The organism is Sphingomonas rubra (genome assembly GCF_900115745.1).
GTDB classification, from domain to species: domain Bacteria; phylum Pseudomonadota; class Alphaproteobacteria; order Sphingomonadales; family Sphingomonadaceae; genus Sphingomonas; species Sphingomonas rubra.
Window position 1 is genome coordinate 1 of record NZ_FOXP01000001.1, and the last position, 54,847, is coordinate 54,847.

58 protein-coding genes and 5 tRNA genes (1 of these 63 cut by a window edge) are annotated in these 54,847 nt (G+C 69.8%); 25 read left to right on the top strand and 38 right to left on the bottom strand.

Annotation, left to right across the window (positions count from 1 at the left end; translation table 11 throughout):
* The 7 genes from BM145_RS00005 to BM145_RS15510 all read left to right on the top strand — a co-directional run.
* Positions 1-336 (top strand): integrase core domain-containing protein (locus BM145_RS00005; protein WP_143090064.1); only part of this gene is annotated, 336 nt, incomplete at its 5' end.
* A 19-nt stretch (positions 337-355) separates the two neighbouring features.
* On the top strand, positions 356-1,096 hold the full coding sequence (locus BM145_RS00010) for a hypothetical protein (RefSeq protein WP_143090065.1): 741 nt from the start codon (positions 356-358) through the stop codon (positions 1,094-1,096).
* Between the two features lie 97 nt (positions 1,097-1,193).
* Entirely contained in the window at positions 1,194-1,373 is a 180-nt protein-coding gene (locus BM145_RS00015) for a helix-turn-helix domain-containing protein (protein WP_245738974.1), read from the top strand.
* 314 nt (positions 1,374-1,687) lie between these two features.
* Entirely contained in the window at positions 1,688-2,332 is a 645-nt protein-coding gene (locus tag BM145_RS15870; RefSeq protein ID WP_425441072.1) for a DUF7146 domain-containing protein, read from the top strand.
* Positions 2,329-3,840 (top strand): YfjI family protein, encoded by a 1,512-nt coding sequence (locus BM145_RS00025; protein WP_093329774.1) that lies wholly within the window; start codon positions 2,329-2,331, stop codon positions 3,838-3,840. The genes BM145_RS15870 and BM145_RS00025 overlap by 4 nt, the downstream gene beginning before the upstream one ends.
* A 108-nt stretch (positions 3,841-3,948) precedes the next feature.
* Positions 3,949-4,554: a hypothetical protein gene (locus BM145_RS15875; protein WP_177200025.1), complete on the top strand. Its 606-nt coding sequence runs from the start codon at positions 3,949-3,951 to the stop codon at positions 4,552-4,554.
* 98 nt (positions 4,555-4,652) lie between these two features.
* Complete coding sequence (locus BM145_RS15510; protein WP_143090066.1) at positions 4,653-4,952, top strand: hypothetical protein; 300 nt, start codon at positions 4,653-4,655, stop codon at positions 4,950-4,952.
* A gap of 10 nt (positions 4,953-4,962) precedes the next feature.
* Here BM145_RS15510 and BM145_RS00035 read toward each other — a convergent pair whose 3' ends face one another.
* Both BM145_RS00035 and BM145_RS00040 read right to left on the bottom strand, forming a co-directional pair.
* Positions 4,963-5,178 (bottom strand): helix-turn-helix domain-containing protein, encoded by a 216-nt coding sequence (locus BM145_RS00035; protein ID WP_093329778.1) that lies wholly within the window; start codon positions 5,176-5,178, stop codon positions 4,963-4,965.
* Positions 5,179-5,625: 447 nt separating this feature from the next.
* A tRNA-Ser gene (locus tag BM145_RS00040) sits at positions 5,626-5,715 on the bottom strand.
* Between the two features lie 127 nt (positions 5,716-5,842).
* Here BM145_RS00040 and hspQ point away from each other — a divergent pair.
* Complete coding sequence (gene hspQ, locus BM145_RS00045) at positions 5,843-6,217, top strand: heat shock protein HspQ (protein WP_177200026.1); 375 nt, start codon at positions 5,843-5,845, stop codon at positions 6,215-6,217.
* A 479-nt stretch (positions 6,218-6,696) separates the two neighbouring features.
* Here hspQ and BM145_RS00050 read toward each other — a convergent pair.
* The 7 genes from BM145_RS00050 to BM145_RS00080 form a co-directional block, all read right to left on the bottom strand.
* Positions 6,697-6,771 (bottom strand) — tRNA-Glu (locus BM145_RS00050).
* Positions 6,772-6,807: 36 nt separating this feature from the next.
* Positions 6,808-8,580: a single-stranded-DNA-specific exonuclease RecJ gene (recJ, locus tag BM145_RS00055; RefSeq protein WP_093329783.1), complete on the bottom strand. Its 1,773-nt coding sequence runs from the start codon at positions 8,578-8,580 to the stop codon at positions 6,808-6,810.
* A 183-nt stretch (positions 8,581-8,763) separates the two neighbouring features.
* Positions 8,764-9,450, bottom strand: coding sequence for a prolyl hydroxylase family protein (locus BM145_RS00060; protein WP_093329786.1), 687 nt, complete (start codon positions 9,448-9,450; stop codon positions 8,764-8,766).
* Positions 9,447-10,007 (bottom strand): DUF1993 domain-containing protein, encoded by a 561-nt coding sequence (locus BM145_RS00065; protein ID WP_093329789.1) that lies wholly within the window; start codon positions 10,005-10,007, stop codon positions 9,447-9,449. Before BM145_RS00065 ends, BM145_RS00060 begins: the two co-directional genes overlap by 4 nt.
* Positions 10,008-10,067: 60 nt before the next feature.
* Complete coding sequence (gene dmeF, locus BM145_RS00070) at positions 10,068-10,979, bottom strand: CDF family Co(II)/Ni(II) efflux transporter DmeF (protein WP_093329792.1); 912 nt, start codon at positions 10,977-10,979, stop codon at positions 10,068-10,070.
* Positions 10,976-11,533 carry a (2Fe-2S)-binding protein gene (locus tag BM145_RS00075; RefSeq protein WP_093329794.1) on the bottom strand — a complete coding sequence of 186 codons (558 nt, stop codon included), beginning with the start codon at positions 11,531-11,533 and terminating at the stop codon, positions 10,976-10,978. Before BM145_RS00075 ends, dmeF begins: the two co-directional genes overlap by 4 nt.
* Before the next feature lie 28 nt (positions 11,534-11,561).
* Positions 11,562-12,323: a class II aldolase/adducin family protein gene (locus BM145_RS00080; protein ID WP_093329796.1), complete on the bottom strand. Its 762-nt coding sequence runs from the start codon at positions 12,321-12,323 to the stop codon at positions 11,562-11,564.
* A gap of 118 nt (positions 12,324-12,441) precedes the next feature.
* Here BM145_RS00080 and BM145_RS00085 point away from each other — a divergent pair, with 118 nt between their 5' ends.
* Complete coding sequence (locus BM145_RS00085) at positions 12,442-13,731, top strand: sugar MFS transporter (protein ID WP_425441073.1); 1,290 nt, start codon at positions 12,442-12,444, stop codon at positions 13,729-13,731.
* Between the two features lie 27 nt (positions 13,732-13,758).
* Here the strand turns inward: BM145_RS00085 and BM145_RS00090 are convergent, their stop codons facing one another.
* The 4 genes from BM145_RS00090 to BM145_RS15880 form a co-directional block, all read right to left on the bottom strand.
* Positions 13,759-15,696, bottom strand: coding sequence for a PAS domain-containing protein (locus BM145_RS00090; RefSeq protein WP_218149597.1), 1,938 nt, complete (start codon positions 15,694-15,696; stop codon positions 13,759-13,761).
* Positions 15,697-15,911: 215 nt separating this feature from the next.
* The gene (locus BM145_RS00095; RefSeq protein ID WP_093329801.1) at positions 15,912-17,108 is read right to left on the bottom strand and encodes an acyl-CoA dehydrogenase; all 1,197 of its coding nucleotides are present in this window, start codon (positions 17,106-17,108) and stop codon (positions 15,912-15,914) included.
* 179 nt (positions 17,109-17,287) lie between these two features.
* The gene (locus tag BM145_RS00100; protein ID WP_093329804.1) at positions 17,288-17,587 is read right to left on the bottom strand and encodes a hypothetical protein; all 300 of its coding nucleotides are present in this window, start codon (positions 17,585-17,587) and stop codon (positions 17,288-17,290) included.
* Positions 17,584-17,757: a hypothetical protein gene (locus BM145_RS15880; protein WP_177200027.1), complete on the bottom strand. Its 174-nt coding sequence runs from the start codon at positions 17,755-17,757 to the stop codon at positions 17,584-17,586. The genes BM145_RS00100 and BM145_RS15880 overlap by 4 nt, the downstream gene beginning before the upstream one ends.
* A 90-nt stretch (positions 17,758-17,847) precedes the next feature.
* On the opposite strand from BM145_RS15880, the gene BM145_RS00105 reads away from it, so the two are divergent.
* Positions 17,848-18,462, top strand: a complete 615-nt coding sequence (locus BM145_RS00105) for a S24 family peptidase (protein WP_093329806.1) — start codon at positions 17,848-17,850, stop codon at positions 18,460-18,462.
* Between the two features lie 20 nt (positions 18,463-18,482).
* Here the strand turns inward: BM145_RS00105 and BM145_RS00110 are convergent, their stop codons facing one another.
* Positions 18,483-19,193: an SDR family NAD(P)-dependent oxidoreductase gene (locus BM145_RS00110; RefSeq protein WP_093329808.1), complete on the bottom strand. Its 711-nt coding sequence runs from the start codon at positions 19,191-19,193 to the stop codon at positions 18,483-18,485.
* 10 nt (positions 19,194-19,203) lie between these two features.
* Complete coding sequence (purF, locus tag BM145_RS00115) at positions 19,204-20,661, bottom strand: amidophosphoribosyltransferase (RefSeq protein WP_093329810.1); 1,458 nt, start codon at positions 20,659-20,661, stop codon at positions 19,204-19,206.
* Between the two features lie 113 nt (positions 20,662-20,774).
* On the opposite strand from purF, the gene BM145_RS00120 reads away from it, so the two are divergent.
* The 5 genes from BM145_RS00120 (at position 20,775) to BM145_RS00140 (ending at position 24,264) form a co-directional block, all read left to right on the top strand.
* Complete coding sequence (locus BM145_RS00120) at positions 20,775-21,026, top strand: DUF7218 family protein (protein WP_093329813.1); 252 nt, start codon at positions 20,775-20,777, stop codon at positions 21,024-21,026.
* Between the two features lie 116 nt (positions 21,027-21,142).
* Positions 21,143-21,499, top strand: a complete 357-nt coding sequence (gene hisI / locus BM145_RS00125; RefSeq protein ID WP_093330735.1) for a phosphoribosyl-AMP cyclohydrolase — start codon at positions 21,143-21,145, stop codon at positions 21,497-21,499.
* Positions 21,496-21,996: a hypothetical protein gene (locus tag BM145_RS00130; RefSeq protein WP_093329816.1), complete on the top strand. Its 501-nt coding sequence runs from the start codon at positions 21,496-21,498 to the stop codon at positions 21,994-21,996. Before hisI ends, BM145_RS00130 begins: the two co-directional genes overlap by 4 nt.
* A 31-nt stretch (positions 21,997-22,027) precedes the next feature.
* Positions 22,028-22,456: a MerR family transcriptional regulator gene (locus BM145_RS00135; protein WP_093329818.1), complete on the top strand. Its 429-nt coding sequence runs from the start codon at positions 22,028-22,030 to the stop codon at positions 22,454-22,456.
* A gap of 5 nt (positions 22,457-22,461) precedes the next feature.
* Positions 22,462-24,264: an acyl-CoA dehydrogenase C-terminal domain-containing protein gene (locus BM145_RS00140; RefSeq protein ID WP_093329821.1), complete on the top strand. Its 1,803-nt coding sequence runs from the start codon at positions 22,462-22,464 to the stop codon at positions 24,262-24,264.
* Positions 24,265-25,480: 1,216 nt separating this feature from the next.
* Here the strand turns inward: BM145_RS00140 and BM145_RS00145 are convergent.
* The 3 genes from BM145_RS00145 to BM145_RS15885 all read right to left on the bottom strand — a co-directional run bounded on the left by BM145_RS00145 (position 25,481) and on the right by BM145_RS15885 (position 28,929).
* A complete protein-coding gene (locus BM145_RS00145) occupies positions 25,481-25,849 on the bottom strand; it encodes a DUF952 domain-containing protein (RefSeq protein ID WP_093329823.1) in 369 nt (122 codons plus the stop codon).
* The gene (gene gyrA / locus BM145_RS00150; protein ID WP_093329826.1) at positions 25,846-28,647 is read right to left on the bottom strand and encodes a DNA gyrase subunit A; all 2,802 of its coding nucleotides are present in this window, start codon (positions 28,645-28,647) and stop codon (positions 25,846-25,848) included. Before gyrA ends, BM145_RS00145 begins: the two co-directional genes overlap by 4 nt.
* 123 nt (positions 28,648-28,770) lie before the next feature.
* Positions 28,771-28,929, bottom strand: a complete 159-nt coding sequence (locus BM145_RS15885; RefSeq protein WP_177200028.1) for a hypothetical protein — start codon at positions 28,927-28,929, stop codon at positions 28,771-28,773.
* Positions 28,930-29,144: 215 nt separating this feature from the next.
* Between BM145_RS15885 and BM145_RS00155 the strand changes: the two genes are divergently transcribed.
* Positions 29,145-31,307, top strand: coding sequence for a TonB-dependent siderophore receptor (locus tag BM145_RS00155; RefSeq protein WP_093329829.1), 2,163 nt, complete (start codon positions 29,145-29,147; stop codon positions 31,305-31,307).
* Positions 31,308-31,313: 6 nt separating this feature from the next.
* On the opposite strand, the gene BM145_RS00160 is transcribed toward BM145_RS00155, so the two are convergent.
* Both BM145_RS00160 and BM145_RS00165 read right to left on the bottom strand, forming a co-directional pair.
* Positions 31,314-32,009, bottom strand: coding sequence for an SDR family NAD(P)-dependent oxidoreductase (locus BM145_RS00160; protein WP_093329831.1), 696 nt, complete (start codon positions 32,007-32,009; stop codon positions 31,314-31,316).
* Positions 32,006-32,758, bottom strand: a complete 753-nt coding sequence (locus BM145_RS00165) for a YaaA family protein (RefSeq protein ID WP_093329833.1) — start codon at positions 32,756-32,758, stop codon at positions 32,006-32,008. Before BM145_RS00165 ends, BM145_RS00160 begins: the two co-directional genes overlap by 4 nt.
* Positions 32,759-32,921: 163 nt before the next feature.
* On the opposite strand from BM145_RS00165, the gene BM145_RS00170 reads away from it, so the two are divergent.
* Positions 32,922-34,214: a hypothetical protein gene (locus BM145_RS00170; RefSeq protein WP_093329834.1), complete on the top strand. Its 1,293-nt coding sequence runs from the start codon at positions 32,922-32,924 to the stop codon at positions 34,212-34,214.
* 107 nt (positions 34,215-34,321) lie between these two features.
* Here the strand turns inward: BM145_RS00170 and BM145_RS00175 are convergent, their stop codons facing one another.
* Positions 34,322-34,789: an Lrp/AsnC family transcriptional regulator gene (locus BM145_RS00175; protein WP_093329835.1), complete on the bottom strand. Its 468-nt coding sequence runs from the start codon at positions 34,787-34,789 to the stop codon at positions 34,322-34,324.
* Positions 34,790-34,965: 176 nt separating this feature from the next.
* Between BM145_RS00175 and BM145_RS00180 the strand changes: the two genes are divergently transcribed.
* Complete coding sequence (locus tag BM145_RS00180; protein ID WP_093329837.1) at positions 34,966-36,675, top strand: sensor histidine kinase; 1,710 nt, start codon at positions 34,966-34,968, stop codon at positions 36,673-36,675.
* A 124-nt stretch (positions 36,676-36,799) separates the two neighbouring features.
* On the opposite strand, the gene BM145_RS00185 is transcribed toward BM145_RS00180, so the two are convergent.
* Genes BM145_RS00185 through BM145_RS00215 form a run of 7 tightly spaced genes read right to left on the bottom strand, consistent with a single transcriptional unit; the run spans position 36,800 to position 42,967 of the window.
* Positions 36,800-37,618 (bottom strand): glycosyltransferase family 2 protein, encoded by an 819-nt coding sequence (locus tag BM145_RS00185; protein ID WP_093330738.1) that lies wholly within the window; start codon positions 37,616-37,618, stop codon positions 36,800-36,802.
* Positions 37,615-38,190: a class I SAM-dependent DNA methyltransferase gene (locus tag BM145_RS00190; RefSeq protein WP_093329839.1), complete on the bottom strand. Its 576-nt coding sequence runs from the start codon at positions 38,188-38,190 to the stop codon at positions 37,615-37,617. The genes BM145_RS00185 and BM145_RS00190 overlap by 4 nt, the downstream gene beginning before the upstream one ends.
* Entirely contained in the window at positions 38,187-38,864 is a 678-nt protein-coding gene (locus tag BM145_RS00195; protein ID WP_093330740.1) for a PIG-L deacetylase family protein, read from the bottom strand. Before BM145_RS00195 ends, BM145_RS00190 begins: the two co-directional genes overlap by 4 nt.
* Positions 38,861-39,940 (bottom strand): acyl-CoA dehydrogenase family protein, encoded by a 1,080-nt coding sequence (locus BM145_RS00200; protein ID WP_093329842.1) that lies wholly within the window; start codon positions 39,938-39,940, stop codon positions 38,861-38,863. The genes BM145_RS00195 and BM145_RS00200 overlap by 4 nt, the downstream gene beginning before the upstream one ends.
* The gene (locus tag BM145_RS00205; protein ID WP_245738975.1) at positions 39,937-40,980 is read right to left on the bottom strand and encodes a glycosyltransferase; all 1,044 of its coding nucleotides are present in this window, start codon (positions 40,978-40,980) and stop codon (positions 39,937-39,939) included. The genes BM145_RS00200 and BM145_RS00205 overlap by 4 nt, the downstream gene beginning before the upstream one ends.
* Positions 40,977-41,882 carry a glycosyltransferase family A protein gene (locus BM145_RS00210; protein WP_093329844.1) on the bottom strand — a complete coding sequence of 302 codons (906 nt, stop codon included), beginning with the start codon at positions 41,880-41,882 and terminating at the stop codon, positions 40,977-40,979. The genes BM145_RS00205 and BM145_RS00210 overlap by 4 nt, the downstream gene beginning before the upstream one ends.
* Complete coding sequence (locus tag BM145_RS00215) at positions 41,879-42,967, bottom strand: glycosyltransferase family 4 protein (protein ID WP_093329846.1); 1,089 nt, start codon at positions 42,965-42,967, stop codon at positions 41,879-41,881. The genes BM145_RS00210 and BM145_RS00215 overlap by 4 nt, the downstream gene beginning before the upstream one ends.
* A gap of 177 nt (positions 42,968-43,144) precedes the next feature.
* Here BM145_RS00215 and BM145_RS00220 point away from each other — a divergent pair, with 177 nt between their 5' ends.
* From BM145_RS00220 to BM145_RS00225, 3 genes are read left to right on the top strand one after another with little or no spacing between them, the layout of a single operon-like run.
* Complete coding sequence (locus tag BM145_RS00220; RefSeq protein ID WP_093329848.1) at positions 43,145-43,567, top strand: hypothetical protein; 423 nt, start codon at positions 43,145-43,147, stop codon at positions 43,565-43,567.
* Positions 43,568-43,605: 38 nt separating this feature from the next.
* Entirely contained in the window at positions 43,606-43,854 is a 249-nt protein-coding gene (locus BM145_RS15515; protein ID WP_143090067.1) for a hypothetical protein, read from the top strand.
* Positions 43,851-45,245 carry a PepSY-associated TM helix domain-containing protein gene (locus BM145_RS00225; RefSeq protein WP_093329851.1) on the top strand — a complete coding sequence of 465 codons (1,395 nt, stop codon included), beginning with the start codon at positions 43,851-43,853 and terminating at the stop codon, positions 45,243-45,245. Before BM145_RS15515 ends, BM145_RS00225 begins: the two co-directional genes overlap by 4 nt.
* Before the next feature lie 31 nt (positions 45,246-45,276).
* Here BM145_RS00225 and BM145_RS00230 read toward each other — a convergent pair whose 3' ends face one another.
* From BM145_RS00230 to BM145_RS00240, 3 genes are all read right to left on the bottom strand, one after another.
* On the bottom strand, positions 45,277-45,531 hold the full coding sequence (locus tag BM145_RS00230; RefSeq protein ID WP_093329854.1) for a hypothetical protein: 255 nt from the start codon (positions 45,529-45,531) through the stop codon (positions 45,277-45,279).
* Between the two features lie 45 nt (positions 45,532-45,576).
* Complete coding sequence (locus BM145_RS00235; RefSeq protein ID WP_143090068.1) at positions 45,577-45,822, bottom strand: hypothetical protein; 246 nt, start codon at positions 45,820-45,822, stop codon at positions 45,577-45,579.
* Between the two features lie 78 nt (positions 45,823-45,900).
* Positions 45,901-45,977: transfer RNA gene (locus BM145_RS00240), tRNA-Arg, on the bottom strand.
* Between the two features lie 50 nt (positions 45,978-46,027).
* Here BM145_RS00240 and BM145_RS00245 point away from each other — a divergent pair.
* Complete coding sequence (locus BM145_RS00245) at positions 46,028-46,768, top strand: queuosine precursor transporter (protein ID WP_093329859.1); 741 nt, start codon at positions 46,028-46,030, stop codon at positions 46,766-46,768.
* Positions 46,769-46,925: 157 nt separating this feature from the next.
* On the opposite strand, the gene BM145_RS00250 is transcribed toward BM145_RS00245, so the two are convergent.
* From BM145_RS00250 to aroA, 7 genes are all read right to left on the bottom strand, one after another.
* Complete coding sequence (locus BM145_RS00250; protein ID WP_093329861.1) at positions 46,926-47,357, bottom strand: DUF4112 domain-containing protein; 432 nt, start codon at positions 47,355-47,357, stop codon at positions 46,926-46,928.
* A gap of 5 nt (positions 47,358-47,362) precedes the next feature.
* Positions 47,363-48,772, bottom strand: a complete 1,410-nt coding sequence (locus tag BM145_RS00255; protein WP_342741789.1) for an ABC transporter substrate-binding protein — start codon at positions 48,770-48,772, stop codon at positions 47,363-47,365.
* A gap of 5 nt (positions 48,773-48,777) precedes the next feature.
* Positions 48,778-48,861 (bottom strand) — tRNA-Leu (locus tag BM145_RS00260).
* 231 nt (positions 48,862-49,092) lie between these two features.
* Positions 49,093-49,371, bottom strand: coding sequence for an integration host factor subunit beta (locus BM145_RS00265; protein WP_177200055.1), 279 nt, complete (start codon positions 49,369-49,371; stop codon positions 49,093-49,095).
* 124 nt (positions 49,372-49,495) lie between these two features.
* Entirely contained in the window at positions 49,496-51,199 is a 1,704-nt protein-coding gene (gene rpsA / locus BM145_RS00270; protein ID WP_093330744.1) for a 30S ribosomal protein S1, read from the bottom strand.
* Positions 51,200-51,566: 367 nt separating this feature from the next.
* On the bottom strand, positions 51,567-52,190 hold the full coding sequence (cmk, locus tag BM145_RS00275; RefSeq protein ID WP_093329867.1) for a (d)CMP kinase: 624 nt from the start codon (positions 52,188-52,190) through the stop codon (positions 51,567-51,569).
* Positions 52,187-53,521: a 3-phosphoshikimate 1-carboxyvinyltransferase gene (gene aroA, locus BM145_RS00280; RefSeq protein ID WP_093329869.1), complete on the bottom strand. Its 1,335-nt coding sequence runs from the start codon at positions 53,519-53,521 to the stop codon at positions 52,187-52,189. The genes cmk and aroA overlap by 4 nt, the downstream gene beginning before the upstream one ends.
* A 109-nt stretch (positions 53,522-53,630) precedes the next feature.
* Here aroA and BM145_RS00285 point away from each other — a divergent pair, with 109 nt between their 5' ends.
* The 3 genes from BM145_RS00285 to BM145_RS00295 form a co-directional block, all read left to right on the top strand.
* The gene (locus tag BM145_RS00285) at positions 53,631-53,957 is read left to right on the top strand and encodes a TIGR02300 family protein (RefSeq protein ID WP_093329872.1); all 327 of its coding nucleotides are present in this window, start codon (positions 53,631-53,633) and stop codon (positions 53,955-53,957) included.
* An 83-nt stretch (positions 53,958-54,040) separates the two neighbouring features.
* A tRNA-Ala gene (locus tag BM145_RS00290) sits at positions 54,041-54,116 on the top strand.
* A 41-nt stretch (positions 54,117-54,157) separates the two neighbouring features.
* Positions 54,158-54,847, top strand: the 5' portion of a protein-coding gene (locus BM145_RS00295; protein ID WP_093329874.1) for a CaiB/BaiF CoA transferase family protein. 426 nt of this gene lie beyond the right edge of the window; the window shows 690 of its 1,116 coding nt (coding positions 1-690); the start codon lies at positions 54,158-54,160; its stop codon lies beyond the right edge, outside the window.

Sequence of the window (54,847 nt, forward strand, 5' to 3'; positions counted from 1 at the left end):
CCGGTGAACCGCCTGCCCGAGCCGATCGAGTGGCTGAGCGATAACGGCAGCTGCTACGTCGCGCGCGACACCCGAGCCTTCGCCCGCGACATCGGGCTGATCCCGCGCACCACCCCGGTCAGCAGCCCGCAGTCGAACGGCATGGCAGAAGCGTTCGTCCGCACCCTCAAGCGCGACTATGTCCGCGTGAACCCCAGGCCGGACGCCCAGACCGTCATCAAGCAGCTGCCAGGCTGGCTCGCCCACTACAACGAGGTGCATCCGCATCGCGCTCTGGGCTATCGATCACCCCGCGAGTACATCGCGCAAACCCGCGAGGACCCGTCAGGCCTTTAGGGGGCAACAACAGCGCCTCTTGAAAGCTCTGGTGCTCGACGGTGAGGTTCACCTGTACGCCCGCCAAGGCGTCGTGACGGAAACAGTGTGGATCGGCCTGCTATTTGACGGCAGGCGGACGGCCGATGGCGCGCACTACATCAAGCCAGACCCGGAAGAGGTCGCCCGTACCTACGGTGAGGAAGTTGCGGAGGCGATTAAGGGCAAGGCCATCATGGATGATGTCGAGTTGCACCGTGAGGAATGGAGAGATGAGCCGCGCGACGTGCCTTTCGCATTAATGCTGACTGATCAGGTGGATTTCGAGGCAGGTTCCCTAACGTTTGAACGGTACGGCAAAGACATCCCTGATGACTGGCTTTCCACGGCAGAAGAGACGTTTTCGAGATACAATCGGGAAAGCACACAACAGATTGTGCTTGGCGATCTATGCTGTTCGCTCGAACAAATCGAACTGCTTGCACCCCAGGCATCCGCCCCGACGCCTATAGCCCAGTCGCAGGCTGTCGAAACGTCGCGGAGTGGGCCTGGCCGCCGGCCCAAATGGGATTGGGAAGGTGCGCTCGCGGCTGTGACCGCAATCGCGAACGGGGTGGACGGGCTGCCGACTGGCTTAGGCGCGCAAGCCGAAGTGGAACGCCTGCTGGCTGACTACTTCACCGCTCAGAGCGGCGGCGCACCTTCGGAAAGCGAGCTTCGCAAGCGGGCTAGCCGCATAATGCAAGCGATCGACGAGCACGGCAAAGAAGGCCGGAAATGACAATCTAGGCCTTTGTCGGCCTTTATCGGCCGAACTCGAATGGCTTCCATGCTCAACCATCCACGTCCGCACGCCGCCTTGGCGCTTCCAGCGGACGGTGGAGGTTAAGTTGGAACCGTTGCTGCTACCCATATCAGACGCTGCGAAAGCCCTCGGCCTCGGCCGATCGAAGACCTATGAACTGATCGCGGCCGGCCGACTTGAAACCGTCGCCATTGGTCGGCGCCGGCTGGTGAAGGTCGATAGCCTCAAGGCGCTTGTCGGAGCGTGTCAGTGACGGCGGATGCGCACGGGCAACGCTCGCGCTTCAACCAACTTAATGCCACGCTCCTGCCGCAGCTCCCTGCATTGGTGAAGCAGTGGCTTCCGATCGGCCGAGCGGCTGGAGCGGAATGGACTGCGTTGAACCCGCGCCGGCATGATCAGCGGCCGGGCTCCTTTCGCGTCAATCTCCGCTCCGGCCGCTGGGCGGACTTCGCGACAGGCGAGTGCGGCGGCGATCCTGTCTCGCTCTATGCCTACCTGTTCACCGGAGGCCGGCAGGGCGCGGCCGCGCGAGCGCTGGACGGCGGCAGGACTGCGGTTCGCCCGGTGAGCGCTGCTAAAGTCGCGAGAGCTGCTAATCCTGATGCTGATGAGGCACGGCGGATCGCTCGCGTTCGCGCGATCTACGCGGCAGCCGTGCCGATCGGCGGGCCCTCGGAAGCCTACCTGATCGGCAGGGGCTTGCGTCCGGTGCCCGCCTGGACGCGGCTCCGCGCGGCCCTTCTGCGCTATCCTGGCGCGGGCGAGCATCCCGCGATCGTTGCGCCTGTAACGGGCGCCAGCGGGGCTCTGGAAGGCATACAGCGCACCTTCCTCACGGCAGACGGGCGCAAGCTGTCGGTGCGCGATCCCAAGCTCTCGCTTGGCCGCGTGGGCGGTGGCGCAATCCGGCTTGCGGAGCCGGCGGCGGAGCTGTTGCTATGCGAGGGGCTGGAGGATGGCCTAAGCCTCGCGCGAGAGCTGCCGGGTGCCAGCGTGTGGGCGGCTCCTGGTGCGGGCATGCTCGTGGCCATGTGCCTGCCGCCGATCGTCTCTAGCGTGATTATCGCTGCCGACAATGATGCTGCCGGCGAACAGGCGGCGAGGCGGTCAGCCGAGGGGTTCGCGAGCGAGGGGCGGCAGGTGCGGATCATGCGCCCCAATCCGCCCTTCAAGGATTGGAACGATCAGCTTCGCGGTATCGCGCGGTGAGCCGGTTCGCGCCAGCACTGGCAGCAGCCGAGCCGGTTAACACGCCTGAGCCGCTGCCGCTCCGGCGCGCGCTGCCGCCGGCCGAGCCGTTCCCGCTGGCGGCGCTCGGCCCGGTGCTGGAGCGTGCGGCACGCGCCATCATGGATCGGGTGCAATGTCCTGATGCCATCGCGGCGCAGTCGGTGCTTGGAGCTGCTTCGCTGGCGGCGCAGGCGCATGCTGACGTGATCATCCCGGCCACTGGGCATGCTCGGCCGCTCTCGCTGTTCCTGGTGACGGTGGCGGCTTCCGGCGAACGCAAGAGCGCGGCCGATGGGGAAGCGCTGGAGCCGCTACGGCGACGTGAGGAAGCATTACGCGACCAATACGCGCGCGCGAGGCCGAGCTATGAGAACGCAAAGGCGGCATGGGACGAGGCGCGCAAGAAGGCGCTCGGCAAGGCCAAGGGCGACTATGCCGCCGGCCGAGATGCGTTGGAACGGCTTGGTCCGCCGCCTGTGCCGCCGCTCGCGCCCATGCTGTTGGTGCGCGAGCCAACGCTAGGCGGGCTGCACAAGCTGTTCGGAGAAGCGGAGCCCTCGCTTGGCCTGTTCAGCGATGAGGCCGGGGGCTTCCTTGGCGGTCACGGCATGAGCGAGGAAAACCGGCTGCACATGGCGGCGGGCCTCTCGGAGCTATGGGACGGTGCGCCGATCCGCCGCGTCCGTGTCGGCGACGGCGCGACGATCCTGCCGGGTAGGCGGCTGGCGGCGCACCTGATGATCCAGCCGGGCGTTGCCGACCGGCTGCTGAGCAACGTGGAGCTGGGGCAGCAAGGGCTCTTGTCCCGCCTGCTGGTCGCGGCACCCGCCAGCCTCGCCGGCACCCGCATGCAGCGCGCTGCCGATCCACACTCCCGCACCGCTTTAGACGCCTACACGCGCCGATTGCTGGACCTGCTGGAGCTGGACGCGCCCAAGCAGGATGGCGCCTTGAAGCCGCGCCGCCTGGAGCTGGACGGGCGCGCGGCGGACCTGTGGCGCGCACTCGCCGATGACACGGAGCGGCAGCTTGGACCCGGTGGCACGCTGGAGCCGGTGCGAGGCTTCGCTAACAAGCTGGCCGAGCATGCCGCCCGGCTGGCGGGCGTGATCCAGCTTACGGAGGTGCCGCAGGCTGGTAGCGTCGGCGGCGAGGCGATGGAGCGCGGGATAGCGCTCGCGCGCTTCTATGCCGGCGAGGCGCTGCGGCTGTTCCATACGGGCGCGATCCCGCCCGAAGTCGTTCAAGCCGAGCTGCTGCTGAGCTGGCTTCATGCGGATTGGGGCAAGCCGCTGGTGGGGATCGCCCACGTCTATCAGCGCGGGCCGAACTCCATCCGCACTAAGGCGAAGGCGCGTGCGGCGATCGACGTGCTGGAGGAACATGGCTGGCTGCACCCGATGCCGGACGGAGCCGAAACCGACGGGAAGCGCCATCGGGACGCATGGCGCGTGATCCCGCCGCTTTCGCAAGTTTCGCGGCTTTAGCAGGCCGCCACCGGAAAACGGAGATTTTGCATGGCAGGAGCGAAACCAGCGGGAACGCTACAGGTGGCGGAGAAGCCGGGAGTCTCGAAAGAGCGACAGTTAGCCGACGTGGCGCTCGATCCGCTGTTCGGTAGCGCGGTGATCGCCTCATCGTTCGGGAAGCCGTTCTCCGGCGAGACCGATTTCACGGCGCTGTATGAAGCGTTGCACGATCGCGCCAAGGCAATTCGGAGCAACAAGCTCGGCAGCGCAGAAGACATGCTGACGGCGCAGGCCGCTGCGCTCAACGCCATGTTCCTAGAGCTGGCACGGCGATCGGGCGCGAACATGGGCGAGTACATCCAAGCGGCCGAAACCTACATGCGGCTGGCGTTGAAGGCGCAGGCGCAATGCCGTGCCACGCTAGAGACGCTGGCCACGATCAAGAACCCACCTGTCGTCTATGCCCGGCAGGCGAACATCGCGAACGGGCCGCAACAGGTGAACAACGGCGGTGCCGCCCCTCGCGCGAGCGATCCGGCAAGCTCGCAGAACGAACTATTGGAGACGGAGCATGGCAAACGGCTGGAGCCCGGAACGGCGGGCGCGGCAATCGGCGGCGATCCGGCGCTGGAAGCCGTGGGAGCGATCGACGGGGCCGCAGACGGCGGACGGCAAGGCCCGCGCCAGCCGCAACGCCGACAAGGGCGGAAAGCGGTTGGCGCTCAGGGCTGAGCTGGCGCACCTTCGCGAGATGATGCGGGAGCTTGTGGCGGAGCAGCGGGAGGGGTGGTAGCTTCACCAAGCGCGATTGATCAGCAGATGGAAAACCGATGCGTAGCGAAATTCGAAACATCCGCTACCTCGCTAAGTCGGGTGCTTTCGGAAAGCCAAATGCGACGGGCCTCTATATTTATGGCAGGCGGCGGGATGGTCGCACCGTACCATGCCATAGCGAGGTGCAGCCGGACGGCGGCATACAGATTTATTCGTCTTATGCAGGTGCCGGTCCCTACCTGGAAGAAGACATGACGGAGTTTTCTGCGGAAGAGTGGGCGCGCGTCAGGAGTGCCGATGGCGCCTCCGCCGCGCGGCTTTGTAACGAGATACTCGACGCGCGGCCAGCTGACTAATTCGATCCAATCACGGACATTCCACCAACCGGCGAAGGCTGCTCATGGTGATCAGCGTTGCCCGACCGAGCTTCACAGTTTGCAACTCACCAGCCTTGATCAGCGCGTAAACGGTGGACCGACGAACGCCGATGAGTTGCATCGCTGTAGGGATGCGGACTGCCAGCGGCTCCAGCGGGCTATGTGCCGGCTCCGGCCGACCTTTCTTTGTTTCAACATTCGGCATGCATGCTCTCCAGCCGGAGGAGCATGGTCGCGCAACGCAAGGCAATTGGCCGATTAGCAGGGCGGCGGGACTGTAGGAAAGTGCCTCAGCCATGCCGCTGAGTTGGTAAGCTAATGGAGCAAGATCAACGACTTCGCTCTGTGTAACGTCGTCTAACGAAATGATGGCCGACGTATAACGGCTATTGGATGGCATCCTCAGTCACTTACACCTGCGGGACCCCGCGTAAGGTGTGCCGAAAATTCCGCTTCTGTGCCGCCGTGCTTAGGGTCGATCGCGCTTCCGGCACCTTCTTTGATTCGAGTAGCCGGGACGATCGCGGAAGCGCGGTTAGCTGCGTCGGTCGCTGCGCTAAGCCAAGTAGGCGCGCCAAGTAGGGCCGAGAGTGGGGCCGCAAAGCGGATGACTCGAAAAAGCGCCGAAATTGAGAGACTTACGGCAGGTAAGTGGCGGAGAGGGTGGGATTCGAACCCACGGTACCCGTGAGGGCACGCCGCATTTCGAGTGCGGTACATTCGACCACTCTGCCACCTCTCCGCAGAGGACTGATTGCCACCCTGGCGGGCGGCTTCGGCCGGTCGAGGGCGCGCCACTAACGCAAGGTCGGCGCCGGTGCAAGCGCTCCGCGCTTGTTGCGGCGCGCGCCAGCGACTAAATGTCCGGCATGCCCGAACATGTTACCCCGACCAACGGCGACGAGCCGGTCGCCCCGCCCGTATCGCACGCGCGCTTCGCCATCGGCGAGGTCGTCCGCCATCGCATGTTCGACTTCCGCGGCGTGATCTTCGATGTCGACCCCGTGTTCGCCAATACGGATGAATGGTACGAGGCGATCCCGGAGGCAATCCGTCCGTCCAAGGACCAGCCCTTTTACCACCTGCTCGCCGAGAATATTGAATCGAGCTACGTCGCCTATGTCAGCCAGCAGAACCTCGTACCCGACGACAGCGACGAGCCGGTCGACCATCCGGCGATCTCGGGCCTGTTCACCGGCTTCGCGGACGGTCGGTACAATCTGAAGCGCGAGCACCGACACTAGGCGCTCGCCCAGGTTTCGGCTGATCGCGCGACCCGCGGCCGAGCGATCGGGGTGCGGCATGGCGGTGCGAACGAGGATCGCTGGCGGCGATCATGGCATTGAGAATGCGGTCGCAGGCCATCGCGCGAAAGCTGTGCAGCGACCGATGCTGGAGTTCGAGCGGCATCGGTGCCTCCGCCTCAGCCAACGTCCCGGTACGCTGCGCATGAGACAGGATGGCGACGTAGCTCTCTCGCCGCCCCGTCCGGCCGGCGCGCCACGACTTGAGTCCGACGTCGCCCAGAGCAAGGCGCGGATCGGCAATCCGGTCGCCGTTCATCTCGACCGCAGGGGCGACGGAGAAGAGCGCGAAGGCGTACCTCGCCCGGTCGATTGCCGCGACCTGCAGCCTACGTCGTAGCGCTGTTTTCCGTGATCGCGGAGGGTGGCACCGCCGAAGTCGGATACGTTCCGCCGACAGCCGCAGATCCGGGCGGTGCTGGTGACCCCTACGGGAATCGAACCCGTGCTTCAGCCGTGAAAGGGCCGCGTCCTAACCGCTAGACGAAGGGGCCAGCGTGGGAGGCTGCTAGGCGAGGCGGGCGTCCACGTCAATCCGCCCATGCGGCGTCGTCGAGATGAAGTTCGGCGGCGGGGCGGCTGCCCCAGTCGTCGAGGCGGGCGCGGCCGGCGAGCCAGAGGCGGCGGTGGCCGGGGGCGGAGAGCAGAGCCTGGCCGAGCGGCGTGTCGGCGGCGCGGAAGGCCATGGCCTTGATGCTGCGGCCGTCATCGCCGGCGGCGATGGCGCGGACGTGGCCGTTGCCGACCACGTCGACCTTGACCAGGCGGAAGGGCCCGGCGGCGACGCGGGGAGCGGGCCAGCCGGCGCCGTAGGGGCCGCCCGCCTCCAGTGAGGCGACGAGATCGGGAGTGATGCCGCCGGGCGCGACGACGGCGTCGAGGAGCAGCGCGCGGTCCTCGCGCGCGCGGTCGATTGCGGCGGCGAGGCGATCGTCGAGGAAGCGGGCGAGGGCGGGGACCTGCGCCTCTTCCACCGTCAGGCCGGCAGCCATGGCGTGGCCGCCGCCGGCAAGAAGCAGGCCGTGCTCACGCGCGGCCATGATCGCGGCGCCGAGGTCGACGCCGGTGATCGAGCGGCCCGATCCCTTGCTGATGCCTCCCTCGTCGAGCGCGACGACGATGACGGGGCGGCCGAGCCGCTCCTTGAGGCGACCGGCGACGATGCCGATAACACCGGGGTGCCAGCCGTGTCCGGCGACGAGGACGACATTGGCCCGCGCGTCGATGCGGGTATCGGCCTCCAACTGGACGGCGGCCTCGATCGCGCGGCGGTCGTCGTTGAAGCCGTTCAGCTCCTCGGCGAGCGCGCGGGCCTCCGCAGGGTCGGTGGTGGTGAGCAGGCGCACGCCGAGATCGGCGCGGCCGACGCGGCCACCGGCGTTGATGCGGGGGCCTAGCGCGAAGCCGAGGTCGGTGCAGGTCGGCGCGCGGGTGAGGCGCGACGCCTCGATCAGCGCGGCGAGCCCGATGTTGCGGCGCTGCGCCATCACCTTCAGCCCCTGCGTGACGAAGGCGCGGTTGAGGCCGCGGAGCTGCGCGACGTCGGCGACGGTGCCGAGCGCGACCAGGTCGAGCAGGTGGAGGAGGTTGGGCTTGGGCCGGCCAGCGAAGAAGCCGCGCCGCTCCAGTTCGCGGACCAGTGCGGCGGCGAGGAGGAAGCACATGCCGACTGCGGCGAGATGGCCGTGGGCGGCGGCGTCGGCGGCCTCGTCGAGGCGGTTGGGATTCACCAGCGCATGGGCGTGGGGGAGAGCGCTGGCACATTTATGGTGGTCGACGACGACGATCTCGATCCCGGCATCACGCGCGGCCTCGAACGCCTCGAAGGCCTGGGCGCCGCAATCGACGGTGACGATCAGCGTCGCGCCCTCGGACGACAGGCGGTGGAGCGCGGCGGCGGAGGGGCCGTAACCCTCGGTCAGGCGATCGGGGATGTAGGGGCGGGGCTCGAGGCCGAGGTCGCGGAGCAGGCGCACGAGCAGCGCCGTCGAGGTGGCGCCGTCGACGTCGTAATCGCCGAATATCGCGATCTTCTCGGCCGCGACCACCGCGTCGGCGAGGCGGGCGGCGGCGCGGTCCATGTCGCGGAAGATCGACGGGTCGGGCATGAAGCCGCGGATCGAGGGAGCGCGGTGCGCGTCGACCTCGTCGGGCGGGCAACCGCGGGCGAGCAGGAGCTGGCGGACGAGCGCGTCCTCTCCCCCGCCTCCGTAACCCTGACCGCCGTCGCGGTCGTCGGCGGAGAGCGCGCGCCAGCGCCAGGGCTGGCCGAGGATGGAGTGGGCGACGCCCAGAACGGTCATCGCGGGGTCAACGGTAACGAAGGCGGAAGGGGCACGATCACTTTCATCAGCGGCGCTCAGTACCATTGCCGGGCGTTGTAGAACAGCACCAAGGGGGACTCCCCAGGGCACAGGATGTTGCCGGATCGAAGCCCTTGCCTCTGCGTCAAAGGTCCGTGGCTACACTGACCATTGATCGCCGTCTCAGCGAATCCAGGGGTTCTCCCGAAACCATTTGGTGATGATGTACTTGGTGCCGGCGACGACGGGCATGCCTTCGTGGATGGTCGCTTCGTTGGGGCTGCCGTCGGGCTTCATGTTGTTCCAGGCGAGGAGCAGGCCGCGACGGGGTGCGACGCGGATGCCGGCCTGGGGGAACCAGGTCGCGCCGCCTTCCTCCACGTCGTTCAGGTAGATCATCGCGGTCCAGGTGCGCTGGCCGCCCTCCGCCTGCATGCGCGGCCAGTAGCTCTCGGTGGCGTGAAAATAATCGTGATGGGCGCGGAATTGCTGGCCGGGGGCGTAGCGCTGGCCCTGCATCGTCTCGCCGTGCGCGGGATCGATGCCGAGGAGGGCGGCGATCCCCTCGTCGATCGGCTGCACGTCGCGGGCGTAGCGATCCATGTCGCAGCTGTCCGAGGTGCGGAAGCCTTGATCGTTGCGGTCGGACAGCAGGGTCGAGGGGCGGCGATGCGCGTCGATCATTGCCACCATGCGCGCGCAGGCCGCCGCGTCGAGGAAGTCGGGATAATAATAAACCTGCGCCGGATCGACGGGCGCGCGCTGCAGCGCCGGATTCGCGTCGAGCCGCGCGGCGACCGCCGCGCCCACCGTGGCGCGATTGGGGCTCGCCGAGGGCGATGCCGGCCTGGTCTTGCCGAAGAGCTTCATGAAGGCATCGTTCCGGGGCGGAGATAAGCGAACATGTGAGGCACGTAATCCGCCTTTCCGATTTCAACGCCGCCGGCGCGGATGATCGCGTACGCCATCACGACGTGGAAGTAGAACTGCGGCAGGGCCCAGTCGCGGACATATTGCTCGCCAGTCAGATCAAAAGCGACACCGCCCGGCAGGTCGATGGCGATCGACAACTCCGCACCCGCGTCGAGGGTGTCGCCAGGCAGGTCGGCCAGAAACGATAACGCTTCATCGATGCGCTTCATGGCATCCGCGAGCGAGCCGGGCACGTCGGCGGCATTACGACCCTCGGCGGCGATGGCATCCAGCCATTCGGGAACAGGTTCGCCCCTCAGCCGAAAGATCGCTTCCTGCGCCTGGAACACGGCGAACCGGATCTGAGCTGCAAGGGGCAACATATCAGCCGTCAGCCGCGCCGCCGGCAGGTCGTCGGCTTGGTCGGGCATCTGCCGCTGCGCTTTTTCCAGCAAACCCACCAGGGTCCGCAACATTTGTTGATATGTCGGAGCGAGAAGGTTCGTCAGCGTCATGGCCTGTATCGTACAGAGTCGCGATCACCGTGCAATGACGAGGGCGAGCCGGCCCCGCGGTCAGCCGATCTCGATGGTCAGGTGCCGCAGCGCACGCAAGGGATGGAGGCGGTGGCGGACGGTGGCGCCGTCGGCGACGCCCGTGACGCTGACCACCGCGGCGTATGCGTCCGGCCCGACGCGCCAGACGTGCAGGTCGGTGATGGCGGCGTCGCCCGGCGCCTCGATCAGGCGGCGTACCTCCGCGGCGATCCGCTCGTCGGTGGCGTCGAGCAGGATGGCGGCGGTGTCGCGCATCAGCCCCCACGACCAGCGCGCGATCACCGCCGCGCCGAGGATGCCCATCGCCGGGTCCATCCAGGTCCAGCCGAGATAGCGGCCCGCGAGCAGCGCGGCGATGGCGAGCACGGAGGTGAGCGCGTCGGCGAGGACGTGGACATAGGCGGAGCGGATGTTGTTGTCGTTTCCGTGCGCGGCGCCCGTGTGGGTGGGTTGATGGGGATGATGGTCGTGCCCGTGATGATTGTGGCCGCCGCCGAGCAGCAGCGCGCTGGCGACGTTCACCGCCAGGCCGAGCAGCGCGATCCAGGTGGCGGTGCCGAAATCGACGCGAGCGGACTCGAACAGCCGCAGCACCGATTCGCCGCCGATACCGATCGCGGCGAGGCCGAGCACCAGCGCCGAGGCGAAGCCGGCGAGGTCGCCGACCTTGCCGGTGCCAAAGCTGAAGCGCGGGTCGGCGGCGTGGCGCCTGGCGTAGGAATAGGCCGCGGCGGCGATCGACAGCGCGCCCGCGTGCGTCGCCATGTGGACACCGTCGGCGAGCAGCGCCATCGAGCCGGTCCAGTATCCGGCGGCGACCTCACCGACCATCATGACGGCGGTCAGCGCGACCACCCACAGGGTGCGGCGTGCGTTCTCGTCGTGCGCTTCGCCCAGGAAATCATGCGCGTGGGTGGGAGCGGCGGTCACGGGGCGCCTCCTGTGTCGCGCGGCGGGACCAGCGCGGGGACGGTGCGGGCGGCGTCGGCGGGATCGATGCCGGCACGCGCGCCGGCGGGGATCACCTCTTCGCCGCGCTGCGCGCGGGCGGCGCGGCGGATCGCGTCGACCAGGCGCGGGTAGACGCCGCAGCGGCATAGGTTGGTGACGGTGCGGCGGATCGTCTCTTCCGACGGATCGGGATCGCGGCGCAGGAGTGCGGCGGCCGTCATGACGATACCGGGAACGCAGAAACCGCACTGGACGACATTGTCGGCGAGGAAGGCGAGCTGGATCGGGTGCTCGCGCTCGCGTGACAGGCCCTCGATCGTGGTGACCACGGTGCCCTCCGCCTCGGCGATGGTCATCCGGCAGGAACGCACGGCGCGGCCGTCCACGTCGACGGTGCAGGCGCCGCAGTGACCGGTGCCGCAGCCATATTTCGCGCCGGTAAGGTTGGATGCGTCGCGCAGCGCCCAGAGGAGCGGGGTGGCAGGATCGAGGCGGTACTCGACAGCCTGGTTGTTGACGGTGAAGCGGGTCATCGGGGTGTGCGCGGGGGGATGGTCACTCCTACTCCCGCCAACTCGTGTCGATGCGATCGACCTTGCGCACCATGGCGGCGAAGTCGGCGGCGCCGGGGCCGCCGGGGACCTGGGCCATGTGGAGGTCGCGCTGGTGAACGGCGACCACCTCGTCCGACACGGGCAGCGGCTGGCCCATCGACAGGGTGGCGAGCTGGATTTCGCAGGCGCGTTGCAGCGACCAGTGTTTGATGAACGCCTCGGGCAGGGTCTTGCCCATCACCAGGATGCCGTGATTACGCAGCAGCATGACGCGCTTCTTGCCAAGATTGGCGAGGAGGCGCTCCCCCTCCTCGTCACGGACGGTGACGCCCTCGAAGTCGTGATAGGCGATCTGGCCCTGGAAGTTGCAGGCGTAGAAACTGATCGGCTGGAGGCCGCCTTCCAGCGACGACACCGCCATGCCAGCGGTGGTGTGCGTGTGCATGATGCAGTGCGCGTCGGGCAGGTGGCGGTGGAAGAGCGCGTGCTGGACGAAGCCGGCGCGGTTGACGCCGTAGGGGCTGTCGCTGAGCTTGTTGCCGTCGATGTCGATCTTGACCAGGCTGGACGCCGTCACCTCCGAGAAGTGGAGACCGAAGGGGTTGATGAGGAACGCGCCCTCCTCGCCCGGCACCTTCAAGGTGATGTGGTTGTAGATCATCTCGGACCAGCCGAGCATGTCGAACACGCGGTAGCAGGCGGCGAGCTGCTGGCGCGCCTCCCACTCGGCCGCGGTGATTTCCGGACGGGACAGGATTGCGGTGGCCATGGCGAGCTCTCTCCTTGCTGCGGCGCTTATCGCACGAGGGGAGGGGGCATTGCCAGCCCGCGGGCGCACGGTCATACCGGCCGGGCAACGAAAGGGGACCGCCCGGGTGGCCATCAACATGGATACGTCGTCCACCACCGCGCAGGCCGCCCAGGGCGACGCGGCGCACGGGTACGACGCGCCCGACCTGCGGGTGTTCGTGTTCGCGCTGTTCTTCATCTTCGGCGGGATCACGAGCCTCAACGACGTCATTATCCCCAAGCTGAAGGAGCTATTCACGCTCAACTACGCGCAGGCGCTGCTGGTCCAGTCGGCGTTCTTCGCGGCGTACGCGCTGTTCTCGCTGCCGGCGGCGGCGATCGTGCGTCGGGCGGGGTACATGAAGACGGCGACGATCGGGTTGCTGACGATGATGGCGGGATGCCTGCTGTTCATTCCCGCCTCGCGATCGGCGACGTTCGGCGTGTTCCTGTTCGCGCTGTTCGTGCTGGCGGCCGGCATCACGGTGGTGCAGGTGGTGGCCAACCCGCTGATCTCGCTGCTGGGCCGCCCGCAGACGGCGGCGAGCCGGCTGACCTTCGCGCAGGCGTTCAACTCGCTGGGCACGACGATCTTCCCGTATGTCGGGTCGATCGTGATCCTGGGTGGCTTGGCGACGGTGGACGCGTCGACGCTGACCGGTGCGGCGTTGGACGCGTACCGGGCGGCGGAGACGCAGGTCGTCACCAACACCTATATCGGCCTGGCGATCGCGCTGGCCGTGGTGGCGGCGGTGGTGTGGACCAAGCGCAACCGGTTGCAGGAGCAGCAGGACCATACGGGCTCGATCCTGCACGCCTTCACGCTGCTGCGCCGACCGCGCTTCGCAATGGGGACGGCGTGCATCTTCCTGTACGTCGGCGCCGAGGTCGCGATCGGGTCGCTGATCGTCAACTACCTGATGATGCCCGAAACGCTGGGGCTGAGCGATCAGGCGGCGGGCAAGCACGTTCCCTTCTACTGGGGCGGGGCGCTGATCGGTCGGTTCATCGGCGCGTACGTGCTGGCCCGGGTGTCGCCGGCCAAGGTGCTGGCGGGCGTGGCGGCGGGAGCGATCGCGCTGATCCTGGTCTCCGCCAACACGGTCGGAGCGGTGTCCGCCTGGTCGCTGCTGGCGATCGGGCTGGTCAACTCGATCATGTTCCCGACGATCTTCTCGCTGGCGAGCGAGGGGCTGGGCAAGCGGTCGGCCGAAGGGTCGGGCGTGATCGCCACCGCGATCGTCGGCGGCGCCGTCGTGCCGCCGCTGACGGGCGCGCTGGCGGATGCCAGCGGGTCGCTGCACCTGGCGCTGGCGCTGCCGGCGCTGTGCTACGCGATTATCCTGGCGTACGGAATCTATGCCCGTCGGTCGGTGGCGGTGGCGTAATCGCTGGCGGGAAAGGGCCGGAGGAGGTCAGTGCGGCAGTAGTTCGCGGACGGTGGTACCGAGCTTGTCCATCGAGAACGGCTTGGTGATGACGTGCATGCCCGGCACGAGGTGGCCGTGGCTGAGCACTGCGTTCTCCGCGTAGCCGGTGACGAACAGGATGCGGAGGTCGGGGCGCAACGCCCGCGCGGCATCGGCGACCTGGCGGCCGTTCATGCCGCCGGGCAGGCCGACATCGGTGAGGAGCAGATCGATACGCTGGTCTGACCGCAGAATGCGCAGCGCGGCGGCGCCGTCCGCCGCCTCCAGCGTCGCGTAGCCGAGGTCGGCCAGCACCTCGGCGGCGAGCATACGGATGGTGGGCTCGTCATCGACCACCAGGATCGTCTCGCCGGCCACTGCCTGGCCGATCTCCGCCGCCGCGGCGCTGGTCTCCGCGTCCGCCTCGGCGTCCGCGGCGGTGCCGAGGTGACGGGGGAGGTAGATGCACACCATCGTGCCCGCGCCCGGCTCGGAATAGATGCTGACCGAGCCGCCCGACTGTTTGGCGAAGCCGTAGATCATCGACAGGCCGAGACCGGTGCCGAGGCCGATCGGCTTGGTAGTGAAGAAGGGGTCGAAAGCGTTGGCAACGACGTCGGGCGTCATGCCGGTGCCGGTGTCGGACACGCAGAGCGAGATGTACTGGCCGGCCTGCAGGCCGCGCTCGTCGGCGGTGCGGCGGTCCATCCAGCGGTTGGCAGTCTCGATGGTGATGGTGCCGCCGTCGGGCATCGCGTCGCGCGCGTTGAGGCAGAGATTAAGAACCGCGTTCTCCAGCTGGCCGGGATCGATCAGCGCCGGCCAGAGCCCAGCGGTGTTGACCGTCTCGATCGTGATCGCCGGCCCGACCGAGCGCTGGATCAGTTCCTCCATGCCGCCGACCAGCTGGCGCACATCGGTCGGCTTGGGGGCGAGCGTCTGACGGCGGGAAAAGGCGAGCAGGCGGTGGGTGAGCGCGGCGGCGCGACGCGCGGCCCCCTGCGCGGCGGTGATGTAGCGGTCGAGTTCGGCGGTGCGGCCCTGCGCAATGCGGACGCCGATCATCTCCAGGCTGCCGGTGATGCCGGTCAGCAGATTGTTGAAGTCGTGGGCGAGGCCCCCGGTCAGCTGGCCGACCGCCTCCATCTTGTGCGCCTGACGGAGCTGTTCCTCGGTGTCACGCAGCCGCTGCTGCTCGCGGGCGCGCTCGGTAACGTCGTAGACGAACTGATAGGCGCCGACGACGCGGCCGGCGGGGTCGCGCAGCGGGGTGAAGCGCATCTCGTAATGCACGTCGCTGCCACGGAACTGGTTGACCTCGACGAACCGCTCGCCGGCCAACGCGCGCGACCAGACCGCCTGGACGCGGGCGCGCTGCTCGGGCTGATTGGCGAGGAGTGCCAGCATGTCGTCGCCGACGTGCGGAGTGACGCCGAATACGCGAGCGAACTCGTCGGCGGCGGCCTTGTTGAGCGCGATCCAGCGATAGTCGCAGTCGACGACGTGGACGAAGGCATCGGCGCCATCGACGATCTCGGCGAGTACGCGCCGCTCGGCCAAGGCGGCGGCGACGCGCGCCTCCAGGCTCTCGTTCATCACCTGAAGCGCGACTTCGGCGCGGCGGCGGCCGCTGATGTCCTGGAAGAGGACCGCGACCTGGTTGAGTTCGGCCGGCTCGATCCGGAAGGCAGACAGGCGAAGGTAGCGGCCGGTCGCCTCCAGCTCGCGCTCGAAGCTGATCGCCTCGCCGGTGCGCAGCACGCGGCCGTAGCGATCGACCCAGTCGTCCGCCTCGTCACCGACCATCTCGCGCACGTACTGGCCGACAACGTTGGGAATGCCGGCATTGCGCGCGTAGGCGGCGTTGGCCTCGATATGCACGTAATCGCTCAAAGGCCCGTGCGGACCATCGACGAATTCGATGATGCAGAAACCCTCGTCCATCGAGTCGAACAGCGTGCGATAGCGCGCCGGGTCGAGCCGGGCCGGGTTGCGTCGATCCGGGCTGCGCCGGTCGAAATCAGGCTTCGTCGGTTCCGTCACGTCCACCCCTTCGTCGCCCGCAGGCCGCCGTCCGGATCGCCGCTTGGATCGGTCGACCGCGTGCGAGCGCCTAACGTGCGTCAACGTCATGGGTTGCCGGTGACGGGATGGGCCGATCAGAACGCCGCGAGCCCGGTGATCGCGCGGCCGAGGATCAGCGCGTGGACGTCGGCGGCGCCTTCGTAGGTGTTGACCGTCTCCAGGTTCATCAGGTGGCGCATGACCTGATACTCGCCGGAAATGCCGTTGCCGCCGTGCATGTCGCGTGCCTCGCGAACGATCTGGAGCGCCTTGCCGACGTTGTTGCGTTTGACGATCGACACCATCTCCGGCGCGAAACGGCCCTCGTCCATCAGCCGGCCGACGCGCAAGGAAGCCTGGAGGCCGAGCGCGATCTCCGTCTCCATGTCCGCGAGCTTGCGCTGGTACAGCTGGCGGCCGGCGAGCGGCGTGCCGAACTGCTTGCGGTCGAGGCCATAAGCTCGCGCGGCGTAGAAACAGAACTCGGCGGCGCCGAGCGCGCCCCAGCTGATGCCGTAGCGGGCACGGTTAAGGCAGCCGAACGGGCCTTTCAGCCCCTCGACGTTGGGGAGGAGCGCATCCTCGCCGATCTCGACCTCGTCCATCATCACCATGCCGGTGATCGAGGCGCGCAAGCTCAGCTTGCCCTCGATCTTGGGCGTCTCCAGCCCCTTCATACCGCGGTCGAGCACGAAGCCCCTGATCTTGCCGTCGTGCGCGTCCGACTTGGCCCAGATCACGAAGACGTCGGCGATGGGCGAATTGCTGATCCAGGTCTTGGCGCCGGAGATGACATAGCCGCCGTCGACCTTGCGGGCGCGCGTCGTCATGGCACCGGGATCGGAGCCGGCATCGGGCTCGGTCAGGCCGAAACAGCCGATATACTCGCCCGACGCGAGCTTGGGCAGGTATCGGCGGCGCTGCTCCTCCGAGCCGTAGGCGTGGATCGGGTACATGACGAGGCTGGACTGGACGCTCATCATCGAGCGGTAGCCGCTGTCGATCCGCTCCACTTCGCGCGCCACCAGGCCATAGGCCACGTAACTGGCGCCGACGCCGCCATATTCCTCCGGGATGGTGGGGCCGAGTAGGCCGAGCTCGCCCATTTCGCGGAAGATCGCGGGATCGGTATGCTCGTGGGCGAACGCCTCGATGATGCGGGGCGCGAGCTTGTCCTGCGCGTAGGCGCGCGCGGTGTCGCGGATCATCCGCTCGTCGTTGGATAGCTGATCGTCGAGGAGGAAGGGGTCCTCCCAGTCGAACCTGCCCATGCCGCTGCCCTGGCCTGCCATCACCGCTTCTCCTTTTGCGAAGCGAGGTACGGCGGCGGGGTGGGGGTGTCCAGTGTGAGAGCAGGAAGACGCTCGATCCATCAGCACCTTCATGCCGGGTTCATCCCGGCATCTAGGACCTCGGGCGATGGCGCTGCTGGGTCCTGAACGCCGCACGAAGCCGGGCTGAGCGGAGCTGGTCAGGAAGCGTCGGGATCGAGGACCAAGAGGGAGACGAGTGCCCGACCGCCGTCCCGCTCGACATAACAGTCGGCGACCAGCCGATCCGGGATCGATAGCTCGGCCTTCGGCAGCGCGGCGAGCCAGGCTTCGGCATCCATGCCGGCGTCCAGCGTCAGCCACACGGCGTCGCCAGCGAAGGTGGCGCTCCACCACGGGGCCGCGTCGCCATCTACCAGCGCGACCGTGCACTCTGCGGCCGCGGCGGAGCGGGCGAGCGCCGCCCAGGCGGTGGCGACGGGATCGGCGGTGCCGGTCACGCTTCGCTCCCCAGCAACGCCTCGACCCGGTCGCGCACGCGCTGGCCGATGCGGCGACCGCGGCGGAGGTCGGCGACGAGGCGCGGGTCGTTGACCGCCATCCGCCCGAACTTGGTCGCGGGCGTCGCGGTGGCGCGCAGATAATGATCGATCCTGATGAGCAGCGACACGGGCCTTCTCCCTGATTCTCAAACCCGTTCCCCATCTGTTCTCACTTTTCCAACTTGTCTAGGATTTTTCCTGCGATAGATGCGACCAGGATGGATCAAGTCGGGACCCGGTTGACCGAGCTGGCGGCGACGCGTGGCGTGAGCCTGGCGGCGCTGTCGGCGATGATCGGGCGTAACGCGGCTTATCTGCAGCAGTTCGTCACGCGGGGAACTCCGCGCGCCCTGGCGGAGGGCGACCGACGGACACTGGCGGCGTTCTTCGAGGTGGACGAGGAGGTGTTGGGCGGGCCGCCGGCACCGCCCGCAGCGATCCGGGTACCGAGGCTTGATGTCGCCGCCTCGGCGGGGCCGGGCGCGCTGGTCGACGCGGAGGTGGAGCTGGGGGCGGACATGCTCGATCCCGGTCTGGCGCGGCGGCTGGGGTTGAAGGCCGGGGCGGTGGCGATCATCCGGGTGCGCGGGGACTCGATGGAGCCGGGGCTGATGGACGGCGACCATATCCTGGTCGACACCGCGCGGCGATCGCCGGGGGCGGCGGGGGGCGTATTCGTGGTGCGGATTGACGGCGCGCTGATGGTCAAGCGTGTGCGGCGATCGGGCGGCACGCTGGTTGCGAGGAGCGACAATCCGGCGGCATCGCCGGTGCCGAACGCGCCGGTGGAGGTGGTCGGCCGGGTGGTGTGGGCGATGCGGGCGCCGACATAAGCCTTAGGAGGGGCTCGGCGCTATCCCACTCGCTCGCGATGTTGCGGTGGGAAACCGTCGATCGCCAGTGCCAGGATGCGGTCGGCGACATCCTCAGGAGGTTTGACCGACTGCGGGTCCTCGCCGGGATAGGCGCGCTCGCGCATCTTGGTGCGGGTGGCGCCGGGGTCGAGAATAGTGGTGCGGACGCGGGCGATCTGCTCGACCTCGTCGCCGTAAGCGCCGAGCAGCGTCTCGAACGCCGCCTTGGAGGCACCGTAGGCTCCCCAATAAGCGCGCGGTGTCCGCGCGACGGAGGAGGTGAGGCCGATCACCTTGCCGGCCGCGGCACGGCGCAGCATCGGATCGAACGCGGCGAGAAGCGCGGCTTGCGCCGACACGTTGAGTGTCAGGACGCTGGCGAATTCCTTGGGATCGATCGACGGGACCGCGGCGAGGCTGCCGAGGGTGGCGGCGTTGAGGACGAGGAGGTCGAGCGCCTTCCACCGCTCGCCGATCGCGGCGGCGAGGCGCGCGATGCTGTCGGTCTGGGTCAGGTCGAGCGGCGCGATCGTGGCGGCGCCGCCGGCGTCGAAGATCGCCTGCTCGACCTGCTCCAGCCCCTTGGCCGTGCGCGCGGTGACGACGACGTGCGCGCCGGCCGCGGCGAGCGAGATCGCGGTGGCGGCGCCGATGCCGCGGCTGGCGCCGGTGACGAGCGCCAGCTGGCCGTCGAGGGGCTTGTCGTTCATTCCCGTTCCGTCAGTTGAGGCGTTCGGCGAGCATCGCGAACTGGTCCACCTCGGCGGTCTCGTCCTGGTCCGTCAGGGTGGTCGGATAATCGCCGGTGAAGCAGGCGTCGCAGAAGCTGGGGTGGATGTCGGCGCGGCGGGCGTGGCCGAGCGCCTTGTACAGGCCGTCGATCGACACGAAGGCTAGGCTGTCGGCGTGGATGAAGTCGGTCATGCCGCCGAGCGACAGCTTGTGCGCGAGGAGCTTTGACCGTTCCGGCGTGTCGACGCCGTAGAAGCAGCTGTGCCGCGTCGGCGGGGAGGCGATGCGCATATGGACCTCGGCGGCGCCGGCATCGCGCATCATTTGGACGATCTTGAGGCTGGTGGTGCCGCGCACGATCGAGTCGTCGACCAGCACTACGCGCTTGTCCTTGATGAGCGCGCGATTGGCGTTGTGCTTCAGCTTGACGCCCAGGTGCCGTACCTGGTCGCCCGGCTGGATGAAGGTGCGGCCGACATAGTGGGAGCGGATGATGCCCAGCTCGAACGGGATGCCCGATGCCTGGGCGTAGCCGATCGCGGCGGGAACCCCTGAATCCGGAACGGGAATGATGAGGTCCGCGTCGACCGGCGCCTCCGCGGCGAGTTGCGCGCCGATCTCCTTGCGCACCGAGTAGACGGAATGGTCGCCGACGATCGAATCGGGACGCGAGAAATAGACCCACTCGAAGATGCACGGGCGCGGGGCGGGCCGCGCGAAGGGATGGATGGAACGTAGCTCGCCGTTCTGGACGATGATGAGTTCGCCGGGCTCCACCGCACGGTCGAAGGTGGCGCCGCACACGTCGAGCGCAACCGTTTCCGAGGCGAAGATCACCGCGTCACCGAGCCGGCCCATGACCAGCGGCCGGATGCCGAGCGGGTCGCGGCAGGCGATCATCCCCTCCGGCGTCATCACCACCAGGCTGTAAGCGCCCTCGATCTGCTTCAACGCGTCGATGAACCGGTCGAGCAGCGTGCGGTAGGTGGAGGTGGCGACCAGGTGGATGATCGTCTCGGTATCAGAGGTCGATTGGAAGATCGAGCCGCGGCGGACGAGGTCGCGGCGCAGCTTCATCGCGTTGGAGATGTTGCCGTTGTGCGCGATCGCGAAGCCGCCCGATTGCAGCTCGGCGTAGAGCGGCTGGACGTTGCGGAGCGCGGTCTCGCCCGTCGTCGAGTAGCGGACGTGGCCGGCGGCAACGGTGCCGGGGAGCGAGCGGATCACTTCGTCCCGGTCGAAATTGCCGGCGACGTGGCCCATCGCGCGATGAGTGTGGAAATGGGTACCGTCGAAGGAGGTAATACCGGCCGCCTCCTGCCCGCGGTGCTGAAGCGCGTGCAGGCCGAGCGCGACGAGCGCGGCGGCGCTGTCGCTGCCCGATACGCCGAACACGCCGCACTCCTCGCGGAGTTTATCGTCGTCGAAGGGATTGGTGGTCAGCATCGCGAGGGCAGCTCCGGTTCGCGCGTGCCTATAGGGCGGGCGGGCGCGCTTGTCGCCCCTCTGTCGGGAGCGATCGGCGGGACCGACCGTTTCGCGTACGAGGAGAGACGGCGATGGCGCGCGATCACGGACCGCAGATCAAGGACGACGTGATGTACGAGGCGCTGCTGAAACAGGGCAACTCGGAGAGCAAGGCGGCGCGCATCGCCAACGCGCACGCCGCGGGCACGCTGAAGCGCAACGGCGAGAAGCTGGAGGAGCGGACGGTGGCCGAGTTGCGGGACGAGGCGAGAAGGATCGGGATCGCGGGACGATCGCGGATGACCAAGGCCGCGCTGGTGAAGGCGATCCGGGATCATCGTTGAGCGCGCCGTGCCGAACTCGTCCTGGCATAGGGGGCTGCGGGCAATGCGCTGCTTGGCCCTTGGTCCGGGGCGAGGCCGGGGTGACGATGTTCGGCGGGGGAAGCTATATGATCGGCATGACCGATCGCGACACCACGCTCCGCTTCGATCCCAGGTTCGATGACGCCGGGCTCGTCACCGCCGTGGTCACCACTCGCGCAGGCGGGCTGCTGATGGTCGCGCACATGAACGCGGAGGCGATCGCCGCGACGCAGGCCTCGGGCGAGGCGACCTTCTGGTCGCGTAGCCGCGGACGATTGTGGAAGAAGGGGGAGACGTCGGGCAACGTCCTGCGGATGGTCGAGATGCGGGTGGACTGCGACCAGGACGCGCTGTGGCTGGTGGTCGATGCGGCAGGGGCGGCGTGCCACACGGGGGCGACGAGCTGTTTCTATCGCCGGGTGGAGGGCGACGCGCTGGTGCCGATAGCGTGAGGACGCTCGGTGCGGCACTCCTGCTGCTTGCCGGATGCGACCGGCCGGCGCCGAGCGCGACGAGCAACTCCGCGGGGGCGAGGCTGGAAGCGGCGGCGATCGCGCGCGGGCTGGTGGTCGATCCCGCGCGGGCGACGCTGGTCGGCGTCTGGGCGCACGATACCGACCGGCTGTGCGTGACAGGCCCCGCCGGCGGCGAGCAGCGGGTTGGGGCGGTGGTGGATTATGGGGAGGGGCAGGCGTGCAGTGCCGCAGGAACGGTGCGGCGGTCGGGGGAGCGGCTGCGCGTGTCGTTCGGGCGCGACTGCCGCTTCGACGCACGCTTCGACGGCGAGCGGATCGCGTTTCCCGCCGAGCTGCCGCGGTCATGCGACGCGCTGTGCAGCGGCCGGGCGTCGCTGTCGGCGCTGACGGTCGACCGGCTGAGCGACTCGGCGTCGGAGGCGGCGACCTTGCGTGGCGACCAGCGACAACTACTGTGCGGCGATCCTTCTTGACGTTTACGTAAGCGACAATTAGGTGAGCGGCATGGTCGATGCCGCTTCCTACGTCGTGATCCCGCCGTGCGACGATCGCGAGGAGTTCTCGATCTCGGACCTGTCGGACGAGTTCGGGGTCACCGCCCGCGCGCTGCGCTTCTACGAGGACGAGGGGCTGATCGCGCCCGAGCGGCGGGGCACGGCCCGCATCTACGCGCAGCGGGACCGGGCGCGACTCGCCTGGATCCTGCGCGGCAAGCGCGTCGGCTTCTCGCTGGGCGAAATCCGCGAGATGATCGACCTCTACGACCTGGGTGACGGGCGGCGGGTGCAGCGCGACGTGGCGATCGAACGCTGCCGCGCGCGCATCGCCGCGCTGGACGCGCAGAAGCGCGACATCGACGCCGCCATCGCCGAACTCACCGACTTCGTCGCCGTGCTGGAAACGGTGCGCGCGCAAGACATCCAGAAGGACTGAACTCGATGCCCCAGTACACGCCGCCGATCCGCGACACCCGTTTCGTGCTGGAGCACGTCGTCGGGCTGGACCGCCACGCCAATGTCGACGGCTTCGCGGGCGCGACGCCGGACACGGTCGACGCGGTGCTGGAGGAGGGCGGCCGCTTCGTCGCGGACGTGCTGTTCCCGCTCAACCAAGTCGGCGACGAACATGGTTGCGTGCGCCACGAGGACGGGTCGGTAACGACGGCGCCGGGTTTCAAGGAAGCCTATGCGCGCTTCGTCGAATCGGGCTGGGGCACGCTGTCGGCGCCCGAGGCCTATGGCGGGCAGGCGATGCCGCACGTCGTGTCGACGGCGTTCCAGGAGTACATGATCTCCGCCAACATGGCGTTCGCGATGTATCCGGGCCTGGCGCATGGCGCGATCGCGGCGCTGGTGGTGAAGGGATCGGACGAGCAGAAGGCCAAGTACCTGCCGCGCATGGTGTCGGGCGAGTGGGGCGGCACGATGAACCTGACGGAGCCGCAGTGCGGCACCGATCTGGGCCTGATCCGCACCCGCGCCGAGCCGCAGGCGGACGGATCGTACAGCATCACCGGCACCAAGATCTTCATCTCGGCGGGCGAGCACGACCTGACCGACAACATCATCCACCTGGTGCTCGCCAAGACGCCGGGGGCGCCGGATTCGTCCAAGGGCATCTCGCTGTTCGTGGTGCCCAAGATGATGGTGGAGGACGACGGCTCGCTCGGCGCGCGCAACGCGGTGTCGTGCGGGTCGATTGAGCACAAGATGGGCATCCACGGCAATTCGACCTGCGTGATGAATTATGACGGGGCGACCGGCTGGCTGGTCGGCGAGGAGATGAAGGGCCTGGCCGCCATGTTCATCATGATGAACGCGGCGCGGCTGGGCGTGGGGTTGCAGGGATTGGGCGTCGCGGAGACGGCGTATCAGAACGCGGTCCACTACGCGCGCGACCGGCGGCAGGGACGGGCGCTGACCGGCCCGGCCGAGCCGGGCGAGAAGGCCGACACCTTGTTCGTCCATCCCGACGTCCGCCGCATGCTGATGGAAGGCAAGGCGTGGACCGAAGGCTTGCGGGCGCTGTGCCTGTGGGGCGCGCTCCAGGTCGATCTGGAGCACAAGGCCGGCAGCGAGGAGGAGCGGCAGATGGCGGCCGACCTGATCGGGCTGCTGACGCCGGTTATCAAGGGTGTCGGCACCGACAAGGGCTACGACATCGCGACGGCGGCGCAGCAGGTGTATGGCGGCCACGGCTATATCCGCGAATGGGGCATGGAGCAGTATGTCCGCGACGCGCGAATCGCGCAGATCTACGAGGGGACGAACGGCGTCCAGGCGATGGACCTGGTCGGGCGCAAGCTGGCGCAGAATGGCGGCCGCGCGGTGCAGGCCTTCTTCAAGCTGGTCGCCGAGGATATCGCGGCGGCGAAGGGCGTCGAGGCGACGGCGGACTTCGCCGCGCGGCTGGAGCGGGCGCTGGGCGACCTGCAGGCGGCGACGATGTGGTTCATGGCCAACGGCATGAAGAACCCGAACCATGTGGGCGCGGGCGCGGTCGCGTACATGCACCTGATGGGGCTGGTCGCGGTCGGATGCATGTGGCTGCGCATGGCGGCGGCCGCGGCGCGGCTGATCGAGGGCGGCGAGGGCGATGCCTCGTTCCTCCAGGCCAAGCTGGTGACGGCGCGGTTCTTCGCCGAGCGGGCGCTGCCGAACGCGGGCAGCCTGCGCCGCCAGATCGAGGGCGGTGCGGACGCGATCATGGCACTGGCGGAGGACATGTTCCTGGCGGCGTGATCCGGGGGCGTGGGGCCGTGTTGGTCCGAGTCCGACGTTCGTTCAGCGCGAACGAATGGGGTTTAACCGGACCTGGTCACCATCAAGCGTGGTCGCCCTCACCCTTCGCCGCCTTCGGCGTCTTTTCCCTCTCCCGATGGGAGAGAGAGGGAGCGGTGCGGCTGCGAAAGGGTGAGGTGACCGGGCTTGATGGGAAGCGCCTCCGCGGCGAAGGCCGGGGCCTAGGTGGGGGGCGGCGATGAGACGCGTTGCGCTTCGTTACTGCGACCTTCCCGACTGGACCCCGGCCTTCGCCGGGGAGGCAATCCTGTTTCAACGTGCTGAGCCCTTCGACTTCGCTCAGGGCGAACGGTGGTAAGTCAATCGTTCGTCATCATGCTTTAGTCTGACGTTCGCTCAGCGTGGACGAATGGGGATTTAACCAGAGCGGGTCACCATCAAGCGTGGTCGCCCTCACCCTTCGCCGCCTTCGGCGTCTTTTCCCTCTCCCGAAGGGAGAGGGAGGGAGCGGCGCAGCTGCGGAAGGGTGAGGGTGACCGGGCTTGATGGGAAGCGCCTCCCCGGCGAAGGCCGGGGCCTAGGTGGGGGGCGGCGATGAGACGCGTTGCGCTTCGTCACTGCGACCTTCCCGACTGCCCCCGGCCTTCGCCGGGGAGGCAATTCTGTTTCAACGTGCTGAGCCCTTCGACTTCGCTCAGGGCGAACGGTGGTAAGTCAATCGTTCGTCATCATGCTTTAGTCTGACGTTCGCTCAGCGTGGACGAATGGGAATTTAACCAGAGCGGGTCACCATCAGGCGTGGTCGCCCTCACCCTTCGCCGCCTTCGGCGTCTTTTCCCTCTCCCGATGGGAGAGGGAGGGAGCGGCGCAGCTGCGGAAGGGTGAAGGTGACCGGGCTTGATGGGAAGCGCCTCCCCGGCGAAGGCCGGGGCCTAGGTGGGGGACGGTGATGAGACGCGTTGCGCTTCGTTACTGCGACCTTCCCGACTGGACCCCGGCCTTCGCGAGACCTCTGCGAAACTATTTCGTCATGCCGGACCTGTTCCGGCATCCACCGTACCGCAAACCAATAAGCTGTTGAATTCGCGGCACCATGGACCCCGGATCAAGTCCGGGGTGACGAAAGAAAAAATGCTTTTGGAGGAGTTTCGCAGAGGTCTCGCCTTCGCCGGGGAGGCAGTCCTGTTTCAAGGTGATTGGGTCGGACTTTAGGCCCTTACCCCGCGATCGGCAGCCGTACCTTGCCGTCGTCGTCGCGCGATAGCGGTCCGTAGGCGATCACCGTTTCCAGCGGCAGCGGGCCGTAGAGATGGGGGAAGAGCTGGCCGCCGCGGCTTTCTTCCCAGCGCAGGTTGTCGCCGAAGCTGCCGAGGTCGACCGCGGCGACGTGGAGGTCGGCCTGGCCGGCGAAATGCTTGTCGACCGTCTCGGTCAGCTGGTCGGCGGTGGAGAGGTGGATGAAGCCGTCGGCCACGTCCACCGGTGCGCCGGCGAAGGTGCCGTCGCGCTCCAGCGCCGCCATCTGGTCGGCGGTGAGGACCTTGTAGGCGGCGAGCCGTTGTTCGGTGTTCGGAAGCCGGCTCATTGCATCTCTCCGTCGTCGTCGATCGGATCGCTGTTGCCGTCGCGCATCGTGTCGGGGCCGGTGCCGTCGTCGACGATCAGCTGGTCCTCCGCTGCGGGGGCGGGGGCGGCGGCAGTCTCCTCGGCGACCATCGCCTCGGCCTCGTTCTCGGGGGCTTCCTCCTCGTCGATCTTGGCGGCGGAGACGACGTGTTCGTTGTCGGCGACGCGGAAGATGGTGACGCCCTGCGTGTTGCGGCCCGCCACGCGGATGTCGCCCACGGTGGTGCGGATCAGCTTGGCCTGATCGGTGACGAGCATCAGCTGCTCGCCATTGTGCGCGGGGAAGCTCGCCACCACCGGGCCGTTGCGGTCGGAGGTAACGATGTTGGTGATGCCCTGGCCGCCGCGGTTGGTGCGGCGGTATTCATAGGCCGAGGTGCGCTTGCCGTAGCCGTTGGCGGTGACGGTGAGGATGAACTCCTCCGCCGCCTCCATCGCGACCATGGTGTCGTCACCCAGCGTGCGGACCCGCTCGCCCTCCTTCCACGGGGCGGCCTTGAGATAGGCGTCGCGCTGCTCGGTGTCGAAGGGCGTGCCGGCGAGGACGGAGAGCGAGATGACCTCGTCGTCGTCGCCCAGCCGTGCGCCGCGGACGCCGGTCGAGTCGCGGCTCTGGAACTCGCGCACGTCGGTGGCGGCGAAGCGGATCGCGCGGCCGAGGCGGGTAGCGAGCAGCACGTCGTCGGTCTCGGTCAGGAGCGAGACGCCGATCAGCCGGTCGTCCGATCCTTCCTCGAACTTCATCGCGATCTTGCCCGATGCGCGGATGTTCGCGAACGAATCCATCGAGTTGCGGCGTACCGAGCCCTTGGCGGTGGCGAACATGACGTGGAGGTCGCTCCAGCGCGCCTCGTCCTCGGGCAGCGGCAGGACGGTGGAGATGGTCTCGCCGGGGCCGAGCGGCAGCAGGTTGACCATCGGCCGGCCGCGGGTCGCCGGGCCGCCCTCGGGCAGGCGCCAGACCTTGAGGCGATAGACCTTGCCGGCGGTGGAGAAGAACAGGACGGGCGTGTGCGTGGAGGTGACGAACAGGCTGGTGATCGCGTCCTCGTCCTTGGTCGCCATGCCGGCGCGGCCCTTGCCGCCGCGTTTCTGTGCGCGGAAGGTGTCGAGCGGGGTGCGCTTGATATAGCCCTCGACCGTGACGGTGACGACCATGTCCTCGCGCTCGATCAGGTCCTCGTCGTCGATGCCGTCGGCGGCGGCGGCGATCTGGGTACGGCGGGGCGTGGCGAACTGGTCGCGGATCGCCTGCAACTCGCCGCGCATCACGGCGTAGAGCTTGACCCGGTCGGCGAGGATTTCGAGCAGGCCGGCGATCGAGTCCGCGAGCGCCTTCAGTTCGTCGCCGATCTCGTCGCGGCCGAGCGCGGTGAGGCGGTGGAGGCGCAGGTCGAGGATGGCGCGGACCTGGAGGTCGGACAGGCGGTAGAGATCACCGGTGCGCTCGCTCTCGACCGCCTCGACGAGGCGTAGGTAAGGAGCGATCTCGGCGACCGGCCACTCGCGCTGGAGCAGCGCCATGCGCGCGGCGGTGGCGTTGGCGGAGCCGCGGATGATCTTCACCACCTCGTCGAGGTTGGTGACGGCGATGACGAGGCCGAGCAACAGGTGCGCCCGCTCGCGCGCCTTGTTCAATTCGAACTTCGAGCGGCGGGTGATGACCTGCTCGCGGAAGCCGATAAAGGCGGAGATGATGTCGCGCAGGTTGAGGAGTTCGGGGCGGCCGCCGCGGATGGCGAGCATGTTGGCCGGGAACGACCCTTGCGCAGGCGTGTGGCGCCAGAGCTGGTTGAGAACGACCTCGGGCGTGGCGTCGCGCTTCAGGTCGATGACGATGCGGACGCCTTCGCGGTTCGATTCGTCGCGGATGTCGCTGACGCCCTCGATGCGCTTGTCCTTGGCGGCCTCGGCGATCTTCTCGACCAAGGCATTCTTGCCCTGCTGGAAGGGAATTTCGGTCAACACAATCGACTGGCGGTCGCCGCGCGCGGTCTCGATCTTGTAGTTGGAGCGGACGATGATCGAGCCGCGGCCGGTGCTGTAGGCGGAGCGCGCACCGGCGCGGCCGAGGATGGTGGCGCCGGTCGGGAAATCGGGGCCGGGGACGATCTCGGCCAGTTCCTCCGAGGTAATCGCGCCATTGTCCATGTACGCGAAACAGGCGTCGATGACCTCGCCCAGGTTATGGGGCGGGATGTTGGTCGCCATGCCGACCGCGATGCCGCCGGCGCCGTTGACGAGGAGGTTCGGGTATTGCGCGGGCAGGACGGAGGGCTCACGCTCCGACCCGTCGTAATTGGGCGTGAAGTCGACCGTGTCCTTGTCGAGGTCGCCGAGCAGCGAGTTGGTGACCCGCGCCAGCCGCGCCTCGGTGTAGCGCATGGCGGCCGGCGGATCGGGGTCCATCGAGCCGAAATTGCCCTGGCCGTCGATCAGCGGCACGCGCATCGACCAGTCCTGCGCCATGCGGGCGAGCGCGTCGTAGATGGCGCTGTCGCCGTGCGGGTGATATTTACCCATCACGTCGCCGACGATGCGGGCGGACTTGCGGTAGGGGCGGCCGGCGACGAAGCCGCTCTCGAACGCGGAATACAGGATGCGGCGGTGGACGGGCTTCAGGCCGTCGCGCACGTCGGGCAGCGCGCGCGCGACGATCACGGACATGGCATAGTCGAGATAGCTCGACTTCATCTCGTCGACGATGGAGATCGTCGAAATGTCGGAGGGTTCGGCGAGGGTGGTCTCGGCCAAGATCAGGTCTTCCGGTTCGTTACAGGGGTGTCACGCCGCTGTAGGGCCCCCACCATATAAAGTCACGCGCGCGTACGGGTACGCGCGCGTGCGAAGGAAGCGAGGGGGCAGGGGGGTGACGCTCGATTACCTCGTCTTCTTCACCGTCTGCGTCTTCACCGTCTTGGTGGCGTGGACCTTGGCCGCGTGGGCCTTGCCGGCCTGCGGCTTGCCCGCGGCCAAGGCGGCGGTGCCCGAGAGCAGCGCGGCGGCGGCGATGGCGGAGGTGACGAGTGCCTTGGTCATGCTTTTCGTCCTTTCGGGAAACCCGCCGGCCGCAGGGGAACGGCAGCGGTGAGGGCCTTATGCGCCCGGCGAGCTATCGAGGACGTGGCGGGACGATGACATCGGCGTAAGCCGTTCGGATGCGCCAGACGACGCCGGCACCGTAACGCAAACGATAGTGACTTGCAGTAACAAGTTGCCCTCGGTAAGGGCGCTCCCGTTCCAGGGAGTAGAGAATGACCGCCTTCATCGCGCTGATCGCCGCTGCCGCCGCAGCGGGTTCGCCGACCGCCACCGCGTCGCCCGAGGTCGAGCCGCAGCAGGGGGGCGAGATCGTCGTCACCGGCCAGCGGACCGAGGGATCGGACGATTACACCATCAAGGGCCAGACCACGGCCACGCGCATCCCGCTGACGCTGCGCGAGACGCCGCAGTCGGTCAGCGTCGTCACGCGCCAGCAGATCCAGGATTTCCAGCTGAACGACGTCAATCAGCTGCTGACCACGGTGCCGGGCATCAACGTGCAGGCGAACGAGACCGACCGCGTCTATTACTCGGCGCGCGGCTTCGACATCCAGACGTTCCAGATCGACGGCATCGGCGTGCCCTTCGCGTTCGGCATCCAGACCGGATCGATCGACACCGCGATCTACGACCATATCGAGGTGGTGCGCGGCGCGCCGGGGCTGCTGTCGCCGACGGGCAACCCGTCCGCCGTCATCAACTTCGTCCGCAAGCGGCCCACCGGCGACCTGCAGGTGCAGGCCAACGCGCAGTACGGATCGTTCGACGCGCTGCGGCTGGACGGCGACGTCAGCGTGCCGCTGACCAGCGACGGCAAGATCCGCGCGCGCGCCGTGGGCGTCTATTCCGACAGCGACAGCTATCTCGACCGCTACGGCCTGCGCCGCTGGACCGGCTACGGCATCGTCGAGGCGGATCTGGGCCCGAACACCACGCTGAGCGGCGGTTACGGCCATCAGGATCACAAGAGCCGCGGCGCGATGTGGGGGGCGATCCCACTGGTCTATACCGACGGGACGCGGATCGATTTCGCCCGTTCCACCAACGTCGCGCCCGATTGGTCGAGCTGGAACGTCGTCGACCGGCAGATCTTCGGCGACCTGACGCACCAGCTGGGCAACGACTGGGTCGCGCGGGTCAGCGGCATCCGGCGCGCCACCGACGAGCGCAACGAGCTGTTCTACGTTTATGGCAACCCGGTGCGCGGCGCGCCGAACGGGATCGCGCCCGACCCGTTAAATCCGGGTCAGTTCCTGGGCATTCGCAGCTATCCCGGCAAGTTCCGGGCGGAAACGCGCAACCTGACGCTGGAGGCCTATGTCACCGGCCCCGTGTCGCTGTTCGGGCGGCGGCACGAGGTGATGCTGGGCGTCAACCGCAGCGCGCAGGATTATCAGCAGCGCTCGTCCTACGACAATTCGACGATCGGGCTGCTGCTGCCCTTTCCGGCGCTGTTCGAGGGTAATTTCCCCGAGCCGACCTTCCCGACCGAGTTCTCCACCGCGCGCGCGTCGAGCCAGAGCACGCAGACGCGGCGCGAGACGCTGTACGGCCTGGTCCGCTTCAACGTCGCCGATCCGCTGAAGATCATGGTCGGCGGCAACGTCACCCATTCGAAGAGCGTCGGCTTCTCGTACGGGAGCGACACCAATTTCGACAACACGCGCTTCCTGCCGTTCGCGGGCGCGACGCTCGACTTCACGCCGCATCTGAGCGCCTATGTGAGCTACGCGACGATCTTCAATCCGCAGACGCAGCTCGACGAGAACGACCGCTTTCTGGACCCGATCAGGGGCAGCAACCTGGAGGCGGGGATCAAGGGCGACTGGTTCGGCGGCCGCCTGAACGCGGGCATCGCGGCATTCCGCGTGCGCCAGGACAATACGGCCGAGGCCGCCCGGTTCGGTGCCACCATCGGCAACCCGACCGTGCAGCGCACCATCTTCCGCGGCGTCGACGCCACGTCCGAGGGGATCGAGGTCGAGATCGGCGGGCGGCTGGCCGAGGGGATGCAGGTGACCGGCGGCTACACGCTGATGCGGCTGGAGGACCAGAACGGCGACGCGGCGCGCCGCTTCGTGCCGCGCAACACCGCGCGATTGAACGTCGTCTACTCGCCGCCCGCGCTGCCGGCGCTGAAGGTCGGCGCGTCGGGCCAGTATCAGAGCCGCATCACCGCGCCGTCCGGCAGCGCGACGCAAGGCGATTACGCGCTGCTCGACCTGCTGGCGCGCTACGACATCACGCCGCAACTGTCGCTGTCGGCCAATCTGCGCAACGTGACCAACACCAAATACCTGACCGCGGTGAACTTCGACGGCGGCTATTACGGCGCGCCGCGGTCGATCCTGGGGACGATCAGCGTCCGCTACTGAAGCCCGTCACGGCTTGATCTCCGCGCCGTCCCACCCGAACAGCTTGCCGCTATCGGGTGGGCGGAGGCCGTCGATCACGTCGAGCAACTGCACCGCGGCACGTTCGGGCGTGAAGAGCTGATCGGCGCGGACATTGGCCTGGAAGGGCCGCGACAGGCCCGTGTCGACGGTGCCGGGATGGAGCGCGACGACGATGCCGCGATCGTTGCGGCGGCGATCCTCGACGGCGAGGGTGCGGACGAGCTGGTTGAGCGCCGCCTTGGCGGCGCGATAGCCGTACCAGCCGCCGAGCTTGTTGTCGGAGATGCTGCCGACGCGGGCGGAGAGGACGGCGAAGACCGAGCGGCCGCCGCGCGGCATGGCGGGCAGGAAGTGCTTGGCGACCAGCGCCGGGCCGATCGCGTTGACCATATATTGCCGTGCCAGCCAGGCGGGATCGAGCGCGGCCATGCTCTTCTCCGGCCCGTGTCCGTCCTGGTGGAGGAGGCCGGTGGCGACGACCACCAGTTCGGGCGGGGTCGCCAGGCCGGCGGCGGCGGCGGCGATGCTCGCCTCGTCCTCCAGGTCGAGGCGGTCGGCGCCGGTGAAGGAGCGGGCGAAGCCGCGGACGGCCACGTCCTCCTCGGCCAAGGCGGCGACCAGCGCCGCGCCGATGCCGCCCGAGGCGCCGATGACCACCGCCTTGATGGGGGCGCCCGTCATCGCGAGAAACGCCAGCGGTCGGGCTCGCTCTCGGCGGCGACGAAACGGTAGCCGTCGGCGTCGAAGCCGCGCATGTCGTCGATCCGGGCGATGCCGTGCTCGACCATCCAGCGCCCCATGGTGCCCCGCGCGCGCTTGGCATGGAAGCTGACGAAGCGGTCGCCGTCGCGGAAATCGACCGCGACGACGCGGACGGACGCAGGCAGCCGGCCGTCGACCGACGCCCAATATTCCTGGCTGGCGAGATTGAGGATCGCGCCCGACCCTTCCTCCGCGACATCGGCGGCGAGCAGGGCGGCGATCCGGTCGTCCCACCAGTCGGTCAGCTTGGTGCGGCCCGAGGGGGTCTTGGGCGCCCAGCGGGTGCCCATCTCCAGCCGGTAGGGGCGCATCGCGTCGAGCGGGCGGAGCAGGCCGTAGAGGCCCGACAGCATCCGCAGATGGTCTTGCGCGAAGGCGACCTGCGGCTCGTCGAGCGTGGTGGCGTCGAGGCCGGTATAGACGTCGCCGGCGAAGGCGAACAGCGCGGGTCGCTCGGGCGCGTCGGGAAAGGTGCGGAAGCGATCGGCGTTGAGCTTGGCGAGCGCGGGGCTGATCTTCATCAGCTCGGCCAGTTTCTTCTGCGACAGGTGCGAGGCGGCCTTGGCGAGCGTCGCCGCCTCCTCGGCCAGACGCGGGCGCGTGGGGGTGAAGGGAGGCGGTGGACTGTCGTAGTCGAGCGTCTTGGCGGGGGAGATGACGGCGATCATGGTGGCGCGCGACTACGCCGGTGCGCGCGCGCGTTCAATCGCGGTTCAGCGCCCGGGCGGCACGGCGGGGCGGTGGCCAGGCTCGCTTGTGCGGGCAGGTGGCCGGCGATATTGCGACCGCGGACGGCCCGTCCGCGCGGACGCGCAAGCAGGAGAGCTTTTGATGAAGACGATCTCGAAACTGGCGCTCGCGCTGGCGCTGACCACCGGGGTGACCGGGCTCGCGCTGCCGTCGCCCGCCGTCGCGCAGAAGAAGAAGGACGACAAGAAGCCGGGGCTGAAGCTGTCGCCGGCCGTCATCAAGGCCGCGCAGCCCGCGCAGGCCGCGCTCGCCGCCAAGGACCTCGCCACCGCCGAGCCCAACGTCGCCGCGATCGAGGCCGCCGCGACCACCGAGGACGATAAGTACATCGCCGCGGCGCTGCGCCTGGAGCTGGAGCAGCGCAAGCTGATCGCGCAGCAGGAGGCGAACCCCAATGCGCCGATCAGCCAGGCGCCGCTGGCCGGGCCGCTCGACGCGCTGATCGCGCTGCCCAACACGCCGCAGGCGGACAAGGGCCGCTACGTCTATCGCCGCGCGCTGCTCGCCTATGAGGGCAAGCAGTGGCCGGTGGCGATCCAGTATCTGAACCAGGCCAAGCAGCTGGGCTATACCGATCCCGACCTGACGCTGCGGCTGGCCAATGCCAAGATCAACGGCGGCGACATCGCGGGCGGGCTGACCGACCTCGACGCGGCGATCGCGGAATCGACGGAGGCGGGCAAGCCGGCGCCGGAGGATTACTACCGCATCGGCGTGGCGCGCGCGAACCAGGCCAAGCTGGGACCGCAGACGATCGCCTGGATGCAGAAATACGTCACCGCCTATCCCACGCAGAAGAACTGGCGCGACGTGATCGTGACCTACGGCCTGGCCGGCAATTCGACGATCAGGCCGGACGACGCGCAGAAGATCGACCTGTTCCGGCTGATGCGCCAGACCAAGTCGCTGGCCGACCAGAACGATTACATCGAATACGCTCTGCTCGCCCAGAAGCGCGGCCTGCCGCAGGAGGCGGCGTCGGTGCTGCGCGAGGGCACGGCCAACGGTCGCATCCCGGCGGGCAACACGGAGGCCAAGGCGACCGCGGCCGAGGCGGCGGCGTCGATCAAGGCGGAAGGCTCGCTCGACCCGCTCGCCAAGCGCGCCAACGCCGCCGCGGACGGTAAGCTCGCCGCGAGCACGGCGGACGCGTATATGGGCGCGGACCAGTTCCCGCAGGCGATCGCGCTGTACCGCACCGCGCTGCAGAAGGGCGGGGTCAACGCGGACGAGGTCAACACGCGGCTCGGCATCGCGCTGACGCGGTCGGGTGACAAGGCCGGCGCCAAGGCGGCGTTCGAGGCGGTGAAGACGCCGCCACGCGCGGGCATCGCGGCGCTGTGGACCACGGCAGTGGACGCGCCGGCGGCGTGACCGGGTGATCCCGTGCCCCATGCCCGCGTCGCGGGCGTGGGGCAGGGACCATCCGATCCGTTTATCCCGTCACCGCGACGGGATGACCCAATCGGAATGGTGGCGCGTCATTCGGCCGGCACCGGCACGCCCGCGCGCGACTTCGCGGTACGGATGGTGAGCGAGGTTTTGACGCTGGCGACGTTGGGCGCGGGCGTCAGGTGCGTGGTCAGGATGTCCTGAAAGCTCTTCAGGTCGGACGCGACGATCTTCAGGATGAAGTCGATCTCGCCGTTCAGCATATGGCATTCGCGGATCTCGGGGATGGTCGCGACGTGTTCCTCGAAGGCGTGGAGGTCGTGCTCGGCCTGGCTGCGCAGCGATACCATCGCGAAGACGGTGATGGGAAAGCCGAGCGTCGCCGCGTCGAGTTCGGCATGGTAGCCGCGGATCGCGCCCGCTTCCTCGAGCGCGCGGACACGGCGCAGGCAGGGCGGCGCCGTGAGGCCGACACGATCGGCGAGTTCGACGTTGGTCATGCGACCGTCCTCCTGCAACAGCGACAGGATTTGCCGGTCGATCCGATCGAACGTCATTGCGTGAACCTTTGAAGAAATCGCGCGACGCGCGCGCCGGGTGCGTCAGCCAGATAAGATAATTGCGGCAGAACGCAATTGTCCCACCGTGCGACAATGAAGAAATGGCAGTTCCGCGCGGGGGCGACGCGCGTTAAGGAATCCTTACGCCCGCGTATCGGGTGCGGGGGACGAGAGTGCGGTTCGACGACAGCCTGAAAACGGTGCTGGCAGCCGATGCGGGAGCCGGGTTCGGCGCGCAGGCGACCTGGCGCCAGCTGGTCGATCTCGCCGGGCGCGGGCGGATCGCGCTGGACGACGGCACGCTCGACCGGTTGGCGGCGCTGCGCGGGACGGTGCCGGTAGCGGTACGCGCGGCGAGCGCGCGGGCGCTGGCGTTCGCGCAGCCGCCCGCCGGGTTGGTCGGTTTCTTCGCGGAGGACGAGCTGGCGGTGGCCGCGCCGGTGCTGCGCACCGCGACGCTGACGGCGGACGAGTGGCTCGCCCTGCTGCCGCAACTGTCGCCGGCGACGCGATCGGTGCTGCGCGGGCGGCCCGACCTGCCGTCGGAGGTGGTCCGCGGACTGGAGAGTTTCGGCAGCACCGATTTCACGCTCGGTTACGACGCCCCGGTCGAGGAGCTTCAAGAACAGGAAGCGGAGGAGCCGGCGGCCGTTGCGGCTGCTCCGTCGCCCGCGGTGGTGGTGCCGCTGGCGCCACTGACGCCGAGCCCTTTCGTGCCGCTGGGTGAGATCACGCGCAGCCTGCCCGTCGTGGCGGAGGCGCTGCGCCGGGCGGAGGCGCCGGGGTTGGACCGGTTCGAGATCGCCGACATCGTCGCGCGGATCGACGCATTCAAGCGCGACCAGCCGCCGCTCGCGCCGCCGACGCTGCCGGTCGCGGCCGACCGGTTCCGGCTGATGACCGACGCCGGCGGCACCGTCCGCTGGATCGAGGGCGCGGGCAGGGCGACGCTGGTCGGCGTGTCGCTGGCGCACACCGCGGTACAGGGTCTGGTGCGCGTCGACGCGGCGATCGCGGGCGCGATGGCGCAGCGTGGCCGGATCGAGGAAGGACGGCTGGAGATCGGCGGCGACGGCGAACTCGCGGGGTCCTGGCGGCTGACGGCGGCGCCCGAATTCGACCGGGCGAGCGGCCGCTTCGTCGGCTATGCCGGCACCGTGTCGCGTGCCGCGCGGCATCAGCGCGCGGAGCGGAGCGAGGCGGCGGACGGGCTGAGGCAGCTGGTCCACGAACTGCGCACGCCGGCCAACGCGGTGGCGGGGTTCGCCGAGTTCATCGAAACGGAGCTGCTGGGCCCGGTGTCCCCCATCTATCGCGAGCGGGCAGCGGCGATCCGGGCGCACGCGAACGACCTGATCGCGGCGATCGACGACCTGGACACCGCCGCGCGGATCGAGGCGGACGCGCTCGACCTGCGACCGCGCGACGTGTCGCTGACGGCGCTGGCGCAGTACGTCGCCCGCACGCTGGCGCCGCTCGCCGCCGAGCGTGGCGCGACGCTGGCGATCGAGGGGGGAGAGGTGGTCGCCGGTGTCGACGAGCGATCGGCGGAGCGGCTGGTCGCGCGGCTGCTGGCGACGGTGCTCGCCGCGGCGGGTGCGGGAGAGCGGATCGGCGTCGTGCTGGCGGCGGGGGGCGGCGAGGCGACGGTGACGATCGACCGGCCCGCGGCGTTCGCGGGCCGGTCGGCGGACGCCCTGTTCGCGCTGGGCGATCCGGACGGCGGTGACGGGACGCCGCTGCTCGGCACCGGCTTCACGCTGCGGCTGGTGCGCAACCTGGCGCGCGAGGTGGGCGGTGCGCTGACGATCGAGCGCGACGTGCTGACGCTGCGGCTGCCGGCGGCGGTGTCGCCGGAGATGGAGTGCGCGTCGACGCGGTGATGCCGGGCGTATGGCGACCGATCGAGTTCATGTCGCCACGATCCAGGCTCATGCTCGATCAGGCGTGCTCGTCCTCACCCTTCGACGGCGTTTGATTTCCATCGTGCTGGCAATCCTCCACCGGTCAGGATGGGTGAACGGGGTCGTCGTCGACGAGAACCAGGCTGTCGTCGGTCCAGCGTACCAGGCCACGGTCGCGGAAGGCGCGGAGCCAGCCGTGCATCGGCCACCAGCCGTGCTTGGCGTGGAACAGCCGGGCGTTGCGGACGATGTCGGCGAGGTGGCGAACGGGCGGGTCTTCGCTCTCGTGCCATTGATGGCAGGCGATCGCGCCGCCGACGAAGAGCAGCGGCACGCCCGCGGCGGCGGCGCGGAGGCCGAGATCCGTATCCTCGCCGCCATAGCCAGTGAACGCCTCGTCGAAGCCGCCGAGCGCGCGGAAGCGTCGTGCGCGGACGGCGAAGGCGAGCGACCAGAACAGGCCGGGATCATGCTCGCGCCGGTGGCCCGCGGCGGGGAAGTCGCGGGCAGGGTGCGGGGCGCCGGCGGCGAGCAGGTCGGTCTGCGTCCAGGGGCCGCGGGCGTCGTCCGGCCCGAGATAGCGAACGTCGGCGCAGAGCAGCGCGTCCTCCGCGGCGAGCGTCTCGACCAGGCGGGCGAGGCAACCGTCGAGCGGGATGCAGTCGACATCAAGGAAGACGAGGTGCTCGGCCGCGGTCGCGGCGGCGGCGAGGTTGCGCGCGGCGGCGAGCGGCAGGCCGCGGCCGGCATGGCGGATGACCCGCGCGGGAAAGGGGAGCGGCGGCAGGGTGACGGGATCGTCGCTCATGTCGACGACGATCAGTTCGGCCGGGACCGTGGTGGAGCGGCGCAGGCCCTCGACCAGCTGGTGGAGGTGCGGCTCGCGGTTCTTGACCAGCGTCAGGACAGCGGGCGCGGTCATGGCCGGCGCCACAGGTCCAGGCGGTAATCCGCGGTGCGCTGTTCGCGCTCGATCGTGGGGCGGAAGGCGGCGGCGAGCTTCTCGACCGCAGAGTCGCCGGTTTGGGGATAGTCGGTCTCGCGGACGTAATGGACCGCGAGGACGCGCCCGCCCGGCGCGAGATGGTCGTGCAGCCAGGCGGCGGCGCGGGCGAGGTCGGCGTCGCTCCAGTAATAGGCGACCTCCGACAGGACGGCGAGGTCGAGCCGGTCGGCGACGGGCGGGTGGCGCGGGAAGTCGGCACGGGCGAAGCGGACCTGCGGCAGGTCGGCGCAGCGCGCGCGGGCGAGATCGATCGCGCGCTGGCTGATGTCGATCGACAGCAGATCGTCGCAGAGCGGCGCGAGTTGGCGGGTGAGGACGCCGTGGGCGCAACCGATTTCCAGCGCGCGGGCGTAGCGGAGGTCGGCGAGGGCGGCAGTGGTGGCGGCGAACTTGGCGGCCTCGTAGGGGCTGGCGGCGAGATCCCAGGGATCGTCGTCGCCGGCGAAGACGTCGTCGAAATAGCGGGCGTCGAGGCTGTCGCGGGTCATCGCGGCGTATCCGGATAGAGCCGGTCGCGGGCGGGCGGGCGGCGGAGGGGCGGGGGGACGCGGAAGCCGGGGCCGAGCGCGGCCGTCATCTGGCTGCGATGGGCGGCGAGCGCGTGGCGGCGGCGGCCGGGCGGCATGGCGACGGTGACGAGCGGCGGCCGTGGGCCGCGCGGCATGGCGCCGCCCCAGACCCGGTAGACGAAGACCGCGACGCGGCGGCGGGCGCGGGCGGCAGCGGCGCGGACCAGCGCGTGGGCGGCGACATGGTCACCGTGCGTCTCGTCGGCGGCGGTGACGGCGATCGCGTCGACCGCGGCACGCTCGATCAGGATGGCGAGACGGCGGGCGGTGGCCGTGAAGGCGGGCGAGCCGGGCGCGGGCGGGTGGCCGTCCTGCCAGCCGAGGAACAGGGGCGACGGCGCGGCGCGGCCGGCGAGGCGGCGGACCGACAGACCGGCCTCGCGCGCGCGGCAGCGGACGAGGCGGGCGCGGTCGCCGGCGCGGGGCAGCGGGTGCGAGCCGGAGCCGTCGGTCAGGTAGACGACCCGCGCCAGGCGGCCGGCGGCGGCGGCCTGGGCGATCAGGGCGCCGACGCCGATCGTCTCGTCGTCGGGGTGCGGCGCGAGCACGGCCCAGCGCGCGGCGGCGTGGCGGCTACGGGCGAGCGGGATCACCACAGCGCGTCGCCGGCGAAACGGTCGGCGGCGAGCCAGTCGACCACCGCGGCGTCGCGCGCGTGGTCGGGACCGGCCTGGCGCAGGTAGAGCGACAGGTCGCGGATGATCTTGTCGACGTGGCCCGCAAAGGCGCTGCGGGTGCCGAGCAGGCGCGCGGCCTGCTCCATCACGTCGAGGCCGGCACGCTCGACCACGCCGCGGGTCATGCGGGCGAGGGGAATGGCGTGGGGGCTCTCGACGGCGGCCTGATGGGCGGCGTCGCGCACCCAAGCCAGGGCGCTGCGGGTCGCGACCAGGGCGGCGCCGAAGCCGGCGCGGGCGAGCGGGTCGGCACGGGCGGCGTCGGTGAGGCCGTCGCGGGTGGCGGCGAGCAGCGCCTCGATGCCGCCGAGCTGGACCGCGGCGAAGCGCCAAGCACCGGCGGTGAAGCGCGGCTCGCGGTCGTAGACGCCGGGCGGCCCTAGCAGGCGGTCGTCGGCGACGGTCATGCCGGAGAGGTCGTAACGGCCGCTGACGCTGGCGCGCATGCCGCGGACCTGCCAGCCGCTCGCGTCGGTGCGGACGGAATCGTCGGCGTCGACGACGACGAGGCGGCGGTCGCCCTCCTCCGGCTGCGCGGTGACGACGGCGTAGCGGATGCCGCCGGCGCCGCTGGCGAAGCTCTTCGCGCCCGACAGGGTGCAGCCGGCGACGGCGACGCCGGGCGTGGGTTCGGTCGCCCAGACGCCGAAGATCGCGCCGTCGTCGAGCGCGGCGGCGAGCCAGTCGAGTTGCGCGGCGCTCGCGTACCAACCGAACAGGAGAAGCGCGTTGACGTGCCCCTCGTAGAGGCGGCCGACGCTGAGGTCGCCGCGGCCGACGCGCCGGAGCTGGTCGAGCAGCGCGGCGTGGTGCGCGGGCGCGTCGGCGAAACGCTCGCCACCGGCGGCGACGGGCGCGAAGCGGCGGTGGAGGTCGTGCTCGCGCAGGAGCGCGATCGCGGCGGCGGGGAAGGCGCGAGCGGCGTCGTAGCGGGCGCCCTCGCGGGCGAGGGCGGCGACGAGCGGGTCGTCGGCGATGAGGGGCAGGGTCATGCGGGAAAGCCTCGGTCGGCCAGGTCGATCAGCCAGGCGGCGGTGCGGGCGGAACCGTCGGGATCGTCGAGCGCGCCTTGCGCGGCCGGGTCGATGCCTCGCGCGGCGGCGACCAGGGCGGGCCAGTCGGCGTGGACCGGGTCGGGGCAGACGATCGCGGCGCCGGCGCGGGCGAGGGCGGCGGCCTTGCCGACCTGCTCGTCATAGGGGCGCGGCTCGGGCAGGCAGATGAAGGGGCGGCGGGCCTGGAGGACGGCGGAGACGACGCCGTCGCCGGCGCCGCCGATCACCACGCTTGCGCGGGCGATGCGGGCGGGGACGTCGTCGACCCAGCCGGCGAGGGTGAGGTTGGCGGGGCTCTCGGCAGGGGCGGCGACATGGCCGAGGACGAGCCAGTCGTGGTCCGGCACGGCGCGGGCCGCGTCGGCCCAGACGGAGGCGGGCAGCGTATTGCCGCCGGTGCCGAGGATCACCGTCACCTGCCGTGGCCGGGCGGGCGCGGCGAACGCGCGGGGCGAGAGGCCGGGGGCGTAGCGGGTGCGGGCGGCGATGTCGGCGGGGATAAGCGGGTCGTCGAGCGCGGCGGCGAAGGGGGAGAGGAGGGCGGTGGCGCCGCGGAAGCAGGCGAGGTGGGCGGGATCGGTACGGTCGCCGCTCAGCCGGACGACGACGGTGGGGACGGAGGCGATGCGGGCGAGCATCGCCATCTCGACCGACACGTCGATCACTATCAGCGCGGGAGCGGCCTCGTCGATCCAGCGGGTGATCGCGGCGACGCGGGCGCGGATGCCGGCATGGTCGAGCGGGGCGTAGTGGAGCGCGGCCGGCCGCGTTGCGGCGGCGTCGCGGCCGGCGAAGGCGTCGTCCACGCGATCGTCGGGCAGGTCGATATGCGCGAGGTCGCCGACCTGCCCCGCCAACCCGGTGCCGAGAAGCACGACGCGACCGGGCGCGGCGGCGGCGATCGCGGCGGCACGGGCGCGGTGGCCGGTGCCGTGATGGTGGACGTAATAGCCGATCGGCCGGGCGCGCACGGTCATGTCAGCGCCGTGTCGCACGGCATCGGTGGCAGCGCCGCCTCGTGCGTGGCGAGCGCGGCGCCGAGGGTCGGGCGCGAGGCGGCGCGCCAGGCGGCGCGGCGGCGCCAATGGTCGAGATGGGGGACCATGACCTCGCCGCGGGACGCCAGTGTCGCCTGCCAATCCGCGAGTGCCGCCGCCATGCCGCCGGGCGCGCGGCCGTCGCGGCGGGGCGAGGTCCGCGTCCATACCGACGGCGGGTGGACGAGGCGGCCGCCGAGCGCGACGGCGGCGGCGACCAGCGCGCGGTCCTCGCCGCAGGAAAGTGCGGGGACGCCGCCCGCCGCGCGGTAGAGGCGGCCGACGATCGCGAGGCTGGCGCCGGTATGGTCGCCGTGGCGAGGGGGCGGGTCGTGCGGCTGCGGGTCGACCGCGTCCTCGATCGCGCGCACCGCTGCCCAGTAATGGTCGAGGCGGTGGCGGATGCGGACGAGGTCGGGGGCGAGCGGCTCCGCCTCGTCGATCTCGATCCGGCCGCCGACCAGATCGGCACCGCGCGCGATCGCGGCGAGGGTGGCGGACACCCAGGTCGGCGGCGGGCGGCAATCGGCGTCGGTGGCGAGCAGCACGCCGTCATCGCCGACCAGGCGCAGCCCGGCGTCCATCGCGCGGCCGCGGGCGGTGCCGACATGCGCGGCGTCGGCAGGGAGGGTGCACTCGTCGAGCAGCAGCACGATTCGGCCCGCGGTGCAGGCGGGATGCCGGCGGGCGATCTCGGCGCCGTTGTCGCGGCTGTTGTTGACGCACAGCGCCAGCGGCACGGGGCCGGGCACGTCCTGCGCGGCGAGCGCGTCGAGCAGGATCGGCAGGCGCGCCGCCTCGTCGCGGGCGGGAACGCAGACGCACCAGGGGCGCACGCTCACCCGTTCACCGCGGCGAGCAGGGGTGTTCGCCGGGAGGGGGCGGCCATCTCGGCGTAGAGCGCCTCGTAACCGTCGATCATCGCGGCGGCGTCGCACGTCGCCTCCGCGCGGCGGCGACAGGCGTGGCGGTCGAGCGTCATCGCGGCCAGCGCCGCCTCGGCCAGCGCGGCGGGATCGTCGGGTGCTGCGATCCGGCCCGAAGCGGCGTCGACCAGCGACGGCACCGCGCCGCGCGCGAAGGCGGCGACGGGCGTGCCGCAGGCGAGCGCTTCGGCGACGACGAGGCCGTACGGCTCCTCCCAGCAGGGCGTGCACAGGAAGGCGCGCGCGCCGCCGATCAGCGCCGACAGCGCGGCGTGGCCGAGATGGCCGAGGTGGCGGACGTCCGGCCCCAGTTCGGGCGCGATCCGCGCGGCGAAATAGTCGGGATCGGAGATCGGCCCGGCGATCCGCAGCGGCAGGCCGATCAGCCGTGCCGCCGCGATCGCGTGGTGCAGGCCCTTTTCCGGCACGATGCGGCCGTACCAGACGAGATAGGGGTCGGCGTCGGGCAGGGGCCGGAAGGGGAAGCGGGCGAGATCGATCCCGTTGGCGACGACGCGGTCGACCGGCACGATCGGCGACCAGATCGTGCGGACCGCTTCCGACACCGCGACGAAGCGGGTGTGCGGCGCGCGGCACAGGCGGATGCCGCTTTCCAGCCAGCAGAAGGGCGGCGTGTGCAGCGTGGTGACCATCGGCATCGGCAGCGTGTCCGCCAGGGCGACGGGGAGGTAGTGGAGGCTGTTGTTGTGGACGACGTCGAAATCGCGGCGGCGCAGGTCGCTCATCAGCGCGAGATAGGCATGATGTTCGCGGAAGAAGGCGATGTCGGGCGCCTCGGCGACGCCGGTGGCGAGCAGGTCGGTCTCGTCGCAGATCGCCTCCAGCCCGGTGGCGGGGTCGGAGCGGGTGGAGGCGAACAGCGTTACGTCGTGGCCGCGGGCGCGCAGCGAGCGGGCGAGCAGGTGGGTGTGCATCTCCAGCCCGCCGGCGAAGGGCTCGACGATCGCGTGCTTGAGATGGGCGATGATCGCGACGCGCATGTTGCCCTTCGGCCACGATCGCCCGGAGCGACGAACGGGAGCAATAACGATGCGGCGGCGTAATGATGTCCCTCGCCGGCGAATTATGTGGATGATCGAGATCAATGGGAAGGGCGATCTCACGCGGCCGTTGCGTCGCGAGGTGACAGGCGCGGTGGTCGCGGATAGGCGGGGGCGGTGCACGCGCTTCGGCAGTTCCTTCACGCGCATCGGCGATCGGCGGCGCTGTTCTGCGCGCTGGCGCTGGCGCTGCGTTTGCTGATCCCGGGCGGCTTCATGGTGTCGGCGGGCGAGCACGGTATCGCGATCACCCTTTGTCCGGGGACGACGCCGACAGCCGCGATGGCGATGGCGGGTGGCGGTCATCACGCCGAGACCGGTCATGCGGGCGACCAAGCGCCGGCGGAGCATGGTGGTGGCGAGGTGCCATGCGCGTTCGCCGGGCTGAGCGCGCCGGTGCTGGGCGGGGCGGACGCCGTGCTGATGATCGTGGCGCTCGCCTTTACCGCGTTGCTGCTGCTGTTCGCGGCCCCGCGCCGGCCGGTGCCGGTGCACGCCCGCCTGCGCCCGCCGCTTCGGGGCCCGCCTCTCCCCCGCTGATCCGATAGAGCCGGGCGTGGCCCGGGCGGACGGCCGGCATGGTCGGCGGGGTGTGCCTCGTCGACGCGGTGCGGGCGACAGAGGGGTTCAGCATGAAGAGAATATGGGCGGGAGCGGCGGTGCCGCTCGTTCCGGCGTGTCTGGCGATGGCGCGCAACGCGGGCCGGGGCGAAGGGTTAATCGTGGTGGCCGGACAACGTGGTCCGGTGACGCCGGACGAGGGCGTGGCGGGCTTGCGCCATCGGCGGATCACCGTGCGGGCGACCCGGCTGGGAGGGGGGCGATGACCGCGTCGGGACGCTCCGCCGCGCTCTACCGCACCGTGTGGCGCTGGCATTTCTGGGCGGGGCTGATCGTCGCGCCGTTCCTGCTGGTGCTCGCCACCACCGGCGCGATCTACCTGTTCAACGACGAGCTGAACGACGCCGTCTATCCCGAACTTCGCTTCGTGCCGCCGGCGGCGCGGACGGTGCCGGTGTCGCGGATGATCGGCGCCGCGCTCACCGCGCATCCGGGGGCGGTGTCGCGCGTCGACCTGCCGGCCGCGCCCGACCGGCCGGCGGTGGTGTTCGTCGCGCCCGCCGGCGGTGGCGAGCCGCTTCGCGTGTCGGTCGATCCGGGCAGTGGCCGCGTGCTCGGCAGCCTGGTCTACGCGCGCACGCTGGTCGCCTGGGCAGAAGAGCTGCACGGGTCGCTGATGATCGGCACGGTCGGCGACCGCATCGTCGAGCTCGCCGCGTGCTGGACGCTGGTGCTACTGGTGACGGGCGCGATCCTGTGGTGTCCGCGAGGGCGCTGGCGGGCGGCAGGCGTTTTGTGGCCGCGGCTGACGGGAACGGGGCGGCGGTTCTGGCGCGAGCTGCACGGGCCGGTAGGACTGTGGACGGGCGCGCTGATCGGCTTCCTGATCCTGACCGGCCTCCCCTGGGCGGGCGTGAGCGGCGACCTGCTCCAGCGCGGCAGCGCGGCGCTGGGGGTCGGCTACCCGGCCTCGTTCCGCACCCATGCGGCGCCCGAGAGCCTGCCGATGAAGACCGCGCTCGGCACCGCGCCGTGGACGCTGGAGGCGGCCCCGATGCCGCGGTCGCACGCTGGCCATGCCGGGCACGAGGCGCCATTGCCGACCGACGACGCGGGCGCGATCGCCGGGGTCGACCGGGTCACGGCGCTGCTCGCGGCGGAGGGGATGACGGGCGGGTACCGGCTGTTCCTGCCGGGCGATGCGACGGGGGTGTACACCGCCTATACCTACCCGGACCGGCCGGAGGGGCAGCGGACGATCTACGTCGATCGATACCGGTTCGCGCGGATCGGGCCGGAGGTGCGCTTCGCCGATTACGGCTGGGTGGGCCGCGCGACCGAACTGGGCGTGCAGATCCACATGGGCAATTATTTCGGCCGGGCGAACCAGTTGCTGATGCTGGTGCCGTGTGTCGGCATCTGGCTGCTGGTGGTGAGCGGCGTGGCGATGTGGTGGAAGCGGCGACCGCGCGGTAGGGTCGGCGCGCCGCCGCCGATCTCCGGCACGCGGTTCGCGGGGCTTGTCGCGGCGCTGGCGGTCGCGGGGGCGGTGCTGCCGCTGTTCGGCGCGTCGCTGCTGGTGTTGGGGGCGGCCGACCTGCTGGCCGGTATGTGGCGCGGCCGGGTGGGAGACGCTGCGGCCAGCGGGATCGGGTGAGCGGCCGGCGCGGCGCGCGCGCCCTCGCTTATCACCCGGCGGGGAGACGCTCGTCGCTATCGGTCGGTGGCCCGCCATGGGCATGCGGGTCGGTGGAGAGCGGCGCGGCACCCGGCGGAACGCCCGTGCCGTCCCCGGCGGTCGGTGCCGCGGCAGGCTTGTTCCGCGCTGCCGAGGTGAACAGGGCGGCAACGAGGCCGAAGGAGAGCCACAGCCCGAACTTGTGCGTCGGCAGGCCGACCACGCCGAAGATCAGGAGGACGCCGAAAGGAGTGAGCCGCTTCATCCTGCCAGCCTAACCTGCGCTGCCGGCATGTCCATGGCGACCGATCTACTCCCTGGCGGTGATCGGTACCGAGGGGCGGGTCGGCGTCGGTCGGGGTGTATCGATCGTGTGCTCTCCAGCATCGCCGTGCCGTGTCGCGTGGAGATGGCGCAGGATCAGGGCGAGGTCGGCCTCGGTGAGACCGGACGACGCGTCGACGACGGCGCCGGCAGGCAGCGGTTCGACCCAGGCGGCGAGGCGGTTGCACGCGGCGCCCAGTTCAGGGTCGGCGGAGTCGTCGAAAGCGGCCATCGCGGCGGTGTAGCGCAAGCGGGCGAGGCGGTCGACGGCGGAAGCCTGCGCTCAACCGACCCGAACACGACGAAGGAGTGGCGCGCCCGGCAGGGTTCGAACCTGCGACCCCAAGCTTAGAAGGCTCGTGCTCTGTCCAGCTGAGCTACGGGCGCGTGCGGGCGCGGTAGCGCGGATTGTACGCCAACGGAACAACGATCATAGGATGGCGCATGAGCGGCGCGATCGAGGAGGGGCAGGAACGGGTGCGCCGCGATCCTTTCGCCATTACGACCTGGTGATGGCGGCGTTCGTCGCGATCCTGCTGCTGTCCAACGTGATCGGCGCGGGCAAGGTGGCGACGGTGCGGTTGCCGCTGGTCGGCGACTGGCCGTTCGGCGCGGGCATCCTGTTCTTTCCGTTGAGCTACGTCATCGGCGACGTGTTGACGGAGGTGTACGGCTACGCACGGGCGCGGCGGGTGATCTGGGTGGGGACGGCGACGGTGCTGTTCATGGCGGCGATGGCGGCGATCGTCGTCGCGCTGCCGCCGGCGCCGGGCTGGACCAACCAGCCGGCGTACGAGGCGGAGTTCGGGCAGGTGCCGCGCATCGTGCTGGCCAGCGTCTGCGCCTTCTGGGCGGGCGAGTTCGTCAACGCCTTCGTGCTCGCGCGGATGAAGCTGTGGACGCGCGGGCAGCACCTGTGGGCGCGCACCATCGGGTCCACGGTGGTGGGGCAGGGGGTGGACAGCCTGATCTTCTACCCGCTCGCCTTCTGGGGCGCGGACGGGTGGAGCGACGCGCTGGTGCTGCGCGTGCTGGCGACGCAGTGGGTGCTCAAGGTTGCCTGGGAGGTGGCGCTGACGCCCGTGACCTACCTGGTGGTGGGGGCGCTGAAGCGTAGCGAGGGCGTCGACGTGTTCGACGCGGACACCGACTTCACGCCGTTCCGCACGCGCCTCTAGGACCTGATCCACTCACCTCGAAACATAACGGCCTCCCCGGCGGAGGCCGGGGTCCAGTCGGGAAGGTCGCAGTCACGAAGCGCAGCGCTTCTCATGGCCGTCTCCCAACTGGGCCCCGGCCTTCGCCCGGGAGGCTTCAACCTAGGTGAATCGGAGCCTAGCGCGAACCTGGTTCAAGCGTGACCGTGCCGGGATGGTGGCGATCGAGATGGCGGCGGATTATGCGCAGGTTGCGCGTGTTGGAGCGGAACAGGAGATCTGCGGCGTCGCCGATGAAGGGCACCAGGCCGAGCAGCGCGTCGAACCCGACATTGCCCATCATGCGGGTGATCTGCCAGCGCGACAGGCCCAGATTGCGCGCCTCCCACACCAGCCAGCTGCCCATCAGCGCGGCGATGCCGTCCCCCACCACGGGGATCAGGCCGATGATCGCGTCGAGGCCGACAGGGCGGTTGATGCCGGGGACGACGAAGCTGCGTTCCAGCAGCTTCTCCAGCGCCTCCACCCGCGCGCGGACGGCGGCGGGATCGCGGCCGATCGGCAGCCGGTCGAAGAGGCGGGGATCGATGCGGGCGGTGCGCTGGTTCATGACGCTCAGTTGGTGTCGGCGCGCAGATGGTTCAACGGATGCCACGCCCGCGGGTTCGCGCGCCACGCCGTCGCGCGCGGCGAGACCAGCGACCAGCGCAGCGGCCGCGCCAACGGGATAAAGGCGGCGTCGGCGTTGAGCGCGGCGTCGGCGGCGGCGATCCGCTCGGCGCGGAGCGGCAGGGTCGGCGCCTCGCGGGCGGCGACGATCGCCTCGGTCGCCACGTCCCCGCACGGCGCGCAGGCGGTGGCGATATACCAGCGACCGCTGTCGTACGGCGCGACACGGTCGATCAGGATCAGGTCGGCGTCGGCGCCGCCCCGTTCCAGCACGATGCCGATCGACGCCATCGACGCGGCCAGCTGCGCGAAGAGCAAGGTGGCGCCCGGACCCGACGGCAGGGCGACGCGCAGGCGCACCGGATCGGGCCAGGCGGCGACGCGGGCGCGGGCGGCGGTGCGCCGCTGATCGAGCGTCAGCAGCGACCATTCGGGCACCTGCGGCGGCGCAGCGGAATCAAGCGCCTCCGGAAGGATGCGGTCGGCCGCCTCCCAACCGGGCATGACCGCGCCCAGCACCGCGCTGCGATCGATCGCGGCGGACAGCGCCGCCCGGTTCGACGGGTCGGCGAGGAAGCCGTCGCGGCGGGCGATGGCCAGGCCGAACAGGCCCACCGCCGGGTCCAAGCGCGGTGCCCCGCGCGGCAGATCGGGTGCCGCGGCGAGCAGCGGCCAATCGGCGAACGTGCCGCCGCTGACCAGGTCTGCGCCGCCGGTCGAGAAGCGCGCGATCGCCCGCGCCGCCCGCTCGCCGACCAGGCGGACCTCCTCGTCCCGGTCCACCTCGCGCTGGTCCTCGGGATCGGCGATGCCGGGATCGAAGGCCGGGCGGAAGAGCGGCGACGGCCCGGGCGCAACGATGCGCAAGGGGCCGCTGCCGCGCGACCGTGCCGATCGCCACAGGCCGAGTTCGGGCTGGGCGAAGAGCTTGAGCAGGTCGGGCCGCGGCTTCGACAGGCGAATCTCGATCACCTGCGGTGTCATCACCACGATCTCGTCCACCGCGGAGAGGAACGGGAAGAGTGGATTGGCGGCGGCGACGCGGCGGCGCAGCAGGCGCACCACATCGTCGGCGGTGACGCGCGTGCCGCTCGCCCAATAAGCCTCGCGCAGGCGGAAGATGTAGCTGGCGCCGCCGTCGAGGACGATCCACCGCTCCGCCAGGCCCGGTTCGATCTGGCCGGCGGCGTCGAAGCGGACGAGCCCCTGCGCGGTGGCATCGACCAGCAGGCGTGACGGCAGATCGGCGAGCGGCGCGCGGCGCGCCGGGAAGGCGGGCGCCTCGCCGATCGCGCTGACGACCAGCGGGCCGGACGCGGGAAGCGCGTCGCAGCCGCCGAGCAGCGCCGCGATCAGGAGGCTGGTGCGGACGGCGGGACTCGAACCCGCACTCCAGGGGAAGCCGATTTTAAGTCGGCTGCGTCTACCGGTTTCGCCACGTCCGCGCACCACCATGGGAGTGGCGGGGTGGGGGTGGGAGGTCAAGGGCGGTGTGGGACGACTTGAGCTGCCGCGGGTCGCGCTGTGCGGGTGGGCTCAAGCTGGTGTCGAAGCCGACATGGAAGTGAATTCCATGTCGTCGGTCCTCGGCTTCGCCGAGGCCGGCCGGACTTCGCCCGAGTCTTCGTGTAAGCGGGCTTGCTTCGCTCCGCCCTGCTTACGCGAAGCCGGGCTCGTCAGACATTCAGCCTTGCCCGCATTTCCTTGCCGGGTTTGAAGTACGGCACCCGCTTCGCATCCACGTCCACCGTCTCGCCGGTGCGCGGGTTGCGGCCGGTGCGGGCGTCGCGGGCGCGAGTGGAGAAGGCGCCGAAGCCGCGGATCTCGACGCGGCCGCCGCGGGCGAGCCGATCGGTGATCTCGTCGAAGAAGGTGGAGACGATCGCCTCTACCTCGCGCGGGGTGAGGTCCGGGTGCTTGGCGGCAATCTTCTGCACCAGTTCAGAGCGAATCACGATCATCCCCCCGGCGATCATTGAGTAGCGCGTATTGATACAGGTCAACGTCGCGCGAGGCCAGCCCGTTTCGGACCGGAATAGTAAGAGGGCCGGAGGATCGCTCCCCCGGCCCCGCTGCCGCTTACTTCTTCTCGGTCTGCGCCTTCAGCGCCGCGCCGAGGATGTCGCCGAGCGACGCGCCCGAGTCGGACGAACCGTACTGCGCCACGGCCTGCTTCTCCTCGGAGATCTGCATGGCCTTGATCGAGAAGGTTGGCTTCTTGGACCGGTCGAAGCCGGTGACCATCGCGTCGAACTTCTGGCCGACCTGGAACCGCTCCGGACGCTGCTCGTCGCGGTCGCGGCCGAGATCGGTGCGCTTGATGAAGCCGGTCGCGCCGTCGTCGCCCTGCTGCACTTCGAGGCCCTGGTCGCGGACCTCGAGCACGGTGACGGTGACGACCTGGTTCTTGTTGACCGAGGCCGCACCCGGCGCGGCGACGCCGCCACGCTCCAGCTGCTTCATGCCGAGCGAGATGCGCTCCTTCTCGGCATCGATGTCGAGCACGACGGCCTGGACCATCTCACCCTTGCGGTGCAGCGCCAGCGCGTCCTCGCCCGACACGCCCCAGGCGATGTCCGACATGTGGACCATGCCGTCGACGTCGCCGTCGAGACCGATGAACAGGCCGAACTCGGTCGCGTTCTTGACTTCGCCCTCGACCGTCGAGCCGACGGGGTGGGCCGCCAGGAACGCGTCCCACGGATTGTTCTGCGCCTGCTTGAGGCCGAGCGAGATGCGGCGCTTGTCCGAGTCGACCTCGAGCACGACGACTTCGACTTCCTGCGAGGTCGAGACGATCTTGCCGGGATGGACGTTCTTCTTGGTCCAGCTCATCTCCGACACGTGGACCAGGCCCTCGATGCCGGCCTCCAGCTCGACGAACGCGCCGTACTCGGTAATGTTGGTGACGCGGCCCGACAGCTTGGCGCCGACCGGGTACTTCGCCTGCGCGCCGTCCCACGGATCGCTCTCGAGCTGCTTCATGCCGAGCGAGATGCGCTGCGTGTCCTTGTTGATGCGGATGATCTGCACCTTCACCGTGTCGCCGATGTTGATCATCTCGGACGGGTGGTTGACGCGCTTGTAGCTCAAGTCGGTGACGTGCAGCAGGCCATCGATGCCGCCGAGATCGACGAAGGCGCCGTAGTCGGTGATGTTCTTCACCACGCCGTCGATGATCTGACCCTCGGCGAGGCTCTGGATCAGGCCCGAACGCTGCTCGGCGCGCGTCTCTTCGAGAACGGCGCGGCGCGAGACGACGATGTTGCCGCGCTTGCGATCCATCTTCAGGATCTGGAAGGGCTGCGGCAGGTCCATCAGCGGGGTGACGTCACGGACCGGGCGGATGTCCACCTGCGAACCGGGCAGGAAGGCCACGGCGCCGGACAGGTCGACGGTGAAGCCGCCCTTGACGCGGCCGAAGATGGTGCCCTCGACGCGCGCGGTCTTGGCGAACTCGACCTCCAGCTTGTCCCAGGCGGCCTCGCGGCGGGCGCGGTCGCGCGACAGCATCGCCTCGCCGTGCATGTTCTCGACACGGTCGACATAGACCTCGACCTCGTCGCCGACCTTCAGCTCGGCCTTCTGGCCGGGAGCGGGGGCGAATTCGCGCAGAGGCACGCGGCCTTCGGACTTCAGACCGACGTCGATGACGGCCATGTCGTTCTCGATCGCGGTCACGGTGCCGTGGACGACGCGACCCTCGAAGCTGTCGGCGCCGCCGAACATGTCATCGAGCATCGCCGCGAAATCGTCGCGGGTGGGCTGTACCTGGGTAGCCATAAAGGGGTTCAGTTCCTCAAGGTCTTTTCCGGCCAAGCGGTTGGTTCCGCTGGTCTTGGCCAAAACGCCGCGACGGCCGGGTGCCGGCACGGCATCCGTCGGGCTGAAGCTTGCGAAGGCGCGGTTCGCCACATGCGAAAAGGGCGCGTGAGGACGAGCCTCCGCGCCTGCCTCCGCGAGCACCTGCTCGCTGGACACCATGGATATAGCTCAGAAGGCGCGATCAGGCAAGGAAGCGAAGGTGACGATCGCTTGACTCGATTGACTCCTGGAACGAAACATGCGGAGCTGATCGTTTCCAAAAACGATGCAATCAAGAGCGTCAGACAACGCTTACATAAAGCCTGCCTGTAGGACAGCGCTTTATTCAGCGGGCGCGGGCGGCCTCCACCAGCGCGATCGCCTGGGACACCGCCTCGTCGATCGACAGGAAGCTGGTGTCGAGCGTCGCCGCGTCCGTCGCCTGGACGAGCGGGGCGGCGGAGCGGCCGCTGTCGCGGGCGTCGCGGGCGCGGATATCGGCGAGTACCTTGTCGAAGCTGAGCGTCGAACCGTGTGCCTGCAACTCGGCATGGCGGCGGCGGGCGCGGACGGTGGGGGTCGCCTTGACGAACAGCTTGGCGTTCGCATCCGGCGCGATCACCGTGCCGATGTCGCGACCGTCGAGCACGGCGCCACCCGGCTGATGAGCGAAGCGCTGCTGGCGGCGGAGCAGCGAGGCGCGGACCAGCGGGTGGGCGGAGACGATAGAGGCGAGCTGGCCGATCTCGTCGGTACGCAGCACCGGATCGGCCAGCGCGAGCTCGTCGAAGTCGCAGGCGGCGACGGCGTCCGCCTCGCGCGCCGGATCGAGTTCCAACCGATGCACGGTGGCGGCGACCGCGCGGTAGAGCAGGCCGGTATCGAGATGCGGCAGCTTGTAGTGGCGGGCGAGCGCCTTGGCGATCGTGCCCTTGCCGCTGGCGGCGGGGCCGTCGACGGCGATAATCATGCGCGGTGTCCCGTCAGCTGGTCGAGGGTGGCGAAGAAGGCCGGGTAGCTGGTCGCGACCGGTGCCGCATCGTCGAGCGTGATCGGCGCCGCGGCATGGAGCGCGGCGACCGCCATGCTCATCGCGATGCGGTGGTCGAGCAGCGTCGCGATCGTCGCGCCACCGGCGATGGGGGCGCCGCCGGTGCCGGTGACCGACAGGCCATCGTCGTGCTCCTCCACCGCGACGCCGCACGCGCCGAGCGCGGCGGCCATGGCGGCGATCCGGTCCGATTCCTTGACGCGCAGCTCGTGCGCGCCGCGGGCGACCGTCGTGCCGGCGGCGAAAGCGGCGGCGACGAACAGCGCGGGATACTCGTCGATCATCGACGGGGCGAGCTCGGCGGGCACCTCGACCGCGCGCAGGGATGCGTGGCGGACGCGCAGGTCGGCGACGGGTTCGCCGCCGACGGTGCGCGGGTCCTGTTCCTCGATCGACGCGCCCATCAGGCGCAGCGCCGTAAGGAGGCCGGTGCGCGTCGGGTTGAGGCCGACGTTGCGGACCAGCACGTCCGATCCCGGCACGATCGATGCGGCGACCAGCCAGAAGGCGGCGGACGAGGGATCGCCGGGCACGACGATGGCTTGCGGGCGCAGTTCCGCCTCGCCGCGCAGCGCGATGACGCGGCCCTCCGCCGTCTCGGTGACGCTGAGGTCGGCGCCGAAGCCCGCGAGCATCCGCTCCGAATGATCGCGCGTCGGCACGGGCTCGATCACGCGGGTGATGCCGGGCGTGTTGAGCCCGGCAAGGAGAATGGCCGATTTCACCTGCGCCGAGGCGACGGGCAGCGTGTAGTCGATCGGCACCGCGGGGCAGAGGCCGCGCACCATCAGCGGCAGGCGCCCTCCCGGTGAGGCGGTGATATCGGCGCCCATCGTCGACAGCGGTTCGATCACGCGCCCCATCGGCCGCTTCGACAACGACGCGTCGCCGGTGAAGGTGGCGGTGATCGGGTGCGAGGCGACCAGGCCCATCAGCAGGCGGGTGGAGGTGCCCGAATTGCCCATGTCGAGTGCGCCGTCCGGCTGCATCAGCCCGCCGACGCCGACGCCGTCGACCTGCCAGACGCCGTCATCGCGGCGGACGATCGTCGCCCCCATCGCCCGCAGCGCGGCGGCGGTGGCGAGCACGTCCTCCCCCTCCAGCAGTCCCTCGATCCGGCTGGTGCCGACGGCGAGGGCGGAGAACATCAGCGCGCGGTGGCTGATCGACTTGTCGCCCGGCACCGCGATCGCGCCCAACAGCGCGCCGCGCGCGGCGACCAGGCGCGATTGGGGAGGGGAATGGACCATCGGGGCGGCGCTTTGACAGCCGGCTTGCCCTATGGCAAGGCGCGCCCCACGTCACGGACCGGGCCATTCCCGGCCCGCGAACCCGTATTCCGAAAGGCTAGGACACGGCATGATCAAGCCGGAATGGGGCACGAAGCGTACGTGCCCGAAATGCGCGACGCGTTTCTACGACCTCGCGAAGGACGACCCCGTCACCTGCATCAACTGCAGCTACGCGTGGGAGCCGGAGCCGATCCTGAAGTCGAAGCAGCCGCTGTCGTTCGAGCAGGCCAAGCCCGACAGCAGCAAGCCCGACGCGGATCTGGAAGGCGACGACGAGGAAGACATCGGCGCGATCACCGGCGAGAACGAGGAGCCGTCGGCCGACGACGAGGTCGATCTGGGCGGCGACGACGACCTGGGCGTCGAGACGTCGAAGGACGAGGACGAGCATTGAGTTGAGATCGGCGAGCGGCTTTTGAAAAAGGCCGCTTGCCAAGCCGGAGGCGGCCCGCTAGTGGGCTGCCTCCCGACGGGAATGGGGCCGTAGCTCAGCTGGGAGAGCGCTGCAATGGCATTGCAGAGGTCAGGGGTTCGATCCCCCTCGGCTCCACCATTCCCCCTCGCGGATTACCGCATCATCGGCATTTCCCTCGCATGAAACCGCTCGCCGGCATCAAGGTGGTGGAACTCGCGCGCATCCTGGCAGGGCCGTGGTGCGGGCAGTTGCTCGCCGATCTGGGCGCCGAGGTGGTCAAGGTCGAGCGGCCGGGCAGCGGCGACGACACCCGGTCCTGGGGGCCGCCCTTCGTCACCGACGCCGACGGCTGCGCGCGCGGTGCCGCCTATTTCCAGTCGGCCAACCGGGGCAAGCGCTCGGTTGCGATCGACATCGCCACGCCGGAAGGGCAGGCGGCGGTGCACGCGCTGATCGCCGAGGCGGACGTGGTGATCGAGAATTTCAAGGTCGGCGGCCTCGTACCCTATGGACTGGACGCCGCTGCCTTGCGCGCGCGCAAGCCGGCGCTGGTGGTCTGCTCGATCACGGGGTTCGGCCAGACCGGGCCGTACGCGCACCGGGCGGGATACGATTTCATCATCCAGGGCATGGGCGGCTTCATGTCGCTGAACGGCGAGGCGGACGGGCCGCCGCAGAAGGCGGGCATCGCCTATGCCGACATCTTCACCGGCGTCTACGCCGCGGTGGCGGTACTGGCGGCGCTGCGCCGACGCGACGCGGGTGGCGGCGGCGCGCACGTCGACATGGCGCTGCTCGACACGCAGGTGGCGGTGCTGGCCAACCAGGCGCTCAACTGGATGGCATCGGGCACCGTGCCGCGGCGGATG

Excerpts from the sequence above, each read along its gene's own strand:
- BM145_RS00170 (WP_093329834.1), top strand. The coding sequence starts at position 32,922 with ATGAAGACGATCTCGAAACTGGCGCTCGCGCTGGCGCTGACCACCGGG.
- BM145_RS00060 (WP_093329786.1), bottom strand. The coding sequence starts at position 9,450 with ATGAAGCTCTTCGGCAAGACCAGGCCGGCATCGCCCTCGGCGAGCCCC.
- BM145_RS00140 (WP_093329821.1), top strand. The coding sequence starts at position 22,462 with ATGCCCCAGTACACGCCGCCGATCCGCGACACCCGTTTCGTGCTGGAG.
- BM145_RS00095 (WP_093329801.1), bottom strand. The coding sequence starts at position 17,108 with ATGGCAGGCCAGGGCAGCGGCATGGGCAGGTTCGACTGGGAGGACCCC.
- BM145_RS00175 (WP_093329835.1), bottom strand. The coding sequence starts at position 34,789 with ATGACGTTCGATCGGATCGACCGGCAAATCCTGTCGCTGTTGCAGGAG.
- BM145_RS00190 (WP_093329839.1), bottom strand. The coding sequence starts at position 38,190 with ATGACCCGCGACAGCCTCGACGCCCGCTATTTCGACGACGTCTTCGCC.
- BM145_RS00160 (WP_093329831.1), bottom strand. The coding sequence starts at position 32,009 with ATGACGGGCGCCCCCATCAAGGCGGTGGTCATCGGCGCCTCGGGCGGC.
- BM145_RS00165 (WP_093329833.1), bottom strand. The coding sequence starts at position 32,758 with ATGATCGCCGTCATCTCCCCCGCCAAGACGCTCGACTACGACAGTCCA.
- BM145_RS00145 (WP_093329823.1), bottom strand. The coding sequence starts at position 25,849 with ATGAGCCGGCTTCCGAACACCGAACAACGGCTCGCCGCCTACAAGGTC.
- hisI (WP_093330735.1), top strand. The coding sequence starts at position 21,143 with ATGACCGATCGCGACACCACGCTCCGCTTCGATCCCAGGTTCGATGAC.
- BM145_RS00110 (WP_093329808.1), bottom strand. The coding sequence starts at position 19,193 with ATGAACGACAAGCCCCTCGACGGCCAGCTGGCGCTCGTCACCGGCGCC.
- BM145_RS00085 (WP_425441073.1), top strand. The coding sequence starts at position 12,442 with ATGGATACGTCGTCCACCACCGCGCAGGCCGCCCAGGGCGACGCGGCG.
- aroA (WP_093329869.1), bottom strand. The coding sequence starts at position 53,521 with ATGGTCCATTCCCCTCCCCAATCGCGCCTGGTCGCCGCGCGCGGCGCG.
- BM145_RS00250 (WP_093329861.1), bottom strand. The coding sequence starts at position 47,357 with ATGAACCAGCGCACCGCCCGCATCGATCCCCGCCTCTTCGACCGGCTG.
- BM145_RS00200 (WP_093329842.1), bottom strand. The coding sequence starts at position 39,940 with ATGACCCTGCCCCTCATCGCCGACGACCCGCTCGTCGCCGCCCTCGCC.
- BM145_RS00225 (WP_093329851.1), top strand. The coding sequence starts at position 43,851 with ATGACCGCGTCGGGACGCTCCGCCGCGCTCTACCGCACCGTGTGGCGC.
- BM145_RS00230 (WP_093329854.1), bottom strand. The coding sequence starts at position 45,531 with ATGAAGCGGCTCACTCCTTTCGGCGTCCTCCTGATCTTCGGCGTGGTC.
- BM145_RS00080 (WP_093329796.1), bottom strand. The coding sequence starts at position 12,323 with ATGGCCACCGCAATCCTGTCCCGTCCGGAAATCACCGCGGCCGAGTGG.
- purF (WP_093329810.1), bottom strand. The coding sequence starts at position 20,661 with ATGCTGACCACCAATCCCTTCGACGACGATAAACTCCGCGAGGAGTGC.
- BM145_RS00155 (WP_093329829.1), top strand. The coding sequence starts at position 29,145 with ATGACCGCCTTCATCGCGCTGATCGCCGCTGCCGCCGCAGCGGGTTCG.
- BM145_RS15515 (WP_143090067.1), top strand. The coding sequence starts at position 43,606 with ATGGTCGGCGGGGTGTGCCTCGTCGACGCGGTGCGGGCGACAGAGGGG.
- BM145_RS00285 (WP_093329872.1), top strand. The coding sequence starts at position 53,631 with ATGATCAAGCCGGAATGGGGCACGAAGCGTACGTGCCCGAAATGCGCG.
- BM145_RS00185 (WP_093330738.1), bottom strand. The coding sequence starts at position 37,618 with ATGACCGCGCCCGCTGTCCTGACGCTGGTCAAGAACCGCGAGCCGCAC.
- BM145_RS00090 (WP_218149597.1), bottom strand. The coding sequence starts at position 15,696 with ATGGACGAGGGTTTCTGCATCATCGAATTCGTCGATGGTCCGCACGGG.
- BM145_RS00245 (WP_093329859.1), top strand. The coding sequence starts at position 46,028 with ATGGCGCATGAGCGGCGCGATCGAGGAGGGGCAGGAACGGGTGCGCCG.
- BM145_RS00105 (WP_093329806.1), top strand. The coding sequence starts at position 17,848 with ATGGATCAAGTCGGGACCCGGTTGACCGAGCTGGCGGCGACGCGTGGC.
- recJ (WP_093329783.1), bottom strand. The coding sequence starts at position 8,580 with ATGACCGTTCTGGGCGTCGCCCACTCCATCCTCGGCCAGCCCTGGCGC.
- BM145_RS15510 (WP_143090066.1), top strand. The coding sequence starts at position 4,653 with ATGCGTAGCGAAATTCGAAACATCCGCTACCTCGCTAAGTCGGGTGCT.
- BM145_RS00235 (WP_143090068.1), bottom strand. The coding sequence starts at position 45,822 with ATGGCCGCTTTCGACGACTCCGCCGACCCTGAACTGGGCGCCGCGTGC.
- BM145_RS00065 (WP_093329789.1), bottom strand. The coding sequence starts at position 10,007 with ATGACGCTGACGAACCTTCTCGCTCCGACATATCAACAAATGTTGCGG.
- BM145_RS00205 (WP_245738975.1), bottom strand. The coding sequence starts at position 40,980 with ATGACCGTGCGCGCCCGGCCGATCGGCTATTACGTCCACCATCACGGC.
- BM145_RS00120 (WP_093329813.1), top strand. The coding sequence starts at position 20,775 with ATGGCGCGCGATCACGGACCGCAGATCAAGGACGACGTGATGTACGAG.
- BM145_RS00075 (WP_093329794.1), bottom strand. The coding sequence starts at position 11,533 with ATGACCCGCTTCACCGTCAACAACCAGGCTGTCGAGTACCGCCTCGAT.
- BM145_RS00035 (WP_093329778.1), bottom strand. The coding sequence starts at position 5,178 with ATGCCGAATGTTGAAACAAAGAAAGGTCGGCCGGAGCCGGCACATAGC.
- BM145_RS00215 (WP_093329846.1), bottom strand. The coding sequence starts at position 42,967 with ATGCGCGTCGCGATCATCGCCCATCTCAAGCACGCGATCGTCGAGCCC.
- BM145_RS15885 (WP_177200028.1), bottom strand. The coding sequence starts at position 28,929 with ATGACCAAGGCACTCGTCACCTCCGCCATCGCCGCCGCCGCGCTGCTC.
- cmk (WP_093329867.1), bottom strand. The coding sequence starts at position 52,190 with ATGATTATCGCCGTCGACGGCCCCGCCGCCAGCGGCAAGGGCACGATC.
- rpsA (WP_093330744.1), bottom strand. The coding sequence starts at position 51,199 with ATGGCTACCCAGGTACAGCCCACCCGCGACGATTTCGCGGCGATGCTC.
- BM145_RS00135 (WP_093329818.1), top strand. The coding sequence starts at position 22,028 with ATGGTCGATGCCGCTTCCTACGTCGTGATCCCGCCGTGCGACGATCGC.
- hspQ (WP_177200026.1), top strand. The coding sequence starts at position 5,843 with ATGCCCGAACATGTTACCCCGACCAACGGCGACGAGCCGGTCGCCCCG.